General features: G+C 64.0%; 47 protein-coding genes (1 of these 47 running past the window's edge). 14 read left to right on the top strand and 33 right to left on the bottom strand.

All coding sequences use genetic code 11. The features are described 5' to 3' along the window. The 3 genes from tsaB to ppc form a co-directional block, all read right to left on the bottom strand. A protein-coding gene (gene tsaB / locus KI242_RS06050; protein WP_041116183.1) for a tRNA (adenosine(37)-N6)-threonylcarbamoyltransferase complex dimerization subunit type 1 TsaB crosses the window boundary here: on the bottom strand, positions 1-165 show its 5' portion. It extends 510 nt beyond the left edge of the window; the window shows 165 of its 675 coding nt (coding positions 1-165); it begins with the start codon at positions 163-165; the stop codon falls past the left edge of the window. A gap of 90 nt (positions 166-255) precedes the next feature. Next, positions 256-903 (bottom strand): adenylate kinase, encoded by a 648-nt coding sequence (gene adk / locus KI242_RS06045; protein ID WP_015634313.1) that lies wholly within the window; start codon positions 901-903, stop codon positions 256-258. Positions 904-1,192: 289 nt separating this feature from the next. Beyond that, positions 1,193-3,823, bottom strand: a complete 2,631-nt coding sequence (gene ppc, locus KI242_RS06040) for a phosphoenolpyruvate carboxylase (protein ID WP_011059495.1) — start codon at positions 3,821-3,823, stop codon at positions 1,193-1,195. 204 nt (positions 3,824-4,027) lie between these two features. Between ppc and KI242_RS06035 the strand changes: the two genes are divergently transcribed. The 3 genes from KI242_RS06035 (at position 4,028) to KI242_RS06025 (ending at position 5,916) form a co-directional block, all read left to right on the top strand. Next, entirely contained in the window at positions 4,028-4,372 is a 345-nt protein-coding gene (locus tag KI242_RS06035) for a hypothetical protein (RefSeq protein ID WP_015634311.1), read from the top strand. A gap of 288 nt (positions 4,373-4,660) precedes the next feature. After that, positions 4,661-5,074 carry a DUF4398 domain-containing protein gene (locus KI242_RS06030; RefSeq protein WP_011059493.1) on the top strand — a complete coding sequence of 138 codons (414 nt, stop codon included), beginning with the start codon at positions 4,661-4,663 and terminating at the stop codon, positions 5,072-5,074. Positions 5,075-5,127: 53 nt separating this feature from the next. Further along, positions 5,128-5,916 (top strand): OmpA family protein, encoded by a 789-nt coding sequence (locus KI242_RS06025; protein WP_011059492.1) that lies wholly within the window; start codon positions 5,128-5,130, stop codon positions 5,914-5,916. 112 nt (positions 5,917-6,028) lie between these two features. Here the strand turns inward: KI242_RS06025 and KI242_RS06020 are convergent, their stop codons facing one another. From KI242_RS06020 to prfB, 7 genes are all read right to left on the bottom strand, one after another. Continuing rightward, complete coding sequence (locus KI242_RS06020; protein ID WP_011059491.1) at positions 6,029-6,355, bottom strand: hypothetical protein; 327 nt, start codon at positions 6,353-6,355, stop codon at positions 6,029-6,031. Then, positions 6,352-7,278 (bottom strand): alpha/beta hydrolase, encoded by a 927-nt coding sequence (locus KI242_RS06015; protein ID WP_053156526.1) that lies wholly within the window; start codon positions 7,276-7,278, stop codon positions 6,352-6,354. The genes KI242_RS06020 and KI242_RS06015 overlap by 4 nt, the downstream gene beginning before the upstream one ends. 117 nt (positions 7,279-7,395) lie before the next feature. After that, the gene (locus KI242_RS06010; protein WP_011059489.1) at positions 7,396-8,673 is read right to left on the bottom strand and encodes a flavohemoglobin expression-modulating QEGLA motif protein; all 1,278 of its coding nucleotides are present in this window, start codon (positions 8,671-8,673) and stop codon (positions 7,396-7,398) included. Positions 8,674-8,708: 35 nt separating this feature from the next. Then, positions 8,709-9,254 (bottom strand): hypothetical protein, encoded by a 546-nt coding sequence (locus tag KI242_RS06005; RefSeq protein WP_212805987.1) that lies wholly within the window; start codon positions 9,252-9,254, stop codon positions 8,709-8,711. A gap of 88 nt (positions 9,255-9,342) precedes the next feature. Continuing rightward, positions 9,343-10,059 carry a TetR family transcriptional regulator gene (locus tag KI242_RS06000; RefSeq protein WP_011059487.1) on the bottom strand — a complete coding sequence of 239 codons (717 nt, stop codon included), beginning with the start codon at positions 10,057-10,059 and terminating at the stop codon, positions 9,343-9,345. Positions 10,060-10,164: 105 nt separating this feature from the next. Then, positions 10,165-11,667 carry a lysine--tRNA ligase gene (lysS, locus tag KI242_RS05995; protein WP_011059486.1) on the bottom strand — a complete coding sequence of 501 codons (1,503 nt, stop codon included), beginning with the start codon at positions 11,665-11,667 and terminating at the stop codon, positions 10,165-10,167. 112 nt (positions 11,668-11,779) lie between these two features. After that, a protein-coding gene (gene prfB, locus KI242_RS05990) for a peptide chain release factor 2 (RefSeq protein ID WP_100255254.1) occupies positions 11,780-12,875 on the bottom strand; the annotation gives its coding sequence in 2 pieces (ribosomal slippage) (positions 11,780-12,802 and positions 12,804-12,875; 1,095 coding nt in all). 188 nt (positions 12,876-13,063) lie between these two features. Here prfB and KI242_RS05985 point away from each other — a divergent pair. Continuing rightward, entirely contained in the window at positions 13,064-13,579 is a 516-nt protein-coding gene (locus tag KI242_RS05985) for a hypothetical protein (RefSeq protein WP_123473873.1), read from the top strand. A 5-nt stretch (positions 13,580-13,584) separates the two neighbouring features. Here the strand turns inward: KI242_RS05985 and KI242_RS05980 are convergent, their stop codons facing one another. From KI242_RS05980 to KI242_RS05945, 8 genes are all read right to left on the bottom strand, one after another. After that, positions 13,585-14,586 (bottom strand): PleD family two-component system response regulator, encoded by a 1,002-nt coding sequence (locus KI242_RS05980; protein WP_011059483.1) that lies wholly within the window; start codon positions 14,584-14,586, stop codon positions 13,585-13,587. A 48-nt stretch (positions 14,587-14,634) separates the two neighbouring features. Continuing rightward, positions 14,635-15,645, bottom strand: coding sequence for a chemotaxis response regulator protein-glutamate methylesterase (locus KI242_RS05975; RefSeq protein ID WP_011059482.1), 1,011 nt, complete (start codon positions 15,643-15,645; stop codon positions 14,635-14,637). Next, positions 15,642-17,966: a hybrid sensor histidine kinase/response regulator gene (locus tag KI242_RS05970; protein WP_212805986.1), complete on the bottom strand. Its 2,325-nt coding sequence runs from the start codon at positions 17,964-17,966 to the stop codon at positions 15,642-15,644. The genes KI242_RS05975 and KI242_RS05970 overlap by 4 nt, the downstream gene beginning before the upstream one ends. Further along, positions 17,963-18,649, bottom strand: a complete 687-nt coding sequence (locus tag KI242_RS05965) for a chemotaxis protein CheW (RefSeq protein WP_015634305.1) — start codon at positions 18,647-18,649, stop codon at positions 17,963-17,965. Before KI242_RS05965 ends, KI242_RS05970 begins: the two co-directional genes overlap by 4 nt. Further along, the gene (locus KI242_RS05960) at positions 18,646-19,920 is read right to left on the bottom strand and encodes a protein-glutamate O-methyltransferase CheR (RefSeq protein WP_041116174.1); all 1,275 of its coding nucleotides are present in this window, start codon (positions 19,918-19,920) and stop codon (positions 18,646-18,648) included. Before KI242_RS05960 ends, KI242_RS05965 begins: the two co-directional genes overlap by 4 nt. Continuing rightward, the gene (locus KI242_RS05955) at positions 19,917-20,453 is read right to left on the bottom strand and encodes a chemotaxis protein CheW (RefSeq protein ID WP_011059478.1); all 537 of its coding nucleotides are present in this window, start codon (positions 20,451-20,453) and stop codon (positions 19,917-19,919) included. The genes KI242_RS05960 and KI242_RS05955 overlap by 4 nt, the downstream gene beginning before the upstream one ends. Next, the gene (locus KI242_RS05950) at positions 20,453-22,075 is read right to left on the bottom strand and encodes a methyl-accepting chemotaxis protein (RefSeq protein ID WP_011059477.1); all 1,623 of its coding nucleotides are present in this window, start codon (positions 22,073-22,075) and stop codon (positions 20,453-20,455) included. The genes KI242_RS05955 and KI242_RS05950 overlap by 1 nt, the downstream gene beginning before the upstream one ends. A 216-nt stretch (positions 22,076-22,291) precedes the next feature. Continuing rightward, a complete protein-coding gene (locus KI242_RS05945) occupies positions 22,292-23,017 on the bottom strand; it encodes a tellurite resistance TerB family protein (RefSeq protein WP_077933405.1) in 726 nt (241 codons plus the stop codon). 272 nt (positions 23,018-23,289) lie between these two features. On the opposite strand from KI242_RS05945, the gene KI242_RS05940 reads away from it, so the two are divergent. From KI242_RS05940 to KI242_RS05925, 4 genes are all read left to right on the top strand, one after another. Continuing rightward, positions 23,290-23,700: a hypothetical protein gene (locus KI242_RS05940; protein WP_053156518.1), complete on the top strand. Its 411-nt coding sequence runs from the start codon at positions 23,290-23,292 to the stop codon at positions 23,698-23,700. Continuing rightward, positions 23,690-24,133, top strand: a complete 444-nt coding sequence (locus KI242_RS05935; protein ID WP_053149225.1) for a hypothetical protein — start codon at positions 23,690-23,692, stop codon at positions 24,131-24,133. Before KI242_RS05940 ends, KI242_RS05935 begins: the two co-directional genes overlap by 11 nt. Positions 24,134-24,183: 50 nt before the next feature. After that, on the top strand, positions 24,184-25,206 hold the full coding sequence (locus KI242_RS05930; RefSeq protein WP_227454104.1) for a hypothetical protein: 1,023 nt from the start codon (positions 24,184-24,186) through the stop codon (positions 25,204-25,206). 147 nt (positions 25,207-25,353) lie between these two features. Then, positions 25,354-26,547, top strand: a complete 1,194-nt coding sequence (locus tag KI242_RS05925) for a DUF418 domain-containing protein (RefSeq protein WP_053149219.1) — start codon at positions 25,354-25,356, stop codon at positions 26,545-26,547. Here the strand turns inward: KI242_RS05925 and KI242_RS05920 are convergent. Beyond that, positions 26,544-27,077 (bottom strand): GNAT family N-acetyltransferase, encoded by a 534-nt coding sequence (locus KI242_RS05920; RefSeq protein WP_041116160.1) that lies wholly within the window; start codon positions 27,075-27,077, stop codon positions 26,544-26,546. The two genes, KI242_RS05925 and KI242_RS05920, sit on opposite strands and share 4 nt — an antisense overlap. Before the next feature lie 200 nt (positions 27,078-27,277). Between KI242_RS05920 and KI242_RS05915 the strand changes: the two genes are divergently transcribed. Further along, on the top strand, positions 27,278-28,897 hold the full coding sequence (locus KI242_RS05915; protein ID WP_053149216.1) for a glucan biosynthesis protein D: 1,620 nt from the start codon (positions 27,278-27,280) through the stop codon (positions 28,895-28,897). 159 nt (positions 28,898-29,056) lie between these two features. Here the strand turns inward: KI242_RS05915 and KI242_RS05910 are convergent, their stop codons facing one another. The 4 genes from KI242_RS05910 to KI242_RS05895 all read right to left on the bottom strand — a co-directional run bounded on the left by KI242_RS05910 (position 29,057) and on the right by KI242_RS05895 (position 33,454). Next, positions 29,057-30,163, bottom strand: coding sequence for an NADH:flavin oxidoreductase/NADH oxidase (locus KI242_RS05910; protein WP_011059469.1), 1,107 nt, complete (start codon positions 30,161-30,163; stop codon positions 29,057-29,059). Between the two features lie 243 nt (positions 30,164-30,406). Next, positions 30,407-30,790 (bottom strand): hypothetical protein, encoded by a 384-nt coding sequence (locus KI242_RS05905; RefSeq protein WP_053156515.1) that lies wholly within the window; start codon positions 30,788-30,790, stop codon positions 30,407-30,409. Positions 30,791-31,144: 354 nt separating this feature from the next. Further along, entirely contained in the window at positions 31,145-32,854 is a 1,710-nt protein-coding gene (recJ, locus tag KI242_RS05900; RefSeq protein WP_053156512.1) for a single-stranded-DNA-specific exonuclease RecJ, read from the bottom strand. A gap of 57 nt (positions 32,855-32,911) precedes the next feature. Further along, positions 32,912-33,454 carry a YaeQ family protein gene (locus tag KI242_RS05895; protein WP_041116152.1) on the bottom strand — a complete coding sequence of 181 codons (543 nt, stop codon included), beginning with the start codon at positions 33,452-33,454 and terminating at the stop codon, positions 32,912-32,914. A gap of 218 nt (positions 33,455-33,672) precedes the next feature. Between KI242_RS05895 and KI242_RS05890 the strand changes: the two genes are divergently transcribed. Next, positions 33,673-35,409, top strand: a complete 1,737-nt coding sequence (locus KI242_RS05890; protein ID WP_053156510.1) for a hypothetical protein — start codon at positions 33,673-33,675, stop codon at positions 35,407-35,409. Between the two features lie 70 nt (positions 35,410-35,479). Further along, complete coding sequence (locus KI242_RS05885; protein ID WP_053149208.1) at positions 35,480-37,198, top strand: hypothetical protein; 1,719 nt, start codon at positions 35,480-35,482, stop codon at positions 37,196-37,198. Between the two features lie 29 nt (positions 37,199-37,227). Here the strand turns inward: KI242_RS05885 and KI242_RS05880 are convergent, their stop codons facing one another. From KI242_RS05880 to KI242_RS05855, 6 genes are all read right to left on the bottom strand, one after another. Continuing rightward, positions 37,228-37,917, bottom strand: a complete 690-nt coding sequence (locus tag KI242_RS05880) for a phospholipase D-like domain-containing protein (protein ID WP_011059464.1) — start codon at positions 37,915-37,917, stop codon at positions 37,228-37,230. Positions 37,918-37,953: 36 nt separating this feature from the next. Beyond that, positions 37,954-43,101 (bottom strand): DNA repair ATPase, encoded by a 5,148-nt coding sequence (locus KI242_RS05875; RefSeq protein WP_169892732.1) that lies wholly within the window; start codon positions 43,099-43,101, stop codon positions 37,954-37,956. Positions 43,102-43,277: 176 nt separating this feature from the next. Then, positions 43,278-45,353 carry a flotillin family protein gene (locus KI242_RS05870; RefSeq protein ID WP_011059462.1) on the bottom strand — a complete coding sequence of 692 codons (2,076 nt, stop codon included), beginning with the start codon at positions 45,351-45,353 and terminating at the stop codon, positions 43,278-43,280. Between the two features lie 37 nt (positions 45,354-45,390). Next, the gene (locus KI242_RS05865) at positions 45,391-46,032 is read right to left on the bottom strand and encodes an OB-fold-containig protein (RefSeq protein ID WP_011059461.1); all 642 of its coding nucleotides are present in this window, start codon (positions 46,030-46,032) and stop codon (positions 45,391-45,393) included. 66 nt (positions 46,033-46,098) lie between these two features. After that, complete coding sequence (locus KI242_RS05860) at positions 46,099-46,794, bottom strand: PspA/IM30 family protein (protein ID WP_015634287.1); 696 nt, start codon at positions 46,792-46,794, stop codon at positions 46,099-46,101. Positions 46,795-46,809: 15 nt separating this feature from the next. Then, on the bottom strand, positions 46,810-47,430 hold the full coding sequence (locus KI242_RS05855; RefSeq protein WP_011059459.1) for a YjfI family protein: 621 nt from the start codon (positions 47,428-47,430) through the stop codon (positions 46,810-46,812). A 320-nt stretch (positions 47,431-47,750) separates the two neighbouring features. Between KI242_RS05855 and KI242_RS05850 the strand changes: the two genes are divergently transcribed. Then, positions 47,751-48,950 (top strand): CaiB/BaiF CoA-transferase family protein, encoded by a 1,200-nt coding sequence (locus KI242_RS05850; protein WP_011059458.1) that lies wholly within the window; start codon positions 47,751-47,753, stop codon positions 48,948-48,950. Positions 48,951-49,026: 76 nt separating this feature from the next. After that, entirely contained in the window at positions 49,027-49,878 is an 852-nt protein-coding gene (locus KI242_RS05845) for a TIGR02285 family protein (protein WP_065364568.1), read from the top strand. Positions 49,879-50,046: 168 nt separating this feature from the next. Here the strand turns inward: KI242_RS05845 and KI242_RS05840 are convergent, their stop codons facing one another. After that, positions 50,047-50,334, bottom strand: coding sequence for a DUF3509 domain-containing protein (locus tag KI242_RS05840; protein ID WP_011059456.1), 288 nt, complete (start codon positions 50,332-50,334; stop codon positions 50,047-50,049). 208 nt (positions 50,335-50,542) lie between these two features. Here KI242_RS05840 and KI242_RS05835 point away from each other — a divergent pair, with 208 nt between their 5' ends. Beyond that, entirely contained in the window at positions 50,543-51,205 is a 663-nt protein-coding gene (locus tag KI242_RS05835; RefSeq protein ID WP_011059455.1) for a response regulator transcription factor, read from the top strand. Here the strand turns inward: KI242_RS05835 and KI242_RS05830 are convergent. The 3 genes from KI242_RS05830 to thrC all read right to left on the bottom strand — a co-directional run bounded on the left by KI242_RS05830 (position 51,202) and on the right by thrC (position 57,664). Then, entirely contained in the window at positions 51,202-52,461 is a 1,260-nt protein-coding gene (locus KI242_RS05830; protein ID WP_011059454.1) for an EAL domain-containing response regulator, read from the bottom strand. The genes KI242_RS05835 and KI242_RS05830 overlap by 4 nt on opposite strands. A gap of 90 nt (positions 52,462-52,551) precedes the next feature. Then, on the bottom strand, positions 52,552-56,154 hold the full coding sequence (locus tag KI242_RS05825; RefSeq protein WP_212805985.1) for a transporter substrate-binding domain-containing protein: 3,603 nt from the start codon (positions 56,152-56,154) through the stop codon (positions 52,552-52,554). Positions 56,155-56,254: 100 nt separating this feature from the next. Next, complete coding sequence (gene thrC / locus KI242_RS05820; protein ID WP_011059452.1) at positions 56,255-57,664, bottom strand: threonine synthase; 1,410 nt, start codon at positions 57,662-57,664, stop codon at positions 56,255-56,257. Positions 57,665-57,671 lie beyond the last annotated feature (7 nt).

Below are 57,671 nucleotides of genomic sequence, written 5' to 3'. Positions count from 1 at the left end.
TTGCAAGGTCACCCCGGCATTGGCCAGCAGCTCCTGGATCATCGGCAACAGCTTCTGCGCATGCAGGCGCGGGATCACCTCGTAATGGCTCGTGACCTTGCCGTCATGCAGCAAAGCAACGGAGCAAGCTTCAGTCGCGGTGTCCAGGGCCAGCAAGGTGCTCATTCGGGGTTCCATAGGCATTGAAAAAAGTGACGCATTATAAACAGCAACGGCCCGCAAGCGGGCCGTTCAACGATCAAACGCTCAGGCAACTCAGCTCAGGGCTTCGAGTACCTTGCCGGTGATCACTTCCACCGAACCGACGCCAGGGATATGGCTGTACTTAGGCTTGCCCTGGGTGGCAGCCAGTTGCTGGTAGAACTCCACCAGCGGCTTGGTCTGCGAGTGGTAGACCGACAGGCGATGACGCACGGTTTCCTCGGTGTCGTCCTTGCGCTGCACCAGGTCTTCACCGGTGATGTCATCCTTGCCGGCGATCTTCGGCGGGTTGTAGACGGTGTGGTAGACCCGGCCCGAAGCTTCGTGCACACGGCGACCGGCGATGCGCTGGACGATCTCTTCGTCGTCGACGGCGATTTCCACCACGTTGTCCAGCTCGACACCGGCCTTCACCAGCGCTTCGGCCTGGGGAATGGTGCGCGGGAAGCCGTCGAACAGGAAGCCATTGGCGCAGTCGGCCTGGCTGATGCGTTCCTTGACCAGGTTGATGATCAGGTCATCGGACACCAGGCCACCGCTGTCCATCACGCTCTTGGCTTTCAGGCCCAGCTCGGTGCCGGCCTTGACCGCAGCACGCAGCATGTCACCGGTGGAGATCTGTGGAATACCGAACTTTTCGGTGATGAACTTTGCCTGAGTACCTTTACCGGCCCCGGGAGCTCCCAGCAGAATTACGCGCATCGATGTGCTCCTCAATTTTTTATTTAGAAACGCTCGGATTCGCCTCGTGGGGCCAATCTCAAAAATGGGGGTGTGGCCGCCCAAACGGCCAAAGGCTGATCAAGATACACAGCCGACACAGCGCACACAAGCAGTCGAAAGTCGGAGGAACCCGGCCCTTTTGTGCCCCATTGGCCGGGTAGAACAAGTCGCAACCCGACAACAAAGTGTCGCCAGATGAACCAGAACGACACCTCGCAATTGCCTTGATCGGGGCTGCCGCGCAGCTGGCCGGCAGCCCTCTCGCACCTCAGCCGGTATTGCGCAAGCCAGCGGCGATACCGGCCACGGAGACCAGCAACGCCTGTTCCACGGGGCTTCCTTGCGGCGCCTGCTGCTTGCGCGAGCGCGCCAGCAGCTCGGCCTGCAACAGATGCAGCGGGTCGAGGTAGGTGTTGCGCAGGCGGATGAACTCCAGGGTATCGGGGCTGTGCGCCAGCAGTTGCGACTGCCCGGTCAGGCCCAGGACCACCGCGCAAGCCTGCGACAATAGGTCGCGTAAATGCTCGCCCAACGGCAACAGTTCGGCCTCCACCAGGCGCTCGTCATAGGAGCGGGCGATATCCGCGTCGGCCTTGGCCAGCACCATCTCCAGCATGTCGATGCGGGTGCGGAAAAACGGCCATTGCTCACGCATCTGCCCCAGCAGGTCACCCTCGCCACGGGCCAGGGCCTTGCTCAAGGCCGCTTCCCAGCCGAGCCAGGCGGGCAACATCAGGCGGGTCTGGGTCCAGCCGAAGATCCAGGGGATCGCCCGCAGGCTCTCGATGCCCCCGGCACGGCGCTTGGCCGGGCGGCTGCCCAGCGGCAGGCGGCCCAGCTCCTGCTCCGGAGTGGACTGGCGGAAGTACTCGACGAACTGCGGATTGTCCCGCACCACCTCGCGGTAGGCCCGGACGCCATCGCTGGCCAGCTCGTCCATCAGGTGACGCCAGGCCGGCTGCGGTGGCGGCGGCGGCAACAGGGTCGCCTCCAGTACCGCGGCCAGATAGAGATTGAGGTTCTGCTCGGCGATGTCCGGCAGGCCGAATTTGAAGCGGATCATTTCCCCTTGCTCGGTGGTGCGGAAACGCCCCGCCACCGAGCCCGGCGGCTGCGACAGAATGGCCGCGTGGGCCGGGCCGCCGCCACGCCCCACGGTGCCACCGCGGCCGTGGAACAGCAGCAGTTCCACCTGTTGCTCGCGGCAGATGTCCACCAGCCGCTCCTGGGCCCGGTACTGGGCCCAGGCCGCAGCCGTGGTGCCGGCATCCTTGGCCGAGTCGGAGTAGCCGATCATCACTTCCTGCGGCCCTTGCAGGCGCGAACGATAGCCCGGCATGTGCAGCAGTTTTTCCATCACCGGGCCGGCGTTGTCCAGGTCCGCCAGGGTCTCGAACAGAGGCACCACGCGCATCGGCCGCAGCACACCGGATTCCTTGAGCAGCAACTGCACCGCCAGCACATCGGAGGCCGCGCCGGCCATGGAAATCACATAGGAACCCAGGGACGCCGCTGGCGCACCAGCGATTTCGCGGCAGGTGGCGAGCACTTCGGCGGTGTCCGCCGAGGGCTTGAAATAGCCTGGCAACAACGGCCGACGGCTGCTCAGTTCGCGCATCAGGAAGGTGATGCGATCCTCCTCGCTCCAGTCCTCGTAACGCCCCAGGCCCAGGTAATCGGTGATTTCGGTCATGGCCGAGGTATGCCGGCTGGAATCCTGGCGTACATCCAGGCGCACCAGGAACAGACCGAAGGTCACTGCCCGGCGCAGACAGTCGAGCAGCGGCCCGTCGGCAATCACTCCCATGCCGCACTCGTGCAACGACTGGTAGCACAGCTGCAGCGGCTCCAGCAGGTCACGGTTGTTGTGCAACACCTCGGCGCCCGCCGGCACCGCCGCGCTGAGCGCCGCGTGGGCCCAGTTGCGGGTGGCCCGCAGGCGTTCACGCAATTGCTTGAGCAGCGCCCGATAAGGCTCGGCGCTATCTCCGGCCCTGGCCAGGAGCGCCGGGCTGGCCTGCTGCATGGACAGCTCGGCCGCCAGGTGGTCGATGTCCCGCAGGTACAGGTCGGCGGCCATCCAGCGCGCCAGCAGCAGCACTTCGCGGGTTACCGCAGCGGTGACATTGGGGTTGCCATCACGGTCGCCGCCCATCCACGACGCAAAGCGGATCGGCGCCGACTCCAGCGGCAGGTGCAGCCCGGTGGCCTCGAACAAGGCCTTGTCGGCCTTGCGCAGGTAATTGGGGATCGCCTGCCACAGCGAATGCTCGATCACCGCAAAGCCCCACTTGGCTTCATCCACCGGAGTGGGTCGGGTCCGACGGATTTCCTCGGTGTGCCAGGCCTCGGCGATCAAGCGTTGCAGGCGCTCCTGGATCTGCCCGCGCTCGGCGCTGGTGAGGTCACGGTGGTCCTGGGCCGCCAGTTGCCCGGCAATCGCATCGTATTTCTGGATCAGGGTGCGGCGCGCCACTTCGGTGGGGTGAGCGGTCAGCACCAGCTCGATTTCCAGGCGCCCCAGTTGCCGGGCCAGAGCATCGGCGCTGTGCCCTTCGGCGCGCAGGCGAGCCAGCAGCTCCGGCAGCACCCGAGCCTCGAAGGGTGCCGGCTGCGACTCGTCGCGGCGGTGGATCAACTGATACTGCTCGGCGATGTTCGCCAGGTTGAGGAACTGGTTGAAGGCCCTGGCCACCGGCAGCAGTTCGTCCTCGCTCAACTGGTCGAGGCTGGCGCTCAGCTCGGCCCCCGGCGAGCCCCGGCGATCGGCCTTGGCGCCTTTGCGAATCTGCTCGATCTTGTCGAGGAAAGCCTCCCCGTACTGGTCGCGAATGGTATTGCCCAGCAGTTCCCCCAAGAGGTGAACGTCTTCGCGCAAGCGCGCATCAATATCGGTCATCGAGGTGTTCTCCAGCGGACTCAAGGCGGCACGGAAGGCTCAAGAGTGCCGCCTGCACACCTCGCTTAGCAAGCGTGGGGCAAAGCGCACCAAACCTTCGGCGATGCAGCTAGTCTCAAGCATAGGCCGCACGAGGGCCGCCTACCGGCCCCGGCCGGTCCACTCAACCCAGCCTGCCACGAGCAGGTGTTCATTGAGGTCATCATGAAAATCCGTGAACTTGCGCAACACTGGGAAGAAAACGCCAAGGGTCGCCTGACCCGGACCGGCTACCGGATTCACCTGGATGTGGAAGCCGCCGCACGCCTGGCCGCCCTTTCCGAGATGTACCCCAAACGCCAGACCGAAGAACTGCTCGGCGAACTCATCGGCGCCGCCCTGGAAGAGCTGGAGGCGAGCTTCCCCTACATCCAGGGCCAGCACGTCGTGGCCACCGATGAAGAGGGCGATCCACTGTACGAGGATGTGGGACCCACCCCTCGTTTCCTGGCATTGTCGCGCCAGCATCTGCACCTGCTGGCGAGCCAGTCCGACAAGCCCAAGCACTGAACTTCCACACTCCCGCGCACACCTGACAATCATCCTTCCCGGCCCTGCAAAGGGTCGGGGATACCCCTGCGCACGGCAAAAGTTCCCGATCTAGAGCCCTGTCCGATGCGTCAGATTTTTTTCCGGCCAATCGCCATCTTTCTCTGAACTATTCAAAAAAGCCTCGGGTCACACCCATTAGCCATCACTGGAACGGCCGTTTCAAATTTTGCCATCAGCGCTCGTCGTCACTGAAGCGTCACGGCGCCAGAACCAGGATGGATTTTGATGTTTTCCAGGAGTTACCCAATGGAGTTGAAGACCATGAAGATCAGCACTGCCAAATCCTCGTTCACCTCTCTGCGCGGGCTGAAGCTGGCCGCGCTGGCCCTCGGTAGCAGCATGGTTCTGGCCGGTTGTGCCGGGAACCCGCCCACCGAGCAGTACGCGGTCACGCAATCTGCGGTCAATAGCGCAGTGAGCGCAGGCGGTACCGAATTTGCTGCCGTGGAAATGAAGTCGGCGCAGGACAAGCTCAAGCAAGCCGAGATTGCCATGCACGACAAGAAGTACGACGAAGCCCGCCGCCTGGCTGAACAAGCCGAGTGGGACGCCCGCGTAGCAGAGCGCAAGGCCCAGGCCGCCAAGGCCGAGCAGGCGCTCAAAGACTCGCAGAAAGGCGTTCAGGAACTGCGTCAGGAAGGCATGCGTAGCGTGCAATAAGAAGCCGCCGCCGATTCCCACGTACTCGTATTTGATTGAAAGGACGAACCATTATGCGCAAACAATTGATGATCCCAGCCCTGTTGGCCATGAGCGTAGCCCTGGCGGCCTGCTCCACCCCGCCTAACGCCAACCTGGAAAACGCCCGCACCAACTTCTCCGCCCTGCAGGCCAACCCGCAGGCCAGCAAGGTCGCCGCCCTGGAAACCAAGGACGCCGCCGACTGGATGGACAAGGCCGACAAGGCCTACCTGAACAAGGACGACGAGAAGAAGGTCGACCAACTGGCCTACCTGACCAACCAGCGGGTTGAAGTGGCCAAGGAAACCATTGCCCTGCGCACCGCCGAAGCCAAGCTCAAGGACGCCGGCGACCAGCGCGCCCGCGCCATCCTCGATGCCCGCGACGCGCAGATCAAGCAGTTGCAGGACAGCCTCAACGCCAAGCAGACCGACCGCGGCACCCTGGTGACCTTCGGTGACGTGCTGTTCGCCACCAACAAGTCCGACCTGAAATCCAGCGGCCTGGTGAACATCAACAAGCTGGCGCAATTCCTCCAGCAGAACCCCGATCGCAAGGTGATCGTCGAAGGCTACACCGACAGCACCGGCAGCGATTCCTACAACCAGTCGCTGTCCGAGCGCCGTGCCGGCTCGGTGCAGATGGCTCTGATCCGCATGGGTATCGACCCGGCGCGCATCGTTAGCCAGGGTTATGGCAAGGAATATCCGGTGGCCGATAACGGCAGTGTTTCCGGCCGCGCCATGAACCGTCGCGTGGAAGTGACCATTTCCAACGACAACCAGCCGGTAGCACCACGTTCGTCGGTCAGCCGCAACTGATCGGGCACCCTGCCTATATAGGCAGGTAAGACAAAACGCCGCCGACCTCTTCAGGTCGGCGGCGTTTTTTTATGCCGTTATCCATGTAGGAGCCGGCTTGCCGGCGAACAGATCACTGCTCCAGTTGCGGGGTTTCCTGCCCCATGCAGCGCACGGCCTGCTTCTTCTTGTTCACCAGCACCCCGGTCAGGCCTTTCTGCTGGGTGTCGAACAGCACCAGTACACCGTCGATGCATTGGGCCACTTCATCGGCCGGTTGCAGGGAGATCTTGTAGTCCTCGCCGGGCACGGTCTTGAGCATGGTGAAGTCGCTGAGCAGCAATGCATCCTCCGGTTTGGCGAAGTGCAGGTAGCCGTAGTACCACAGGCTGCCCACGGTGACGATGATGCTGCAGATACCGGTGATGATCATGGGAATGGCGTTGCGTTCTTCACTCATTGCGGACTCTCTGGAGGTTCAACTGCTGAATTCGGGGGCGTCGGGTAATTGGGGATCTCCCCCAGGCGGCGCAACCCGTCGAAATGCTGCGGATCATCGAGGTAGCGCAGCATCACGCGGCGCCAGGTCGGATCGGCAAAGGTTTGCACATGGCCGCCGCGGGTCAGTTGCAGGACCCTGGGCGGGGGCGCAGCTTGATACACACGGATGCCATTGGAAAGGGGCACGATGGGATCGTCGATGCTGTGGTAGATCAGTTTCGGTACCCCGGTCAGGCGCGGCATCGAGTGAATCGCGCTGTCGGTGTCCGGCACCAGCCACGACAACGGCACCTGCAACGGCCAGGTCAGCCAGGAAGTGCTCAGGGCATAGCGCCCGACATCGCGATAACTGGCCGGTACGCCATCGAGGACGATGGCCTTGAGCTGGGCCTGACGTTCGGGGTGCTGTACCAGGTAGTGGATGGCCAGGGCGCCGCCCAGGCTTTGCCCCAGCACGATCAATGGCTTGCCCTGCACTTCGGGTGCCTGGTCCAGCCACTTGAACGCGGCATCCAGATCCTGATAGATCGCCGGCAGGCTCGGTGCACCTTCGGACAGGCCATAACCGCGATAGTCCACCAGCAGCACCTGATAGCCCTGCTCCGGCAGCCACCAACTACCCCCCAGGTGCCAGGCCAGATTGCCGCCGTTGCCATGCAGGTGCAGCACCGTGCCCTTGACCGCCACTCCGGGTTTGGCCGGCAGCCACCAGCCGTGCAGCTTGAGGCCATCGGCGGTGGTCAGGGTCACGTCACGGTATTCAAGCCTGGCCCGCTCAGGGGTGAAAGGCAGCCCGGGTTCGGGATAGAACAGCAACGAACTGCAGCCCTGCAGGCCCAGCAGCAGGGCAAATACCGCGCAATACTTCAGTAGCCGGCTCATCCGCAGCCCCCTGGCCTGTACCCGGATGGGCGCTGAAGGCTCTGCGGGCCTTGTCGCAGCCTGTGCCAGTGGCTACAGCTGTCTGTGGATACGTCCATGTGCGCCCCCCGGCAGAAGTCAAAGAATGTTGGAGTAGTCCGCCTCGATCCGGTCCAGGCTCAGGTGGTTGAGGAAGTTGGAGAAACACATCCAGGCCGACAGCGCGTTCATGTCGCGAAACTGTTCGGGCAGGTACTTGGGTGCCACCACCAGCCCTTCGTCCACCAGCTGGCGCAGGGTGCGCATGTCCTCGAGGGTGGTCTTGCCGCAGAACAGCAGCGGCACCTGCTCCAGCTTGCCCTTGCGCACAGCCAGCTGAATGTAGTTGTAAACCATGATGAAGCCCTTGAGGTAGGACAAGTCTTTGGTAAACGGCAGCCCCGTGGGTACCGACCCGCGGAACACCCGGCTGGCATTGCCGTAGCTCTCGGCCATCTCGAAGCCCTGCTCGCGGAAGAACTCGAACACCTGCAGGAAGTCCGCGCCCTCCTCCACCATATGGATGGCCCGGGTGCGGTTGGTCAGCTTGCGCAAGCGGCTGGGGTAAGAGGCAAAGGTGATGATCTCCATCAGGATCGCCAGCCCCTCCTGGGTCACTGTGGACGAGGGCGGGCCCTTGGCCAGGAAGGTGCAGATCGGCTGGTTGAGGCCGTTCAGGGTGGTGCCCACGTGCACCAGCCCCTCATGGACTTCCAGGGCTCGCACGTCACGGTTGTTGAACATCGCATCGCTGCGGATCTTGATGTAGTCGGCGCCCGCCGCGGCGTCGGCAACGATACCGTCGGACTCGAACACCCGGATGGTTTCCTCCGCCTCGCCGAACACCTTGTTCAGGCGGCTCTGCAGCAGGCTCACGGCATCCTTGGCACTCAGGGTCTTGGGTTCGTCCTTGAGATCGCCCCGACCGTCGATGTTGTTCAGGTAATCGGACATCATCAGCCCCAGGTCCGCCAGGGTCGGGTCGCCGGCATGGAAGGCATCGGATGCGGCGCCGTACAGCTCCTGCGAGATCAGGCCGAAGTCGCCGGTACCCCGTGCTTCGAGCATGCGCACCACCATGCGGTATTCCTTGCACATGCGGCGCATGATCTGCCCCACCGGGTTGAACTGGCCCAGTTGGCGGGTGATGTCGCGCTCGATGTTCTGGAATTCCAGCTTCACCGCACCAGAATCGAAAGACAGTGGCCGCCCCTCGTAATAGGCGCGGTCCACCGCCGGCATTTCCTTGCCCTTGGCCTTGAGAAAGCCTTTGCGGACGTTCTCGTCCCACTTCACCGCATCCAGCACGCGGATCGGTGTCTGGGCCAGCACTATGCGATCGGACAGAGTGCGTATCGTCTGCTGGTAATCGTCCACCAAAAGCTCCTATTGAATGGGTCTGTAGCGCGGGGTCACTTGCCCACGCGCTTGAAGCGCGCCGCCTCGACGAACAAGTCGGAATTGGCGGGGTCGTCAAGGTAGGCGAAGACCTCGGGCAAGGGGCTGCTGATCAGCACGCCATCGCCTTCGGCCGTGGCCATGGGCTCACCGCTCAAGGCCTTTTGACCCAGGGCCTGGCGAATCTGTTCCAGGTCCAGGGTGTAAAGCACCAGTTCGTGCCTTGCCGTCAACTCGAAGCCGGCAATGCTGTAGTGCCCGCCAAAGGCCTGGGGCACCGTCGCTGACAGGTACCAGCGGTTGCCATGCCGGGACACGGTGAAATCATAGGTGTCCCGCGGGCCCGCCGTACCGCCTGGGTAACTCGAGGCACGGTAGCGGTTGGCGCCGATCTGGCTGAGCTGGATGTTCAGCGGCTCGCCCCAGGCATTCTTGCTGGCCCACTTGCCCAGCAATTGGGCAGGCGCCGCCTGCGCAGCCGGCAGCGGCTCCTTGAAGGCCACCAGGCAACCGCTGAGCAGCAGGAACGACAGGGCAATCAGGACGCGCCAGGCTTGCATGCAACTCTCCCATGAACACCAGAATCACTGTAGCCGCTGGCGTGGGCCACGACCGCCAGGCCGCAGCCGGCAAGCCAGGCCGGGCGGCTCAGACCGAAGCCAGAACCAGATGCATGTAGCGCGTGAGGATGCCGAGCATCTCTTCTTCCACCAGCGGCTCGGCGCCGTTGAGCAGGCCCTGATATTCCATCCGGCCGATTATCGACGTCAATACCTTGGCATCCTGCTGCGGCTCCCGCGAGCCCAGTACCTGGAAAAACTGGCAAGTGCCGTGCAGCAGGATCTGCTGGTGCGAGCGCACCAGCTGCGCCAGGCGCGGGTTGAGCAAGGCTTCCTGGCGGAAGGCCTGTTCGGCCATCAAGTGTTCACGACGGGTACTCAACTGGCGCCGTACGTAATCGGCGGTCATACGCGCGATATCGTCGGCCAGTTGCGAGCGCGAGGCGGCGCTGCCGTCGCCATAGGCGACCATTTCCCGCAGCAGCCCCTCGTTGCTGGCCCACAGCTTGGCCATGAACGCCGCGCTGCGCTCCACGTACTGGGCGAAGGTATCGGTGAGCAGGTCATCGATATCCTTGAAGTAATAGGTGGTGGCCGACAAGGGCACACCGGCTTCGGCGGCCACCGCGCGATGGCGCACGGCCCGCACGCCGTCACGCACGACAATGCGCATGGCGGCATCGAGAATGTCCTGTCTACGCTGCTCACTGCCTTGGCGGCTGGCCTTGCGGCCCTGGTACTGAACACTTTCAGCCACCGCAGTGGCGATGCCAGCTGCACCTTCTTGAGCAATTGCGCGGTTCACGACAGGTATTCCCTCTTAAAAATCACACAGAATTAGAAGCGGTACGTCAGTTCCAACCAGACAATAAAAAGCCGCCTGATGAAGGCGGCTGATTATTCAGAGCACTTAAGCTTGCGGCCGCATGTGCGGGAACAGGATCACGTCGCGAATCGACGGCGAGTTGGTCAGCAACATCACCAGGCGGTCGATACCGATGCCCTCGCCGGCGGTGGGCGGCATACCGTATTCCAGGGCACGGACGAAGTCGGCGTCGTAGTGCATGGCTTCGTCATCACCGGCGTCCTTGTCCGCCACCTGGGCCATGAAGCGCTCTGCCTGGTCTTCCGCGTCGTTCAACTCGGAGTAGGCGTTGGCGATTTCGCGACCACCAATGAACAGCTCGAAACGGTCGGTGACGTTGGGGTTATCGTCGTTGCGACGGGCCAGCGGCGACACTTCGAACGGGTACTGGGTAATGAAGTGCGGCTGCTCCAGCTTGTGCTCCACCAGTTCCTCGAAAATCATCACCTGCAACTTGCCCAGGCCTTCGAAGCCCAGCACCTTGGCACCGGCCTTCTTGGCGATGGCGCGAGCCTTGTCGATGTCGTTCAGGTCATCAGCGGTCAGTTCGGGGTTGTACTTGAGGATCGAGTCGAACACCGACAGGCGCGCGAACGGCTCGCCGAAGTGGAACACCTTGTCGCCGTACGGCACGTCGGTGCTGCCCAGGACCAACTGCGCCAGTTCGCGGAACAGTTCTTCGGTCAGGTCCATGTTGTCTTCGTAGTCGGCGTAAGCCTGGTAGAACTCCAACATGGTGAATTCAGGGTTGTGACGGGTCGAAACGCCTTCGTTACGGAAGTTGCGGTTGATCTCGAACACTTTCTCGAAACCGCCAACCACCAGGCGCTTCAGATACAGCTCAGGGGCGATACGCAGGAACATTTCCATGTCCAGCGCGTTGTGGTGGGTTTCGAACGGCTTGGCCGCCGCGCCGCCAGGGATGGTCTGCAGCATCGGCGTTTCGACTTCGAGGAAGTCGCGCTTCATCAGGAAGCTGCGGATGTGGGCGATCACTTGCGAACGCACGCGGAAAGTCTGGCGTACTTCTTCGTTGACGATCAGGTCGACGTAGCGCTGACGGTAGCGCTGCTCGGTGTCGGTCAGGCCGTGGTGCTTGTCCGGCAGCGGGCGCAGCGACTTGGTCAGCAGGCGCACATTGGTCATTTCAACGTACAGGTCACCCTTGCCGGAACGGGCCAGAGTGCCTTCGGCAGCGATGATGTCGCCCATGTCCCAGGTCTTGACGGAGGCCAGGGTTTCTTCGGACAGGGTTTTACGGTTGACGTAGACCTGAATGCGACCGGTCATGTCCTGGATCACCATGAACGAGCCACGGTTGAGCATGATGCGACCGGCAACCTTGACCGGGATTGCAGCCTCTGCGAGCTCTTCCTTGGTCTTGTCCGCGTATTTCTTCTGCAGATCTTCGCAGTAGTTTTCGCGGCGGAAGTCGTTCGGGAAGGCATTGCCCTTGGCGCGCTCGGCAGCAAGCTTTTCCTTGCGCAGGGCGATCAGGGAGTTTTCTTCCTGTTGCAGGGCTTGCGGGTCGAGTTGTTGGTCGCTCATGTCTTTTGAAATTCCATCACAGGTTCATTGCCCCCAGGCCTTCGGCCTGGAGATCGCCGGCAAGCCGGCTCCTACGGGATCGCACCGTGTCAGCCGATCCCGTATTGCAGTATTACAAGCCCGATTTCAGGCTGGCTTCCAGGTATTCGTCGATGTCGCCGTCGAGTACCTTGTCGCAGTCGCTGCGTTCGATGTTGGTGCGCAGATCCTTGATCCGCGACGCATCGAGCACGTAGGAGCGGATCTGGTGACCCCAGCCGATGTCCGACTTGGTGTCTTCCAGCGCTTGCGACGCGGCGTTGCGCTTCTGCATTTCCTGCTCGTACAACTTGGCCCGCAGCATTTTCATGGCGGTGTCCTTGTTGGCGTGCTGGGAACGTTCGTTCTGGCAGCTGACCACGGTGTTGGTCGGTACGTGGGTGATACGTACGGCCGAGTCGGTGGTGTTTACGTGCTGACCACCGGCACCGGAGGAACGATAGGTGTCGATCCGCAGGTCTGCCGGGTTGATTTCGATTTCCACCTTGTCGTCGATCTCGGGCGAGACGAAAACGGCGGAAAACGAGGTGTGGCGACGGTTGCCGGAGTCGAACGGGCTCTTGCGCACCAGACGGTGCACGCCGATCTCGGTGCGCAGCCAGCCAAAGGCGTATTCGCCCTTGATGTGCACGGTCGCACCTTTGATACCGGCGACTTCACCGGCCGACAGTTCCATGATGGTCGCGTCGAAACCGCGTTTGTCGGCCCAGCGCAGGTACATGCGCAGCAGGATGTTGGCCCAGTCCTGGGCCTCGGTGCCGCCGGAGCCGGCCTGGATGTCCAGGTAGGCGTTGTTCGGGTCCATTTCGTGGCTGAACATGCGGCGGAATTCGAGCTTGGCGAGGTTTTCCTCGAGACGGGCCAGCTCGGCGACGACATCGCCCACCGCGCCTTCGTCCTCTTCCTCGACCGCCATGTCCAGCAGATCGCGGCAATCGGCCAGGCCGCCGTTCAGTTCGTCCAGGGTCTCGACGATCTGTGCCAGCGCTGCGCGCTCGCGGCCCAGTTCCTGGGCGTATTCGGGTTTGTTCCAGACACTCGGATCTTCAAGCTCGCGATTGACCTCGGTCAGACGCTCATGCTTTTGATCGTAGTCAAAGATACCCCCGAATAGTTTCGGAGCGCTCGGACAGGTCCTTGATGGTGTTCAGGATCGGGTTGATTTCCATGGGGGGCGGCACTCGTTGGCGAACTTTTGAAAGCCGGAGATTATAACGGAATCACTGATTCACGGCAGCCCGCTTAGCGGCTTTAAGCGCAATTAGACCCGCTAATTTAAGCGCCAGGACCTATACAATCCGAGCGTGAATGCCACTTCTCGCACTCGATTGCCAGCAGAACCAGGAAACAGGCCGCCATGGAGAGAACCCTCAGCGACTCGCAAATCCGCTACATCAAGGCCCGCGAGCGTCGCAATCTCAGGGGAGCACAGGCATTCATATGCCTGTTCCTGAGCCTGTTCGTGCTGATCCTGCTGCAAGGGGTCTGGCTGTTGATCTCCCCACAACTGGCCTGCGCCCTGCTGGTGCCGTGGGCGATCTTCCTGTGGTGGTGGGTCTTGCATCGTCTGAAAGGCCAGCAAAGCGAGGTGGCAGCCCGGACCCAGTGGCTGCAAGGCCAATTTAGTGCCACCTGGGTCTCCAGCCACAGAAATGGCCACTTCAGCTACAGCTTCGGTGACTACCCCATCGCCGCCTGCTGCCGGCTGAACAACCTCTTCAACGAGAAAAGGCTCGACCTGCACACCCGATACAGGATCGAAGCCGCCCTTCTCACCTGCTCGCAAACCGCAAGCCACAGCTACTACCTGTTCAGCGACACCCTAGCGCCCGTCCCTCGGGGCCCGGCGACCGACGAGCAGCCTGGAAGCTGAGGCGGTTACTCGATCCCGACCTGGTTGCGGCCGTTGTTCTTGGCCAGGTACAGCCCCTTGTCCGCCGCCGAAATCAACTGCCGGCAATGGCTGTTGGGCTGCGGCGTTACGGTGGAAAGACCGATGCTGATGGTCAGGCTCGCGCCCTCCACCGGCGCGATATGGGGGATTTTCAAGGCTTCCACGGTCTGGCGCAGCTTCTCGGCCACCAGTCGCGCCCCGCCCGGCGAGGTATTGGGCAGCACTAGCACGAACTCTTCGCCACCGTAGCGGGCCGGCAGGTCGGAAGGCCGGCTGCTGGCCTCGCGAATCGCCGTGGCCACCTTGCGCAGGGCTTCGTCGCCCTCCAGGTGGCCGAAGGTGTCGTTGTAGGTCTTGAAGTAGTCGACGTCGATCATCAACAGCGACAGCTGGCTCTGTTCGCGCATCGCCCGCCGCCACTCCAGCTCCAGGTACTCATCGAAATGCCGGCGGTTGGACAGCCCGGTCAGGCCGTCGGAGTTCATCAGCCGTTGCAGCACCAGGTTGGTGTCCAGTAGTTGCTGCTGGCTGACCCGCAGGGCGCGGTAGGCCGCGTCACGCTGCAACAGGGTCATGTAGGAGCGGGAGTGATAGCGAATGCGCGCCACCAGCTCGATGTTGTCCGGCAGCTTGACCAGGTAGTCGTTGGCCCCGGCGGCAAAGGCCGCGCTCTTGATCAGCGGGTCTTCCTTGGTGGAGAGAACGATGATCGGGATGTTCTGGGTCGCCGGGTGGTTGCGGTACTCGCGCACCAGGGTCAGGCCGTCCAGGCCCGGCATCACCAGGTCCTGGAGAATCACCGTGGGCTTGATGCGGATCGCCTGGGCAATGGCCTGGTGCGGATCGGCGCAGAAGTGGAAATCGATGTTTTCCTCGTTCGCCAACCCACGCCGCACCGCTTCGCCGATCATGGCCTGGTCGTCCACCAGCAACACCATGGCGGCATTTTCGTCGGTCTTGAATTCGTCGAGCTGTAAATCATTCATGGGTTGTCACCTGAATTGCTACCTGGCCAGGACAGCTGCGTTTATCAGTCATTTGGCAAATATCTCCAGCAAACGTGGAGCGATCTTGTCCAGCGGGCGAATCTCTGAGGCGGCGCCGATGGCAGCGGCCGCCTTGGGCATGCCATACACCGCACTGCTGTTCTGGTCCTGGGCGATGGTCAGATAACCCTGATCACGCATCAGCTTCAAGCCCTGGGCGCCGTCACGGCCCATGCCGGTCAGCAGCACCCCCACCGCATCGCCATTCCAGAAACTGGCAACGCTCTCGAAAAACACATCGATGGAGGGCCGGTAGATCTCGTTCACCGGCTCGGCGGTATAGGCCAGGGTGCCGTTCTTCAACAGACGGATATGATGGTTGGTGCCCGCCAGCAGGACCTTGCCGCTTTGCGGCGGCTCGCCTTCCCGAGCCAGGCGCACCTCCAGGCCGGAGGCACTGCTAAGCCATTCGGCCATGCCTGCGGCAAACACCTGATCAACGTGCTGGACCAGCACGATGGCGGCGGCAAAGTCCTTTGGCAAGCCCTTGAGCAACACTTCCAGAGCCGCCGGCCCACCCGCGGAGGAGCCAATGGCCACCAGGCTCTGGCGTGGCGCACCGCTGCGCAGTGGCTGGGGCGCGGAACGCACCCGGCTGCCGCGCTGGCCGATCAGCCAGCCGATATTGAGGATCTTGCGCAACAGTGGCGCCGCCGCTTCCTGGGCATTGCCCGCGCCCAGGGCCGGAGTGTCCACCACATCCAGCGCGCCGTGGCCCATGGCTTCGAACACCCGGTGCACATTCTGCTGGCGATCGACGGTGACGATCACGATGGCGCACGGCGACTCGGCCATGATCCGCCGCGTGGCCTCGACCCCATCCATCACCGGCATGATCAGGTCCATGAGAATCAGGTCCGGGGTCAGTTCGGCACAGTACTTCACCGCTTCCGCACCATTGGTGGCGACCCACACCACCTCGTGGCTGGGGTCGAAGGCCAGGGCACGGCGCAGGGCCTCCACGGCCATGGGCATGTCATTGACTATCGCTATCTTCATGCCCGCGCTCCTCCAATCAGTTCCACCACTGCATCCAGCAGGGCGTCGTCATGGAAACTGGCTTTGGCTAGATAATAGTCGGCACCGGCATCCAGTCCACGGCGCCGGTCTTCCTCACGGTCCTTGTAGGACACCACCATCACCGGCAGGGACTGCAGGCGATTGTCACGACGCAGGAGTGTGACCAATTCAATTCCATCCATTCGCGGCATGTCGATGTCGGTGATCAACAGGTCGAAGCTTTCCGAACGCAAGGCATTCCAGCCATCCATGCCATCCACTGCCACCGCCACGTCGTAACCGCGGTTGATCAGCAGCTTGCGTTGCAATTCACGCACCGTCAGCGAATCGTCCACCACCAGAATACGCTTGCGCGCGGCCTGTGCGTGCTGCTGATGGTTGCGCGCAATGCGCTCCAGACGCCCGGTATTGAGCAGTTTGTCCACCGAGCGCAGCATGTCCTCGACATCCACGATCAGCGCCACCCGGCCGTCATCGAGCAGGGCTCCGGCGGAGATGTCCTGAATCTTGCCCAGGCGGTCGTCCAGCGGCAGCACTACCAGGGTGCGCTCGCCGATGAAACGCTCCACGGCGATCCCGTACACCGCATCGCGCTCGCGGATCACCACCACTTTCAGAGTTGGCGCGCTTTCCTGGGTTGCCGGCCGCTGCAGCAACTGGCTGGCGGCGACCAGGCCGACATGCCGGCCTTCGTGCCAGAAATGCTGGCGCCCTTCCACCTGGACGATGGTCTCGGGCTCCAGGTCGCACATGCGTTCGATATGGGCCAGCGGGAAGGCGTAGGCCTCGTCGCCGACCTCCACCACCAGGCTGCGTACCACCGACAGGGTCAGCGGCACCTCCAGGTGGAAACGGCTGCCCTGGCCAGTGTCCTGTTCCAGCACCACCGCCCCGCGCAGCTGACGCACCATGTGCTGCACCGCATCCAGGCCGACGCCGCGACCGGAGACCTCGGTGACCTTGTCCCGCAGGCTGAAGCCCGGCAGGAACAGGAAGGTCAGCAACTCTTCCTCACTGAGCTGGGCCGCGGTCTGCGCCGGCGACAACTGGCGCTCGACAATACTCTGGCGCAAACGCTCCAGATCGACCCCATTGCCGTCGTCACTGAGTTCCAGCACCAGCAGACCGGCCTGGTGGGATGCCCGCAGGCGAATCACCCCTTCCGCCGGCTTGCCCGCCAGCAGGCGCTGCTCCGGCAGTTCGATGCCGTGATCGACAGCGTTGCGCAGCAAATGGGTCAGCGGCGCTTCGAGTTTCTCCAGCACATCGCGGTCGACCTGGGTCTTCTCCCCCTCGATCTCCAGGCGTACCTGCTTGCCCAGGCTGCGACCCAGGTCGCGAACCATGCGCACCTGGCCGGTGAGTACGTCGGCAAAGGGCCGCATGCGGCAGGCCAGCGCGGTGTCGTAGAGCACCTGGGCGCGCTGGCTGGCCTGCCAGCCGAATTCGTCGAGCTCGGCGGTTTTCTCCGCCAGCAACTGCTGGGATTCGGCCAGCAGGCGCCGCGCATCCGCCAGGGCCTCCTGAGCCTCCAGGCTCAAGGCATGTTCCTTGAGGTGCAGGTTGAGGTTTTCCAGGGCGGTCAGGCTGTTGCTCTGGATCCGTCGCAGGCGCTGCAAGGTGGCCAGGTAGGGCTTGAGCCGCTGGGTTTCCACCAGGGATTTGCTCGACAGGTCCAGCAGGCTGTTGAGACGTTCGGCCGTGACCCGCAGCACCCGCTCGCCGCCTTCGGTCATGCGCTTGCCCGGGCGAGCGGGCTCATGGGCGGGTTCGCTGGCAGCCAGCAGCACGGGCTCGGCCTCGGGCTCGCCCAGGAACGCTCCATGGGCTTGCACCGGGGCTTGCGGTTGTGCGATTGGCAGCTCCGGTACTGGCGGTTCCGGCATTTGCGCCGCCGGCATCGCGGCCCCTGGGGTCAACAGGCGCTCCATCAGGGCCACGTACAACGGGATGTCCGCGGCGACCAGCTCCGCACCGCCCGGGGTGGCGATGCGCATCAGCAGGTCGGTGCCCTGCAGCAGGGCGTCGATATGCTCGGGCTGCAGGTACAGCCGCCCTTCCTGGGCGCTCACCAGGCAGTCTTCCATCACGTGGGCAACGCTGACCCCGGCATCGACCCCGACAATCCGCGCCGCGCCCTTGAGGGAATGGGCTGCGCGCATGCAGGCTTCCAGCTGGTCGGCCTGGGTCGGGTTGCGCTCCAGGGCCAGCAGCCCGGTGCTGAGCACCTGGGTCTGGGCTTCGGCTTCCAGGCTGAACAGCTCCAGCAGCGAGGCGTCGCGCATCTGATCGGGGGTCATGTCAGGCTCCGGGTCACGGCCGCGAGCAATTGCTCTTCGTCCAGCAGGCGCAGGCTGCGCCCCTGCCATTGCAACACGCCACGGGTGTACTTGGCATTGGCCTGCTCGCCGGAGGCCGAGGCGCCGTTGAGGATGCGCTCGTCGATGGCGTGGATGCCGTGCACTTCGTCCACCGGCACCACCACCGGGCCTCCGGCGGCGCCGATGATCAGCATGCGCGGCATCACCCGTCCTCCTGCCGGCGCGGCCGGGGAAGGATCCAGCCCCAGAAGCTCGGTCAGCGACAGGCAGGCCACCAGCGCCCCGCGGACATTGGCCACCCCCAGCAGGGCGCGCGAGCGCTGGTGCGGCAAGGAATGAATCGCCTGCTGCGGTGCCACTTCCAGCAGGCAGCGGGTCGGCAGGCCCAGCCACTCTTCGCCGAGGCGGAACATCAGCAGCGAGCGAGTGACCACATCGCTGTCGGCCTCCAGCACCACCGAATGCTCGCGGTCCTCCTGGCGCAACGAATAGCGGTCCAGCAGGCGGGTGGCGGCGGCCGAATACACCGAGCAGTTGCGGCAATGAATGTGCTCGGCCAGCAACGGGCAGGACTTGTCGCCATGGATACCGATGCGGTTCCAGCAATCATCGATGGCCTGCGCATCTTCACGGGTGACGTCCAATGAATAGGGATGGCTCATCGTTTCAACTCACTGTCGGCAGAGCGAACGCTGCGGGCCGCGCGCTCCTGCAATCGTTGGGCCCCGGCCACATCACCCTGGGAAGCCAGCAGCGCGCCCAGGTGCGCCAGGGCTTCGGGGTGCTGGGGCGCCAGGTACAGGGCCTTGCGGTAGTAACCCTGGGCTTCCATGGCGTTGCCGGCCACATCACTGAGCAGGCCCAGCCAGTAGAACACCTGGGCCACCGGCTCGTGCTGCTGCAAATAACGCTCGCAGGCGGCACGGGCCTCGGCGCTCTTGCCCTCGTTGGCCAGGGCGGCAATGGTGGCCAGCAGGCTGGCGGCATCGCTTTCCATCAGCGCGCCGTCGCTCAACGGCGCCGCTACCGGGCGCCTGGCGAACGGCCGTGGGCGCGGCGCCGGGGGCACCACGCTGCGCACGGGAACCGGCAGCGGCAAGGGTTGCGGCAGCACCACCGGGGCCGGCTCGGGCTCATGGTGGCGGCTGAAGGCGAAGGACTGCGGGATGCCGATGGAGCGCATGCCCAGGCGGCCCAGGAGGCTGCCTTCGGCGGGGCCGATGAACAGCACGCCCTCTTCATGGGTCAGGCGCTTGAGCACCTCGAACACCTGGCGCTGGGTCGGCTGGTCAAAATAGATCAGCAGGTTGCGGCAGAACACGAAATCGAAGGCCGGTTCACTGGCCAGCAAGCCCGGATCCAGGACATTGCCCACCTGCAACCGCACCTGCTCACGAACCCGCTCGCTCAGGCGATAACGCTCGCCTTCTTCAGGGTTGAAATGCCGCTCGCGAAACTCGATGGGCTGGCCACGAAAGGAATTCTTGCCGTACAGCGCAGCCTTGGCCCGCTCCACCGACAACGGGCTGACGTCCAGGCCGTCGACCTTGAACTGATGCGGCGCCAGGCCGCCATCGAGCAGGGCCATGGCGATGGAATAGGGCTCCTCGCCGGTGGAGCACGGCAGGCTCAACAGGCGCAGGGCCCGCATGCCCTTGATCTGCGCCAGCCGCGCCTTGGCCAGCTTGACCAGGGTAGCGAAGGATTCCGGATAGCGGAAAAACCAGGTTTCAGGAACGATCACCGCTTCGATCAGGGCCTGCTGCTCATCCCGCGAGCCTTGCAGTTTCTGCCAGTACTCATCGCTGCTGCGGGCATACAGGGCATTGCAGCGCTGGCGTACCGCGCGCTCGATGATCGCCGGCCCCACGGAGGCGACATCCAGGCCGATACGTTCCTTGAGGAAATCGAAAAATCGTTGCTCCTCGCTCATCGAGGCTCCTCAAGCGATGCCGGATCCAGGGGCACGGCGGGAAACAGCAGCTCACGCACCTTGAGGGGCAGCAGGTCGTCGACCCGCACCCATTGCAGCAGGCCCTGGGCGTCTTCGCGCACCGGCCCCAGGTATGGCGCCTGGCGGTTGTCCAGGCCATAGGGCTGGAACTGCGCCGGGTCGCAGCGCAGGGTGTCGTTGGCCTGCTCCAGCAACAGCCCGAGAATCCGCGCCGGCTGCCCGGCATCGCCACGGTAGTGCACCAGCACCAGCCGGGTACTGGTGCGCAACTGCGCCGGGCGGCCGAAGGTCAGCTCGCACAGGTCGATGACTGGCACCACCACGCCGCGATAGGCAAACACCCCGGCCACCCAGGACGGCGCCTGTGCAATGGGCTTGAGCTGCAGGCGCGGCAACACCTCCACCACATCCACGGCCTGCAGCGCATAGCGCTCCTGGCCGATGCGGAACACCAGGAACAGAGCATTCCTGGCACCAGTTGCGCCGTTGCGCTTGTGCGCGAGCTCATCCATCAGACTTTGAAACGCGAAACGCCGCTGCGCAGCCCCACCGCCACCTGGCTCAGCTCGTCAATGGCAAAGCTGGCCTGGCGCAGGGACTCGACGGTCTGGCTGCTGGCATCCCCCAGTTGCACCAGGGCATGGTTGATCTGCTCGGCACCCGTGGCCTGGGCCTGCATGCCCTCATTGACCATCAACACCCGCGGAGCCAAGGCCTGGACCTGATGGATGATCTGCGACAGCTGTTCACCCACCTGCTGCACCTCGGCCATGCCGCGGCGCACCTCCTCGGAAAACTTGTCCATGCCCATGACCCCCGCCGACACCGCCGACTGGATCTCACGGACCATCTGCTCGATGTCATAGGTGGCCACTGCGGTCTGATCCGCCAGGCGCCGCACTTCAGTGGCGACCACGGCAAAACCACGGCCGTACTCGCCGGCCTTCTCGGCCTCGATGGCGGCGTTGAGCGACAGCAGGTTGGTCTGGTCGGCGACCTTGACGATGGTCACCACCACCTGGTTGATGTTGCCGGCCTTTTCGTTGAGGATCGCCAGCTTGGCGTTCACCAGGTCTGCCGCGCCCATCACCGAGTGCATGGTGTCTTCCATGCGCGCCAGGCCCTGCTGGCCGGAGCCGGCAAGCACCGAGGCCTGGTCGGCGGCGCTGGACACTTCGGTCATGGTGCGCACCAGATCCCGGGAGGTCGCGGCGATCTCCCGCGAGGTGGCGCCGATTTCCGTGGTGGTGGCGGCCGTCTCGGTGGCGGTGGCCTGTTGCTGCTTGGAGGTGGCGGCGATCTCGGTCACCGAGGTGGTGACCTGCACCGAGGAGCGCTGGGCCTGGGACACCAGGGCGGTGAGCTCGGTCATCATGTCGTTGAAGCCGGTTTCCACGGCGCCGAACTCGTCCTTGCGGTCCAGGTTCAGGCGGCCGCTCAGGTCACCGGTGCGCATGATTTCCAGAATGCTCACGATGCGGTTCATCGGCGCCATGATTGCGCGCATCAGCAGCAGGCCGCAGAGCCCGGCCGCCAGCACCGCCAGCAGCAACGACACGCCCATGCTGACCTTGGCCGCGGCCACTGCATCGTCGATGGCGGCGGTGGCGGAGTCGGCCACGGCCTTGTTTTCGCTGATGATGTCGTTGAGTTTCATCCGCCCGGCGGTCCAGGCCGGGGTCAGTTGCTCATTGAACAGGCGGATTGCCTCGGCCTCCTGGCGACGCTGGTGCAGATCGAGCACGGCGGCCTGGATGCGGTTGAACTCTTGAAGATCCTTCTCGAAGGCATCGAACTCGCTCTGGTCCTCGCGGCTGTTGATGGTCTGCTTGTAATTGGTCATCTGGGTCTGCAGGCGTTCTTCGAAGGCCTTGAAGTCCGCCTTGTCCTCGGCGCTGATGTCCTGATTCTGCTTGAGGCCGATGATTTCCTGGGTCTGCAGGTAGGTGTCGACCCAGGCGCTGCGGATCATCGAACTGAAATAGACCCCGGGCACCGCGTCATTGCGCATGCGCTCTTCACCGGATTCGATCTTCAACAGCCGCGAATACGAGACGACGACCATCAACAGCATGATGGCGATAATCACCGCAAAGCTCGCCAAAATGCGTTGGCGCAACGTCCAGTTCTTCACAGTCAGTCCTCGAGGCCATTCAAAAATGTGGGGAGTATAGCCGAGGACGATGCAGGTTTTATGGGTGGTTTAGCACCACGGTTGGCACTTTCGATAAATTTGTGCACCCGCTCTGGATGGCGGCTCAGCGGCGGTTTTATCACCCCAGCCAAGGCAGTTCGGCAAATCCACCCGGCAGAACCGCCATCCCTGGCCAGCGGCACTCCCAACGCTGCTTCAGAGGTTGTTCTGGCGCACCTGGTTCTCCAGTTCGGCCTTGAGCCCCGGCGCCAGTTGCAACTGGCGCGCCAGCTCGTCCAGGTAGGCTTTTTCCATGAAGTGTTCTTCATCCACCAGCATCACGCTGGCCAGGTACATTTCCGCGGCCATTTCCGGCGTGCTCGCGGCCTGGGCGACATCCGCCGGGTCCAGGGGCTTGTTCAGTTCACTGTGCAGCCACTGCTGCAATTGCGGGTCGTTGTCCAGCTTGCGGAACTCGCCCTCGATCAGCGCCCGCTCGCGCTCGTCCACATGGCCATCGGCCTTGGCCGCCGCCACCAGCGCCTTGAGGATCGCCTGGCTGTGCAACTCCACTTGCTGCGCCGGCAGGCGGTCCAGGGTCTGGGGTTCGTTGCGCGGGGCGGCGCCCTGCTGCGCCTGCCAGTTGCCGTAGGCTTTGTAGGCCAGCACGCCGAGGGCCGCGAGACCGCCGTAGGTCAGGGCCTTGCCGCCGTACTTGCGGGCCTTCTTGTTGCCCAGCAGCAGGCCCATGGCCCCGGCTGCCAAGGCACCGCCACCGGCGCCGGAAAGCAGCCCACCGAGGCCGCCGGACTGGCCACCGAGCAAGCCGCCGAGGCCGCCCTGCGAGCCCTTGCCGTGCTCCGCCGGCGCTGCGCCTGCCTTGTTCTGCAGCATTTCCTGGCCGGACCTGAGTAATTGATCGAGCAATCCACGGGTGTTCATCTGCTGCCTCCGGAAAATAGGTGTCATGTCGACACATAAGGCTGTAAGCCTAGAGAGAAGTGCCCGGGTCGATGCGGCGATAGTGCTTCTGAATGTTGCTTTGCCCGGCCTGGAACACCGGCGTCGCCCCACTGGATTGGCGCCCCGAGTTCCGGCACTATCCGCCTCCTGAAAAGCACCGGCGCCACTGCCCGGGCTCACCCCATACCTTCCGGCAGCAAGGATGCGCCCATGCCCCATGACAACCCCGCCACCGCCTGCGAGTGCCGCCCATGAGCCTGGACGCTGCCAGCCGTTATCAGGTGACGCGAATCCTCACCGGCCTGGTGCCCCATTGCCTGCCACCGCTGCTGTTCTACTACGCCCATGTCTGGGGCATACCGGTGTACCGCAGCCACTTCGGCGCTCTCGCCAAGGGCTTCGGTCTGGGGATGATGGTGGAACTGCTGCTGCAACTGCTGATCGTCGTCAGCTTCCTGCAGGTCTTGGTGCCCCAGCTCAAGGTCAAGCTGGTCCTGATTGGCACCCTGGCGCTGTTCACCGCCTGGGCAATGTTTCCCGACCATCCGATACGCGGCTACGTCTACTGCTTCCTGATGACCGTGCCGCCATTGCTGGCGATCTGGCTGGCGCAGGGTCTGTGCCGGCTGTGCCTGCCCAGGGAGCAGTTGCATGCCCAGTAGAAACACCCCAATTGCGCGCTTCTGGCTGGCGCTTGTACTGCTGATCATTGGCCGCCCCTGCCTGGCCATGAGCCTGGAGCAGCAGTTCGCCGGGCTTGCCGACTGCTCCATGGAAAACGTCTACCTGGACGCCAGCGACCACCAGCCCCGGGGCGCGTACTTCAGCGAACGCCAACTGCAGCCCTGCGAGCTGGACGAAGCCGCCCGCTATTGCGTCGACGACCAGTACCACGGCCTGGCAGTCAGCGCGGTGATGATTCCCTATCGCGGGCCGTTCTCGGTCCACGCCCTGTATCTCAAGGACAGTGTCGACAGCGTGCGCCAGCACCTGGGAACCGCCTTCTTCGGTGATGGCCGGGAACGCCCGCTGCTCACCGAAGACCGCCATACTCCCGGCAGCTCGGTGCTGTATTGCGACCCGCAAAGCCAATGAGCCTGCTTGCCCACATGCCTGTTCTGTATCGCCCCCGGATGACCCTGCCGATGCCCACCCCCCGTCGCTGTTTGCATCTGATCGCCCTGAGCCTGATGCTCGGGGCCGCCGCCCAGGCCGCCGCCGCACCTGCCTGCCCGTCCAGCGACCTGAAGGTCTTTGCCCAGGCCTTTGCCAGCAGCCCGGAACTGCAGCAGGCATTCACTGCCGTGCCACTGGTCGAGCAACGGCCGATCACTGACGAGCGCGGCCGGGAAGTCACCGCGCGCTACAAGCTCACGGGCGACACCCACCACCTGCTGACCCGGCTCGCCCCCAAGGCCCAGGCCGAAGCTGGCCTGCAGACCTTCTGGGAGGGCAATACCCTGGTGGTCAACGATCCCCTGGGCGATGTGGTGCAAGCCTTCGTCTTTGAACAGGGTGCCTGCTGGCAACTGGTGCGCGTCGAGCAATGGTCCATGGACGAATTGCTCACACACAACGCCCCCGCAGGCGAAAGCGCCCTGCAGCGACAGATGCGCAAGGCTGACCTGTTCCTGGGCTACGGCGGACGCGAGCAGTACCCGCTGACCGCGTACTTCTTCGAGCTCGGGCAACGCATCCTGCTCGATGCCGCCCGCCACGGCTCACCCAAGGCCGCGGTGCAGGCGGTCAGCCTCGGCTACTCGGGCATGGCCCCGGCGCTCAAGCCGGGGGAGCCGGAAGAACTGCTGCTGCCCTACGCCAAGACCGATGCCGAGGCGGCGCTGATGCTGTCCATGTACTACTGCGACCCAGTCGGCGATGGCTCGATCACCCAATGCCAGCAGCCGCGCAAGTCCGAAGAGCTGGTGCTGCGCACCGCCAGGGAACTGGATTCAGGCAGCGCCTTCTACTACCTGGGCAGTGGCTATGCCGATGGCCAGTGGGGCGTCACCGACAGACCCAGGGCCCTGGCCTGTCACCAGGAAGCACTCAAGCGCGGTGACCTGCATAGCCTCTGGCCGCTGACCTGGTGGAGCAAAAAGAATGAGATGCCGGCCGGCGGCGCCCAGTGCCTGGAACCTTCAGCGCCCGCCCAGGCGGGAAGCTGAGCCCGCATCTTGACGCTTTTTAACAAAATCCCCATAGCTGCGCCCCGGCCTGATCGGGTTAATTGAGCCTCTGGCTCGATCAACCCCGGAGGTCCGTTCCATGCGCTGTATCCCGCTTTCACCACCGCTGTTGCCGGTAACCCGCAGATGACGGCCTCCGGAGCGACGCAAGCAGCGCGCCTGGAGCAGGTGGACGCCCTGCGCGGTTTCGCCCTGCTGGGCATCCTGGCGGTGAATATCTGGTCCTTCGCCGATCCGTACTACGCCTCGTCGGTGAGCAACCCGGGCTACGCCAGTAGCCTTGACCACCTGGTTCGCTGGCTGGTGTCGGTGTTCTTCGAGACCAAGTTCTACCTGCTGTTCTCGTTCCTGTTCGGCTATAGCTTCACCTTGCAGATGACCTCCGCCGAACGCTCGGGGGAGCGCTTCGTACCGCGCATGTTGCGCCGGCAACTGGCCTTGCTGGTGATCGGCCTGATCCACGGCGCCCTGCTGTTCTATGGCGAAATTCTCTCGCTGTACGCCGTGCTGGGGCTGGTCCTGCTGATGCTGCGCGGCTTGTCGGTCCGCTGGGCGGCGGCCCTGGCCGCACTGTTGATCAGCGGCACGGCGGCGCTGTTCCTGCTGTTCGGCATCACCCTGCTGGAGGCCGGCCTCTACACCGGCGCCGCCGATGGCGGGCCGGTACTCAAGGACCTGGCCCTGAGCGGCAGCGCCCTGCAAACCCTGGCCTACAACGCCTCGCACCTGCTGGAAACCGCCTCCGCGCTGTGGCTGCTGCAGGGCCCCTGCACCCTGGCAATGTTCCTGCTGGGCTATGTGGCGGGGCGCAACAAGCTGCTGGTGGCGCCCTACGCCTTCGAACCGCACCTGGCACGGCTGCTGAGGATCAGCCTGCCGCTGGGCCTGGGTGGCGCCCTGCTCTACGGCTACTGGGCGGCCTATGCGCCCGGCGGCGGCCTGGAAGTGCTCGGCTACGGCATCAGCCAACTGACCGCACCACTGCTCTCGGCCAGCTACGCCATGCTGCTGCTCAAGGCCTTCGGCTCGGCCCCGGGCCAACGCCTGTGCCGACGGCTGGCGCCACTGGGGCGCATGTCCTTGAGCAACTACCTGCTGCAATCGCTGATTCTGGGGCTGCTGTTCACCGGCTACGGGCTGGGGCTGGTCAACCAGTTGCCGCCGCTGTGGATTGTGCTGCTGGTGGTTGCCATCTACCTGCTGCAGATGCAGCTCAGCACCCTGTGGTTGCGCAGCCACCAGTACGGCCCCTGCGAGTGGCTGCTGCGGGCCGTGACCATCGCGGCCTGGCCAAGCTGGCGCAAGCGCCTGGCGGCCTAGGCCAGGCGCAGGTACAGGTGGATGTCCTCGGGCTCGATGCGCAGCAGTTCCGGGTCGGGCGTGGCCAGCAGTTCGCAGCCCAGGCTCCTGTAGAAATCCACCGTATGCCGCGACGGCGTGGCCGACACATACAAGCCCTGCCCCCCCAGGACCAGGGCCTGCTCCCGGGCCAGCGCAAACAACTGCCGGCCCAGGCCAAGGCCGCGATAGGCCTGGCTCACATGGAGGAACTTCAACTGCCGCAGATCAAGCCCGGCACAGGCGATCGGCAGGCAATCCACCACCACCGCGGCCACCAGCGCCGGGCCGTCGAACACCCCGTACAGCCAACCGCCACGCCGGTAACACTGCTGCAAGATCAGCGCATCATGCTCGGCCTCGCCCTCCGGCCAGCCCTGCACCACTTCATGCTGGGCGTAGCAGCTCAATTGCCCGTTGCACAGGCGGTAGAACTCATCGATGACCTCGGCGCGGTCGATCCATTTGAGCAAGGGGATATCGTCTTCGCCGAGCAAGCGCGGGTGCAGCATGGGAGCAGTTCCTGAAGGGGATCGGGCGGTTACCAATGGACACAAGCTAATCATTTTTCTGCCCCTGGCGAACCGTTTATTCTATCCGGCGTCTGTTTATAGTCCGTTGCGTTTGGCCGATGGCATGACCGAACCACCCCTCGCGATCCCCCCACGCAGCCAGGAACGGCTTGGGATCTTTCTCTGATCAAGGTTCAACCATGCACCGCAGGAATCTCCTCAAAGCCTCCATGGCCCTGGCGGCCTATACCGGCCTCTCGGCCAGCGGCCTGCTGGCCGCCCGCGCCTGGGCCGGCGCCGCTGATGGCCTGGCCCAGGCGTTCGATTTCGAGCAGCTCAAGGCCCAGGCCAAGCAACTTGCCGCCAGCCAGTACGTGGACACCAAGCAGGTGTTGCCGCCCACCCTGGCGAAGATGACCCCGCAGAACTTCAACGCCATCCAGTACGACAGCAAGCACTCGCTGTGGAACGAGTTGAACGGGCAGTTGGACGTGCAGTTCTTCCACGTCGGCATGGGCTTCAAGCAGCCGGTGCGCATGCACAGTGTCGACCCCAAGACCCGCCAGGCGCGGGAGGTGCACTTCCGCCCGCCACTGTTCAACTACCAGAACACCAGCGTCGACACCGCCCAGCTCAAGGGCGACCTGGGCTTTGCCGGGTTCAAGCTGTTCAAGGCCCCGGAACTGGACAAGCACGACGTGGTGTCCTTCCTTGGTGCCAGCTACTTCCGCGCAGTGGACGCCACCGGCCAGTACGGCCTCTCGGCCCGTGGCCTGGCCATCGACACCTACGCCAAGCGCCGCGAGGAGTTCCCCGACTTCACCCAGTTCTGGTTCGAGACCCCGGACAAGGACAGCACCCGCTTCGTGGTCTACGCCCTGCTGGACTCGCCGAGCGCTACCGGTGCCTACCGTTTCGACATCGACTGCCAGGCCGAACGCGTGGTGATGGACGTCGACGCCCACATCAATGCCCGCACCGCCATCGAGCAACTGGGCATTGCACCGATGACCAGCATGTTCAGCTGCGGCACCCATGAGCGGCGCATGTGCGACACCATCCACCCACAGATCCACGACTCCGACCGCCTGGCCATGTGGCGCGGCAACGGCGAGTGGATCTGCCGCCCGCTGAACAACCCGGCGAACCTGCAATTCAACGCTTTCGCCGACAAGGACCCGAAAGGCTTCGGCCTGGTGCAGACCGACCACGAGTTCGCCAGCTACCAGGACACCGTGGACTGGTACAGCCGCCGCCCGAGCCTGTGGGTCGAGCCCACCACTGCCTGGGGCGAAGGCAGCATCGACCTGCTGGAAATCCCCACCACCGGCGAAACCCTGGACAACATCGTGGCCTTCTGGACCCCGAAAAAACCGGTGGCCGCCGGGGACTCGCTGAACTACGGCTACAAACTCTACTGGAGCGCCCTGCCGCCCGTGGGCACGCCCCTGGCGCGAGTACACGCCACCCGCTCCGGCATGGGCGGTTTCGTCGAAGGCTGGGCCCCGGGCGAGCATTACCCGGAAGTCTGGGCGCGGCGCTTTGCCGTGGACTTCACCGGCGGCGGCCTGGATCGCCTGCCAGCGGGCACTGGCATCGAGCCGGTGGTCACCGCGTCTAACGGCGAGGTCAAGGACTTCAACGTACTGGTGCTGGACGAGATCAAGGGCTACCGCATCACCTTCGACTGGTTCCCCACCAACGACAGCGTCGAACCGGTGGAACTGCGGCTGTTCATCCGCACCAACGACCGAACCCTGAGCGAGACCTGGCTGTACCAGTACTTCCCGCCGGCGCCGGACAAACGCAAATACCCGTGACCCGCTGCCAGCCCCGGCCCGCCCTACGGGCCTCTTCGCCGGCAAGCCGGCTCCTACAGATCGCACCGCCTGCGTAGGAGCTGGCTTGCCAGCGAAGGCAGCCTGAAGCCAGGCACAAAAAACGGCCCGCACGGGCCGTTTTTTTACATCGGCAAAAGCCTAATCGCGCAAATCCGACTCATGAATCGGCTGGTCCCTGTGGGTCGCCCGCTGGTACTGGGCCGGCCAGATCGCCTTGCGCCCACCCAGGTCGTCATCGGCATGCAGCGGCCAGTAAGGGTCCCTCAGCAGCTCCCGGGCCAGGAAGATGATGTCCGCCTGACAGGTACGCAAAATATGCTCCGCCTGGGCCGGTTCGGTGATCATCCCCACGGTCCCGGTGGCAATCCCCGACTCCTTGCGCACTCGCTCGGCAAAGCGCGTCTGGTAGCCCGGCCCGGTGGGAATCTCGGCATTGGCCGCGGTGCCGCCGGACGACACATCGATCAAATCCACCCCCAGGTCCTTGAGGCGCCGCGCCAGCTCCACGGTCTCGTCCGGGTTCCAGCCGTCTTCCACCCAATCGGTGGCCGACACCCGCACGAACAGCGGCAGCTCCTCGGGCCACACCGCGCGTACCGCTTCGGTCACCTGCAGCACCAGGCGAATGCGGTTCTCGAACGAACCGCCGTATTGGTCCTGCCGCTGGTTGCTCAGGGGCGAGAGGAACTGATGCAGCAGGTAGCCATGGGCAGCATGCACTTCCACCACCTTGAAACCGGCCTCCAGCGCGCGTTTGGCGGCCGCGACGAAGGCCTGGATGACTTCGCCGATCTGCCCTTCATCGAGCTGGGTCGGCGGTGTGTGCTGCGGATCGAAGGCAATCCGCGAGGGCCCCACCGGCACCCAGCCGCCGTCCTCGGGCTTGACGCTGCCGGACTTGCCCAGCCAGGGCCGATGAGTACTGGCCTTACGCCCGGCATGAGCCAGCTGGATACCCGCCACCGCGCCCTGGGCGGTGATGAAACGGGTGATGCGCTGCAAGGGTTCGATCTGCGCGTCGTTCCACAGGCCCAGGTCCTGGGCGGTGATCCGGCCTTCGGCGGTAACCGCCGTGGCCTCGGTGAAGATCAACCCGGCGCCGCCGACGGCGCGGCTGCCCAGGTGCACCAGGTGCCAGTCGTTGGCCAACCCGTCCACCGACGAGTACTGGCACATGGGCGACACGGCGATGCGGTTGAGAAGGGTCAGTTGACGCAGGGTATAGGGTTCAAGCAGCAGACTCATGGGGCACCTCTCGGTCAATGGTCAGGCTCCAGGGTTCTGTTTGAACGGTCGACGAGTGACTGCGAAGTGAAGCGCCCGCCCCCGCGGGTAGAAGAATGACAAAAGGTCACAAGGCCAATCAGACAGTGCTTAGAGACTAGTCGACAACACTGCCGCCAGCAGGGTTCCTGATGCGTGCCGGGCAAAAAACTGTTGCCCTGGCCGCTGCCAGCGGCAGCGGCAGCGGCAGCGGCCAGGGCATTATCAGCCAAGCGGGGCTCGGCGATTGCCATCGAGCAGGGCATCCACCACGCAGCGGGCCATTTCCACCGAATGCACCAGGGACCAGATCAGGCCGCGCTCCACGCCACTGGCCTGCTCGGTGATCTCGTCGGACACCTCCTCGGCGGCCTTGAGCAGCATGGACACATGAATCAACGCTTCTTCGGCACTGATACCGGGGCGCACAGTGAAGGGGTTATCGGGGCCCGCAGAACCAGCGGCGGTGGGTTGCAGCGTCGCGATCAGCGAGCCCTCTACGCCGATATTGGCCAGGGCATGGCGAACCCTTTCATTGGCCAGATCGTGGGCAGGATTACGACGGGAAGAAGGAGGGGAAACAGGCGGATCGGGGACGATCTTTTTCATGGTGTAGCTCCTCGACGATGAAGCCTCCACACCTAACGCTGCTAGACGTTTAAAAAGGGTGGCGGCTGTACGCGGGCTAGCAGACCGGGTCGAGGAACCGGTGCGCCCGAAAGCGCCCCCACGCACAGCCGCCATAACAGCACACTGCAAATCTGAACTGCAGTGCTGATGGCATCGCTTGCGTTCGACCCGGGCTGCTATTCCCGATCACTGATAGGCAGTGATGAACCGAGACTAGTCAGCTGAGTAGATCGCCACAAGCGCCCGGGAGTGTCTCGGAAACCCCTTACAAAAGAAAGAGACATACCGCCATCCCGCTTTCCAAAAGTCTGGCGAAACCAGCCACAGCGTCCCTTAACGCGGTTCGATATGGGCAATCATCAACTGCACGGTTTCCTGGCCACGGAACTCGTTGAGGTCGAGCTTGTAGGCCAGTTCCACCCAGCGGATGGTGGGGTTGGGCCAGACTTCGCGGTCGATGCCGAAGGCGATGCCGTCCAGTTTCAGCGAGCCGCACTCGCTGCGCAGCACCACTTTCAGGTGGCGTTCGCCAACGATGCGCTGCTCCACCAGTTCGAACACGCCATGGAACATCGGCTCGGGGAAGTGCTGGCCCCAGGGCCCGGCATGGCGCAGGGCGCGGGCCAGTTCCAGGTGGAATTCTTCCACGGCCAGGCTGCCATCCGACAGCAGGCGCCCGGTGAGGTCTTCTTCGCGCAGCTGGCGCCGCACTTCTTCGTCGAAGGCCTCGGCGAAGGCCGGGAAGTTCTGCTCCGGCAACGACAGGCCGGCGGCCATGGCGTGGCCGCCGAACTTGCTGATCAGTTGCGGATGGCGCGCGGCCACGGCGTCCAGGGCGTCACGGATATGGAAGCCCGGCACCGAACGCGCCGAGCCCTTGAGCATACCGTCGCCGGCATCGGCAAAGGCGATGGTCGGGCGGTGGTAACGCTCTTTCAGGCGCGAGGCGAGAATCCCGATCACCCCCTGGTGCCAGTCGGCGTCGAACAGGCACAGGCCGAACGGCATCGACTCCACCGGCAATTCCTTGAGCTGGGCCAAGGCTTCGCGCTGCATGCCCTGCTCGATGGATTTGCGGTCCTGGTTCAGTTCGTCCAGCTGGGCGGCCATGGCCCGAGCGGCGGAAACGTCGTCGCTGAGCAGGCACTCGATACCCAGGCTCATGTCGTCCAGGCGCCCGGCGGCGTTGAGCCGCGGGCCAAGGATAAAACCCAGGTCGGTGGAGGTGATGCGCGAGTGATCGCGCTTGGCCACTTCGAGAATCGCCTTGAGCCCCGGCCGCGCGCGACCGGCACGAATCCGCTCCAGGCCCTGGTGCACCAGGATGCGATTGTTGGCGTCCAGGGGCACCACGTCCGCCACGCTGCCCAGGGCCACCAGATCCAGCAGCTCGCCAATGTTCGGCTGCGGCCGGGTTTCATAGCGACCCAGGCTGCGCAGGCGTGCGCGCAGGGCCATCAGCACATAGAAGATCACCCCGACCCCGGCCAGGGCCTTGCTGGGAAACTCGCAGCCCGGCTGGTTGGGGTTGACGATGGCGTCCGCCGCCGGCAGTTCATGGCCGGGCAAGTGGTGGTCGGTGACCAATACCTGCAAGCCTGCTGCCTTGGCCGCCGCCACGCCTTCGACGCTGGAGATGCCGTTGTCCACGGTAATCAAAAGCTGCGGCTCGCGCTGCAGGGCCACGGCAACGATTTCCGGGGTCAGGCCGTAGCCGTATTCGAAACGGTTGGGCACCAGATAATCGACATGGGCCGCGCCCAGCAGGCGCAGGCCCAGCAAGCCCACGGTGCTGGCGGTGGCGCCGTCGGCGTCGAAGTCGCCGACGATGAGGATGCGCTGGCGCTGGTCCAGGGCGGTCACCAGTAGGTCCACCGCGGCGTCGATGCCCTTGAGCTGCTGATACGGGATCAGCCGCGCCAGGCTCTTGTCCAGCTCCTCCACCGACTGCACGCCACGGGCGGCATAAAGGCGGGTCAGCAGTGGCGGCAGATCGCCGAGAAAGGGCAGGACGGCGGGCAACTCACGGGGTTCGATACGCATGGGCTAACAGCAACTTCTCTGGGGGGACGGTGGATCGTTCAGGTGCGGAGCGGGCGATCAGCCGCGCTCGCCCAGCAGCCATTCCAGCTGCACTTCGTGCTGGCCGCGATCATCGGTGACGAAGATCGTGCCTTCGCTGATCATCACGTCCCACTTGATGACCCGCGGCATGTCCTTGGCCAGGGTCTCGAGGACGTCCTGGGGCACGCCGGCGATGTTGAGGTTCTTCAGGTTCTTCACCGCGTCCAGCACCCGGGTCTGCCAGACCCGCAGGCTGCCGTAGGCCAGCAGGCTGGTGCGCTCGGTGCGGCGCGAGCACCAGGTCAGGCGATCGGCGTCCGGCTGGCCGACTTCGATCCAGTGCAGGACGCGGTCATCCAGGCTCTTTTCCCACAGGGCGGGTTCATCCACGTCCGACAGACCCCGACCGAACGACAGGTGCTCGTTGTACCAGAAGGCGTAGGCCAGCAGCCGCACGGTCATGCGCTCTTCGGTTTCCGAAGGGTGACGGGCGATGGTCTGCTTGACGCTTTCGTAGACCCCGCGGTCGAGGTCGGTCAGGTTCAGTTCGAATTTGTAGGTGGTGGACGGCTGGGCCATGTGCGGGCTTCTTGAATGTGCGAAAAGGCGGCAAGTCTAACCCGAAACCCGCCGCCCTGCCCGACCGCTGACCGGCCACTCGGACCCTGGACGACATCCGCTGAAATGCATTGCCTGGGTAAAGTCGGTTGCCAGCCCGTAACCATGGCTTTATAACCCCGCGCAAACCGGCTGGCGCGCACCGCGCCAGAGCCGCTGTGCAATAGAAAAGGACGTCCATGACCCTCTTTGTCACCCTGCTCGTCATCGTGCTGCTGTTCATCGCACTGATCCTGTACTTGCGCCAGAAATCCGCCGACCAGCAGCAGTACCTGGAACAGACCGGCAACCTCACCGCCCAGATCAATCAGACCCTGCTGATGAGCAAGGCCGAGCCGCAGCTGGCCCTAGAACTGGCGCTGCAACTGCCGGAGGGCGAAGCGCAGCAGTTGGCCCTGCAACTGGTGGCCAGCGAGCTCTATGTAGCTGGGCACAAGGCCCAGGCCACGGCGATCTACCAGCAACTGTCGCCTCACGCTCGGGAATACGTGCTCAATACCCTGATTGAAACGCTGCTCGACAGCCAGGATACCCAGGCCTGCCTGGAGCTCCTGGAGCACTGGGGCGAATCCCTGCCCAGTTGGCCGCTGCTGCAGGTGCCAATCCTCCAGGCCCGCGGTGAACAGGCGCGCGCCCTGGCGCTGATCGGCGAGCTCGGCGACCCGAAAAACCCTGCGGCCCATGAACGCCAGAGCATCGGCAATTTGCTGATGCTGTCGCGCCTGCAATTTCAGGCGGGCATGCAAGACGCCGCGCTGATCAGCCTCGAACAGGCCTGGGCGAGCTTCCAGCAACCCGGGCAGGAGCGCTATCACACTGTGCTGCGCAGCCTGTTCGACGCGTTCGCCACCCAGGGGCATGCCGAGCGGATTCTGGCCCACTCGGCCGAACTGCCGGCCGAGGAACAGGTGCAGGCGCTGATCGCCCTGTTCGATGCCGGCAATCTGGAGCTGGCCTTCAGCTTGCTGGCCGACAACGGCACCCTCTACTCCTCGACCTACAGCGACCTGATGGACTCGGCCCTGAAACGCCAGCCCATCGAAACCGCCCTGCGCCTGCTGGACCTGAGCCCCGAGATGCACCAGCACAGCCTGCTGCTGCAACTGCTCAACCATCTGGCGGCCCAGGGTCAGACCGCCGAAGCCGAGGCCCTGCTGCTGCAGCGAGCCAGCCACGAGTCGCAGCGTCCGGGGCTGATGCTCGAACTCTGCAATGAGTTGCACCAGGCGCAGCCGCAATGGACCACGGCCTTGCTGGCCCAGGCCCTGCAACTGATCGACGGCCACAAGCATGACCATGAGTTCTACAACAGCTTGCGCATGCAGGCCCTGCAAACCCAGCTACTGATGCAAAGCCACCTGCCAGCTCATCGCCGGGACAGCTGGCTGGTGCGCAGCAGCATCGAGGAAATGCACCGCCTGCGCCAGCAGATGCCCGGTGACGAGCAATTGCTGCACCTGTGCGACCAGGCCAAGCTGCTGCACGCCCTGGACCAGACCACCCAAGCCAGGACCCTGCTGGAACAGGCGGTGCAACTGCTGGATGGCGAGCCGCTGCCGGATGTGGATGAGATGGACGCGCGCTTCTACCTGGAAGACATCGCCAGCGCCTACCTGAGCATCGACGAGGCGCAACAGGCCCAGGCCCTGCAGGACCGGCTCAACGCCGAGGATTCGGGCAGTCGCATCCTGGAAGAGGAACTGCTGCTCAACCATATCCAGCATCAGCGTTACGCCCAGGCCATCGAGGGCCTGAACCTGGGCATCCTGCTCAGTGACAAGAAGCCCCTGTCGCTGCTGTACCAGGCCCTGGAAGACCTGCAGCAGCGTGCCCCCGAACGTGCCGGCGAGCTGAAACAGCAACTGATGGCGCGCATCGCCAACGGCCAGATCTGGCTCAGTTCCCAGACCAACTGACGCCCCCCCGGTTGCGCGCCCTTGGCGGGGCGCGTCACCGGCCAACAGCCGCACCCGAGGAAGATTCATCATGGAAGTACTTGTCATCCTGCTGCTGATTACCGGCGTGATAACGCTGCTGGTGGTCTATGCCAACAAGCGCAGCGCCGGCAATGACCTGGGCATCACCCTAGACGAGGCGGCGCAGATCAATCGCGCGGCGCACCTGAGCGCCATCGAACCGCAAGTGGGCCTGCAACTGGCCCAACGCCTGACGGGTAAAGCCCGGCAACTGGGGCTGTTCCAGATGCCCGCAGCGCTGTACCGGCAGGGGCACCCGGAACAGGCCCTGGAAGTACTGGCCGAGCTGGATGAAACCTACCAGCCCATGGCACTGAACCAGTTGCTCGAAACCCTGCTCGACAACGACGGCCCGCAGGCTGTGCTGGGCTTGCTGGAGCGCCTGCATCAACCCCTGCCGTCAGCGCCCTTGCTGCGCATCCCGCTGCTGCTGGCCAAGGGTGAACACGAGCAGGCCCGCGCCTTGCTGGTGACCTTCGGCGTCAACCAGCTGAGCCCGGACTCCCCCGGCGAGCACCGGCAGTTGGCTGCCCTGCAACGCAGCTTGGGCCTGGCCGACGAGGCTGCCATCAGCATCGGCCTGGCCTGGCAACTGCTGCTCAAACAGCCGGTCAACGAACTGGACCCACACGAGATAGAGCAGACCCTGCGCGAGTACCGTGCCCAGGGGCAAGATGCGCAGTTCCCGGCCATGGCTGCGCAATTGCCCGGATCGGCTCGGATCATCGTCGTGACCCTGCTCATGGAAACCGGGGAATTCGAGGCCGGGTTCGAACTGCTGGCGCAGGCCCTCGAGCCCGAGGACTACTTCGGCTACCCGCCGCTGCTCAAGCTGATACTGGACGCCAACCGCCCGGATCTGGCTCCACAGCTGATCGCCCAGATGCCGGAAAGCTACGCCAGCGATCTACTGCTGAGCCTGTTGAACTGGCATGTCGGGCGCAACGAAATGGCCAAGGCCGAGGCGGCCCTGCAGGCCTGCGCCGTTTCGCCCTCGCAGCGTATCTGGTGCCTGGTCTGCCTGTGGGGCAGCTACGTCGAGGAACACTCGCAATGGTGCGCCCATCTGCTGGAGCAAGCCTTGCTGACCCTGGAAACCCTGCGTGGCGATGAGCAATGGCCATGGTTGCGCCTGCTGATCCTGGAAACCCAACTGCGGGTGCAGGCCGACCTGCCGCGCCTGCGCCGCGACAGCTGGCTGATCCGCAACAATCTGGAGGAAATGGCGCGCCTCAACACCCAGCTCGAATACGCCGATCGACCGATGAAACTGGCCTTGCAGGCCAAGCTGCTGCACGACCTGGAGCAGACCCGGCAAGCCGGTGAACTGCTGGACCAGGCGGTGCAAGCCCTCGACGACAGTCAGAATGCGCCTCTGGATCCAGCGGAAAAAAACTTCTTCCTGGAACAGCTGGCGCTGAGCTACGTCTACATCGACGACCAGGCAAAGGCTGTCGAACTGAAAGCTCGCCTGGAGCAGCAGGCGGCCTACACCCACCAGTTGAGCCAGGCCATGGTGCTCAAGCACATCCACGAGCAACGCTTCGACGAGGCGATTGCCGGGCTGGAACCGGGCAACCTGTTTATCGGCGAAAACCCGGTGCAACAGTTGCACCTGGCCCTGGAAACCCTGCGCCAGAGCGCCCCGGAAAAAGCCCAAGGGCTGTGCCAGAAGTTGATCGACCACCTGGCCGCCGAGAGCGCCTGGGGCCAGCCGAACGCCGCCTGAGGCCGCGTCAAGGCCCGCCGCTGCACGCCTTAACGCGGCGCGTAGCGGCTCCAGAGTTCGTTGAACTCCTTGAGGTAACTGGCCACCAGTTGCGGATGGTCGATCACCAGCAGGTTTTCCTCATTGCCGGTGGTGGCGCTGCGGGTCCAGTTGAAGCTGCCGTTGAGCAGGGTCCGGCCATCGAACACGGCGAACTTGTGGTGCATGTGGAACGGCGTGTCGTCGATCCGCACCGGCACCCCGGCCTCGCGCAGCGCGGCGATATCGCTGCCGACATCGAACTGCTTTTCACTGTCGCTGATCACCCGTACGGCCACGCCGCGCTGGTGGCAGGCGCGAATTTCGTCGCTCAGTTGATCGTCGGAAATGGTGAACACACAGATATCCACCGAGATTCGGGCCTGGCGGCACAGGTCGCGGATCTTGCGCCGGCAGTCTTCGCCGGGGCTGAAGTGGGCGCTGGCCATGTCCCGCACCGGGGCGCTGTTGGCGTCCAGGGTCTTGATCACTTGTTCCAGCCACTTCAACGCCGGCAGCACATTGACGCTGTCCGCCAGCGCCAGCTCGCGTACCAGGTCAAAGGCACGGTTACGCATGTAGCGCACCTGGTCCTGGCCCAGTTCGCTGCCCAGCTGGCGCAGCTCGTCCCGCTCTTCGTTGCTCAGTTTCAGGTCCAGCACGCTGTCGCGCAGTTGCTGGTCCAGGTGGGCAAAATCCATGTCGTGATCCTTGGCTGTTCGCCGGCAAGCCGGCTCCTACGGTTGGGAGTCCTTGAGGGTCGGAACCTCGCCGTTACTGAGCATCTGGCTCAGTTCGTCGAGGCGCGTGGCAATGTCGCCAATGCGCTGGTGGCTGTGCAGGTCGACATCGATCTTCTTGTGCATGACCTTGAGCAGCGGCAGGAAACTCTGCTCCAGGTGCTCGGAGAGGTTCTCCAGCACTTCACGCATGCCTTGCTGCGGCGCGGGCCGGGCCAGGCCGCGCACGCCTTCCACCAGATCGTTGAGCTGGGCCACGACGCGGGTACCGACATCGCTGTCGCTGCCGCCCATGGAACGGTTGCGCACGAAGTCGCGCTTGATCTGGGTCCAGCGTTCGCTCTGCTCCGGGGTCTGGTTACCGCGCAGCTCGGCGAGCTTGAGCAGGTTTTCCTCGGCGCCGGTGGTCAGCAACTGGGATTCGCCCTGGTAGTGGTCGGCCAGCAGTTGCAGAAGCTCGGCGTCGTTCATCACCGCCGAGATCTTCTCCGCCATCTTGTTCATGTTGCGGTAGCTGCCCTGCAGCTTGAACGGCGGCTCGCTGCGGTACTGGTCGGCCTGGGCGGCGCTGGCGATGTACTGCTGGTTGACCCGCAGCACCACGTCGCGCACCTGCATCAGGCGTTGCAGGGTGGTGGTGATCTCGTTGATCTCGGCGCCGCTGTAGCTGTGGCTCAGCTCGTTGCTGGAGAAGGCCTTGCCCTCGGCCTTGGCGACGAAGCGGTAGACGTCCGCCATGTCGCGGGTGGCCAGTGGCGCCAGCACCGGGTTGGAGGTCAGGCCGTTTTCGATGTAGCTCAGGGCGAAGGCGTCCTGCATGCCCCCCAGGGTGTCACCGAGGTTATAGATGTCGGCCCGGTTGGCCAGCATGTCGGGGATCTTGAACACTTCGCCGGACTCGGTATACGGGTTGCCCGACATCACCACGCAGAACTTCTTGCCGCGCATGTCGTAGGTCTTGGTGCGGCCTTTCCACACGCCTTCGATGCGCCGGGTGCCGTCGCACAGCGAGATGAACTTCTGCAGGAATTCCGGGTGGGTGTGCTGGATGTCGTCGACATAGAGCATCACGTTGTTGCCCATCTCCAGGGCCAGGTTGAGCTTCTCCAGCTCCTGGCGCGAAGTGGCGTCCGGCGCCTGGGCCGGGTCCAGGGAACGGACCTGGTGCCCCAGGGCCGGGCCGTTGATCTTCATGAAGATCAGGCCCAGGCGGTGCGCCACGTACTCCATCAGGGTGGTCTTGCCGTAGCCCGGTGGCGAAATCAGCATCAACAGGCCCATCAGGTCGGTGCGCTTGTTCTCGCCCACGGTGCCCATCTGCTTGGCCAGGTTGTCGCCGATAAAGCCCAGGTACACATCGTTGATCAGCTTGTTGCGCACGAACGAGCTCAGCGGCCGCGGCTTGAATTCGCTCAGGCGCAGGGCCGAGCGTTCGCGGCTGATGATGCCCTGGCGCAGGCTCTGGTAACGCTGCAGGCCAGGCAGGAATTGTTCGCGGTGAGCCCGCAGGCGAGCGAAGAAGCCGTCCACGGTGAGGGACAGGCTGCGCTCCTGGATGCGCGGGTGCTCGCCCATCAGGTTGTCGACCTTGAACCGCAGATCGACTTCGGTGATGCGCTTGGCAAAGTCTTCCCGCAGCAGCGACAGGGCCACCGCCTCGGGCACGTAGTCGGCCCACTCGGCGAACTCGCCCTCGGCGCACAGGGCCGAGAGCCAGTTCTCGGTCAATGCCCACTGTGCAGCAGGCCGTTCCACCAGCCGCGCCAAGGCCTGCTGGTAGTCGTCCCACATCCGCGCGCCCTGCAGACGCAGGGTCAGGGCTTCCTGCAGCTGCTTGGCGTATTTGCTGAAGGTGAATTCGATGCGTTCTGCGGCCAGTTCCTGAACCAGGTACTCGGCAGCCTCCGGCAACAGCTCCGCGGCCAAGGTGAAGGCGTGCTGCTGATGCCAGTCACCCAGCGCCACGAGGATTTCCTCCTGCAATTGCAGCAAGCCTTCACGACGCCCGAACAGTTGCTGGATATGCCGGCTGGTACGGGCACGTTCCACCCATTGCCGAGGTTGCGGCTGTTCCTGCTGGCGATCCCAGAAGAGGGTAGCAAAGGCACGGGCAGCCGCGCCGAAACGCAACAGGCCGGCGCTGTCGCGCAGGGGCAGCAGTTGCAGGAGGATCGCTGCGGCGTCGTGGTCGTGGATGCCCTTCTCGTAGCCTTCCTTGTAGCGCGGCGCGGCAAAGTCGCGGATCACCCGCGCCAGTTCTTCAGGGTGCGCCAGCAAGGGTTTCAGGCTTTCCAGGCTCAGGCCTTCCTCGCCCCGATCGGCGGCGTCCAGCACTTGCCCGGCGAGGTATTCGGCGCGGTACAACTGGGCCGATTCCGACTCCAGGGCTACCTGCCAGAAGTCCCGCAGGGCCTCCAGCTCGGGGTCGCGCAGGGGTTCGAGGAAATCCGTGCCGGTGAGGTGCAGGTGCAGCTCATCGCCCCGGGGCATCAGGGTCAGGTCCAGCTCCTGGGTGTTGACGCTGAAGCGGTGGCGCGGCCCCAGCTTGATGACGTTGCCGCCCTCTTCGAACAGCTCGGTCTTGTCGCGCAGGGCACGCACGGCCTGGTCCCGGGCGCCCTTGAGGCGCGACTCGACATCGTCGGCCTTGACGCTGTCCTTGAGCTCGCGCAAGCGCTCGGCCAGCTCCCGCAGCTTGAGGATCAGCGGGTCGGCGGCGAAGAACGCATTGAGCTCTTCGGCCTGGGTGAACTTGGCGGTGCGCCGACCGAGGCTGTCGAGAATCCGCCGCGCGGCATCCAGCAGGCCCTGGGCCTTGCGCTGGCGCTCGTCGAGCAGCGATTGCTTGTGGGCCTCGAAGGTTTCCAGCAACTCCTCGCGCTTGCCGAGGATGTCGCCGAGGAACTGTTCGTGATCGCCAAAGCGACTCTCCAGCTCCTCAAGCTGTACCAGCAAGCGCGACAGTTGCTCATCGCAACGCTCGGGGTCCTGGGCCTGGGCCAGGGCGTTGGTGATGCCCTGGCTGAAGAGTTTGAACTGGGCGCCGAACTGGGCCACGGTCTCGGTCGAACCCAGGGCCTTGCGCCGTTGTTCGGCGCGGGCCTTGGCCTGGTTCAGGCGGGCGTAGATCTGCGAGATGGATTCGATGATCCGGGTGCGCTGGGTGGCGTCGTCGATCTGCAACGAAGCCATCAGGCTCGACAGCATGTCCAGGTCCCCGGCCATGGCTTGCAGGGCGCCCAGGGGCTCGCTGAGCTGGGCCACGGTTTCGGCTTTCTGCGCCTGGGCGTCCAGGGTTTCGAGCTGGGTGACGAAGGGTTGCAGGGCCTGCTCGCTGGCAAGGAAGGTCGCGGTGCCGGCGGCAGTGCGTTCCTGGGCCTTGAGCAGCTCGGCTTCCATGGCGTCGATGCGCGCCACGTCGATGTAGCGGTAGTCGCGAATGGTCAGCAGCAGGCCGCGCTGGGTGGTGATGCCGTTCAGCGCATCGACGAAGCTCTGGACCTGGTCCCAGCTGTCCACCAGCAGGCTGTCCAGCAGGGCTTTCTGCTTGGCCTCCGCGGCCACCATGGCCTGGTCCGACTGGCGGCGGATGCTTTCGACCTTCTCGTATTCGTCCAGCACCAACTCCGACGTGGACGCCACTTCCCGCAGCAGCGGGGCCAGGCCGTCCAGCTCGTCGCTGCCCAGCCAGTGGTAAACATCGAACAGCCGACGGGTGTTCTGGCACAGCAGCGAGTAGCGCTGCACCGACACCGCCGGGGTGTCGATCTCGCGGCACAGGTCGTAGAGGTCGGAAACGCTGCGCACCAGTTCGGCGTTGCCGATGCGCCCGAGGAAACCGCTGCGGGTCGGCTGCCGCGCGGCGTACTCCTCGGTGAAGAACGGTGTCTGCCAGACCTGCATCGGGTGGACCCGGGTCGGCTCGTCGCCCTCGGCGGCGAAGATCACCATGCGCCCGTCTTCCAGCCGCGCGTAGCCGTGGCCGAACAGCGGGTTCTGCAACTGGCGGTTGATCATGTTGTAGGTCAGCAGCACCGAGCGGCCCTGCTCCGGGTGGTAGAAGATGTACTGCACATCTTCACCGTTGGGCGAGCGCACCGAGCGCTTGTAGCGCATGCCCTCCATGGACTGCTCGAAAGTCTTGTACTCGCCGCTTTGCAGGTAGTAGCCGCCGGGGAAGATGATCCCGTGGTCCTCCGGCAACTGCACACAGGCCAGGCCGATGGCGTCGATGCGCTCCACCTGGCGGGTCAGGCTGTTGAACACCAGGTAGCGCCACTGCTCTTCACGGTACGGCAAGACCTTGAGCAGGATCAGGCTGCCCAGGCGGGCGAATTCGATCTGCGAGTCGTCCAGGGACTGGGTCTTGTCCAGCACCTCTTCGCGATAGATGCCCAGGCCCGATTCGGTGTTGTTCTCGACCTTGATGGTCAGGTCGCCGCCGATGGTTTCGACGAACACCGTGTCGAGGATGTTCAGGTGCGGGAAGCGGCCTTCGACCACCATCTCGCGGGTGGCCTTCTTCCATTCGAAATCGAAGGGCGCCGGCAGGGCGATATCCCGCTCGCCACGGTTGTCGATGTAACGGACATCACGTCCGTCCACCGAGATCGACCAGCGGAACACCCGCACATCGGTGACGCGCTCGCCGATCTGGAAACTCGCCAGCAGCTTGCCGTCACGGATCGCCAGTTGCAGCAGCCGGGTGTTCTTGTAATAGGTATAGAGCTCGTTGAAATCGTTGAGGAAGCCCTGGGCCGCCAAAAAGCTGCCTTCCAGGGGCACGGGCTCGGCCTCGTAGCCTTCGCCCTCTTCCACCAGCCGGTAAAGGGAAAACACGTCGGCGACGCTGGTTTCCTTCTTCAGGCCGATAAACACGTTGTAGCCGAACAACAGGCAGTCGCCGACCTGGACGATGTCCCGGGCGATGCAGTTGTTCTCGGTACGGATGCGCACCCGCCCGACCACTTCCATGCGGCTGTTGCCGAACTCGTCGAGACGCCGCTGGTTGAGGTCGTCAGTGGTGGCCCGCAGGCGCTGGCCCTGGTCCAGCAGGCGCTTGTGCAGCACCTCATAGGCGCCGCCTTCGGCGACGGCCTTGTCCAATACGTCCTGCGGGGGAGTTGCGACTTGAGCGTCCGACATCGTGGCCTTCCTGGATCTACGGCGGTATGCAAAAAAGCGAGCTCCTCAAACCTGGAGCCCAGCACCTGAAACCAGCCAGCTGAAACCCGCCGCCTGCCACCTGCCCTGCAGCCGTCGATAAAAACGACGGCTACAGGATCAGGCGAGGGCTGGCGAATCAGCTGTGGTCAGGCATTTCAGGCTTCGGCAGACGGAGCGTCGGCCTTGCGCGTAACGGCAGCGGCGGCCAGCTCAGCGGCTACGGCCGGAGCGCCCTTGCCATTGAGCAGGCGTGCCAGCACGTCCTGGACCACCGGGCTCTTGCCCACCACGCCCTCGATGGCCTTGCCCACCGACAGCGACTTGGCGAAGGAATTGAAGAAGTCGCCTTCGCCGCCGACGATCTCGATCTTGGCCTTGCTGAGGGCAGCCGACAGCACTTCGGCCTGGTCCTTGGCGATTTCCTTGTTGGCGGCGATGGCGGCCATCGCTTCCTCGAAGTTCTTCTCCAGTTGCATGCGGAACTCTTCGTGGGACCGCGCGCTGTCGCTGAGGGAGTCCAGGGCACCGAACTTCTTGCCCAGGCCTTCGGCCTCGGCGTTCAGGCGCTGCAGCAGCACTTCGGCTTCGGCCGAACCCAGGTCCTTGGTGGCCTTGGCCTTGGCCGCGCCCAACTGTTCTTCGCCACGGGCCTGGGCACCGAGCTTCTCTTCCATGACCTTGGCTTCAGCCAGGCCGTCCTTCTCTTTGGCAGCCGCCTGGGCTTCCATGATGCGGGCGTCGGCCAGGCCTTTTTCCTGCTCGCCACGGGCTTCGGCAATCAGCTGCTCGGTGCGTACGCGAGCCTGGGCCAGGCCTTCTTTTTCCTGGGCCGCTGCGGTGATTTCCAGCACCCGGGCATCGGCCAGGCCAGGCGCGGCGCGCTCGGCTTCCAGGCCTTCGGCCAGGCGTTTCTTGGCTTCGGCCTGCTTGGCCGCGGCTTCCAGTTCGGCCTGGGCCAGGTTGTTGATTTCCACGGCCTTGTGCTTGGAACGGGTCTCGTCGGCTTCGGCCTGCTTCACCTGGCGCACCAGGTCCTGCTCGGCTTCGGCCTGGGCCTGGATCACCACCACTTGCTTGGCGCGCTCGGCTTCGGAGACTTCGCGCACTTCCTTGATCCGCTCTTCCTCCTGGGCCACGGTCTTCTCCACCGCTACCCGCTCACGGATCACGGTGGCGATGTTCTTGCGCTGTTCTTCCAGAGCCTTTTCTTTCTCGATGCGTTGCAGTTCCACTTCACGCTCGCGGGCCACCACTTCCAGGTCCTTGGCACGGGTGACTTTCTCGACTTCGATGACCACCGCACGCTGGCGGTTCTGCTGGGCCACTTCGACTTCGCGCTGATGGTTCTCGGTGCGCACGTCGATTTCCTGCTGGGACTGAATGCGTGCCTGTTCGGCCTTCAGGCGCTCTTCTTCCTTGACCTTGGCGGTCTCGGCTTCCTCGCGGGCACGGATGGTTTCGATCTCGCGCTTCTGCCGGGCTTCGGCATCGGCCTGCTGGCGTTCGAGGGACAGCGAGGCTTCGCGGGTCTCGACGTTCTTCTTCTGGATCGCCAGTTCCTGGTTGCGCTCCAGTTCGTTGGTGATGACGTTCTGCGCCGCGGTCAGCTCGGTGATCTTGCGGATACCCTCGGCGTCGAGAATGTTGCTCGGGTCCAGGGAGTGCTTGGCGGTCTGCTCCAGGTAGTCGATGGCCACGTCTTCCAGCACATAGCCGTTGAGGTCGTTGCCGATGATCTCGATGATGCGGTCGCGGAAGTCCTGGCGGTTCTCGAACAGCTGGACGAAATCGAACTGCTTGCCCACGGTCTTCAGCGCTTCGGAGAACTTGGCGTTGAACAGTTCGTTGACCGCGGCGCGGTCGGAGGCACGGTCGACACCGATGGCCTTGGCCACCTTGAGCACGTCTTCCTGGGTTTCATTGACCCGCAGGTAGAAGGCCACGGTGATGTCGGCGCGCATGTTGTCGCGGCAGATCAGCCCGTCCTTGGCCCGACGGTCGACTTCCAGGGTGATCAGCGAGATGCGCATGAACTCCTTGAGGTGGATCACCGGGTACACCAGGGCACCGGTGAAATGCACCTTGGGGGTCGAGGACATGTCGTTGACAATCAACGCCGTGCCTTGGGGAACCTTGATATAGAAGGCCTTGAACAGGGCCAACAGGCCGAAGACCACCAGGACGACGAGGCCGATCCCGAGCAGGATGGGCAGCAGCGACGGTAAATTCATGCAATCAATCTCCTTTGATTCTTGAGGGAGCCCGGGCTCAGAGGCCGCGAAACTCGTCCTCTGTAATGACCCGATAGGCGTGTTGCGCCTCCAGATACTCCAGTAACACGACGCGATCGCCGCGTTTGAAAGCTCGTGCCTCATCGGCACGCACACGCAGGATCAGGCCCGCGCCGCCGTCCTCGAGCACGGCTTCGCCATGTTCCAGGGTGACTCTGCCGCTGCGTACCACAGCCGTCTGCCCCAGCACCGACTTGCTGCTGGTGGCCTCCATCTTGAGAAACAGCGGGCGCAGCGGACGACAGATCGTCGCGCTGATGGGCGCTGCCAGGAACAGTGCGAGCACCGCCAGCAACAGGCCCAGGGGATAGCGCAGCCAACCCAGGGGCAGGTGGCTGAGCACGTAGAGTTCGGCGAAATAGGTCAGGAACCAGCTGAAGAACATCAGCAGGGTCAGCACCAGGGTGACCGGCACCCCGTTGAGTTTGAACTTGATCAGCAGCCCGGCCAGGCCTTCGCCGGCGTGGGCACTGTCGAGCAGCGAGTCGGCCTCGAAGTCCAGCAGGTCGACTTCAAGCATGCCCATGGCCACCACGGCCCAGTAGATCACGGCCAGGCAGAGCATGAAGCTGAACAGCACTGTGGGGAACGACAACACTGTCTGCAGGAAGATTTCCATTGCTTTCCTATCCCTGAAAAAGCCGGGCAAGGCCAGGCGGCCCCGCCCCTACAACACAACGGTGAATCAGGACTTGCTACGGTCCTTGAGGCGCGCCAGCACGCTGTCGGCGCTGGTGCTGCCGGCAACGATCCCGGCTTCACGCAACTTGGCATCCAGGGCATCGTCCGGGCTGCTGGTACTGGCCAGCTCGGCCGCGGCGTCCATCTTTGCCGCGCGCTCGGCCTGCTTCTGCTTGATCCGCTCCAGGGACTCCACGGCGGTGTGCAGCTTGCTCTGGGAGCCGCCGTAGCGCTGGGCCACGGCCTGCTGGGCCTTCTGCACGCTTTCGGTGGCCTTGACGGTATCCACCTGTTGTTTCAAATGCTTGATATTGCCCTCGGCCTGGGTCACGGCCTTGCGCAACTGCGCGACGCTGGCGGCAAAACCATCGGCCTGCTCACGCTCCACGGCCAGGTCATTTTCCAGGTTGGCGATCTTTTGCGCCACTTCCTGGGCAAGGGCTTCGTTGCCCGCTTCCAGGGCCTTGAGGGCGTAGCTTTCATACTCGGCGATCTTGGCCGCGCTGCCGTTGGCGCGCTCGGCGGCGAGTTTCTGCCGGGCCATGATCTCGGCCAGGGCTTCCTTGGACTTGCGCAGTTCCTGATCGGCGTCGCGGATCTCCTGATCGAGAATCCTCAGTGCCTGGCTGTCCACCAGGGCCTCGCCCGCCTCATTGGCACCACCGCGCAGCGCGGTGAGCAGCTTGCTCCATACGTTCATGTGCATTCCTCCAGGTCAGGCCTGAGCCTTCAGGTAGCCTTCGTAGGCCTCGGTTGCCCTGATCACGTTGCTGGCCAGGGTTTCGATCTCGTAGAGCACGTTGGAGAGAATCGAGGTTGCGCTCAGGGCGCCGTACATCATGTAGTGGCGCTCACCGCCAAAGCGGGTTTCCAGGCCGATGCTCGACAGCGGGAACAACTGGCGGCTGAGCAACACTTCCTCGTTGAACGCGGCCACATCGGTCACTTCGCTTTGCGGCCACAGCAGCGCCTCCACCAGGATCTGCTCGCCGGACAGTGCCACGAACAACGGCAGGTCGCCGTATTCGCGCATGGTCACGTGCAAGCTCGGCTCTGCACCCTCCAGCAGTTCAACGCTGGCTTCGCCACTGCTGAACAACTCGGTGGCTACCAGGGCCTGGCACAGCGATCGGGCATTCCAGATCTGCGGCATGCTCATTTCTCCATCCTTTTCCACAGGAGCCAGCCCTTCTGAGGGCTGACGCAGTTTGCGTTCAACCGCCAGCAACGCCTGGGCGTTCTCCGGCAGTATCCAGACTTCCTTTTTCACCAGGCCCTGATCACGCAGGCGCTGGCGGAATAAACGTTGGTAATGGGCTGAGGATTTGTTTTCCATGGCGCAGAGACTAGAACATCACATGTAAGGTTTTCAATTCATCACATGTAAAATTTACAGGCGACATTTGTAACAAGAAATATCAGGAGGATCGCTCGGCAAACAGCCGCAAGGCATCCATCGCTGCATAGACCCTTTTACAGCTTTCGCAACCGCTCTTTTTTCAAGCGGCGTCATTAAACCCTGCCGCCCAATGGAATGAGAAGCACAATAATCCTTGGCCCGAGCGGGAAATAATCGGCAAAGGCAGGCGTCAGGCGCTGCCTTAATGGCGACCAATGGTCTAGGCTAGGCGGATTTTCCTGCCCAGCGGATGCCCCATGACCAGCCTCAGCAAGCCCCTCGCCGGATTGAAAGTGATAGAACTCGGCACCCTGATCGCCGGCCCTTTCGCCTCGCGCATCTGCGCCGAGTTCGGTGCCGAGGTGATCAAGGTCGAGTCACCCGATGGCGGCGATCCGCTGCGCAAGTGGCGCAAGCTGTATGAAGGCACCTCGCTGTGGTGGTTCGTCCAGGCACGCAACAAGAAGTCCCTGACCCTGAACCTCAAGCACCCGGAAGGCCTGGCGGTGCTCAAGCAACTGCTGGGCGAAGCGGACATCCTGATCGAGAACTTTCGCCCCGGCGTGCTGGAAAAACTCGGCCTGGGCTGGGACGTGCTGCACGCCCTCAACCCCAAACTGGTGATGGTGCGGCTATCGGGCTTTGGCCAGACCGGGCCGATGAAGGACCAACCGGGCTTCGGCGCGGTGGGCGAATCCATGGGCGGCCTGCGCTACATCACCGGTTTCGAGGACCGCCCACCGGTGCGCACCGGAATTTCCATCGGCGACTCCATCGCTGCCCTGTGGGGGGTGATCGGCGCGCTGATGGCGCTGCGTCACCGCGAGGTCAACGGCGGCCAGGGGCAGGTGGTGGACGTGGCGCTGTACGAGGCGATCTTCGCCATGATGGAAAGCATGGTTCCGGAGTTCGATGTATTCGGCTTCATCCGCGAACGCAGTGGCAACATCATGCCCGGCATCACCCCTTCGTCGATCCACACCAGTGCCGACGGCAAGCACGTGCAGATCGGCGCCAACGGCGATGCGATCTTCAAGCGCTTCATGCTCCTGATCGGCCGTGAGGACCTGGCCAATGACCCGGCCCTGGCCAGCAACGACGGGCGCGACACCCGCCGCGACGAACTCTATGGGGTGATCGATCGCTGGGTGGCGTCCCTGCCCCTGGAGCAGGTGCTGGAGCAGTTGAACCAGGCCGAAGTCCCGGCGAGCCGGATCTTCAGCGCCGAGGACATGTTCCACGACCCGCAATTCCTCGCCCGGGAAATGTTCCTCCAGGCCAGGCTGCCGGACGGCAAGGCCTTCAAGATGCCCGGCATCGTGCCAAAGCTCTCGCAGACTCCGGGCTCGGCCGACTGGGTCGGCCCCGAGCTCGGCGAACACTCCAGCGAAGTTCTGGCCGGCCTGGGCTACAGCAGCGAGCAGATCCAGGACCTGCGCAACTCTGGGGCAATCTAAGCTGAAACAGCCGTCTCACACTGCCCCCCCGCAACGGGCCCAGCGACGCCCGAGGCCAGGCCTTGGCCGGTTGACGATGGCGCTCGCGACCTGCCTGCTGTGGCTGCCCTGCGCCCCCGGCCACGCCGGCGAAATGCTCACCTGGCTGCTGCGCGACCTGCCGCCGCTGAATATTTTCGAGGGCCAGCAAAAAGATCGAGGAGTGGTCGACCTGCTGATGCCGCAATTGATTGCCAGCCTGCCGGAGTACCAGCACGAACTGGTACGGGTCAATCGCGCCCGGGGCATGCAGATGTTGCGCGACCCCAGCTTCACCTGTGATCCGGCGCTGATCTGGAACAAGGAGCGTGCGCAATGGGTGGCCTTTTCCATCACCAGCTTTCGAGTGCTGAGCAATGGCCTGGCGATCCGCCGTGCCGACCGTGAACAGATCGCGCACTTCATCCATGACGGCAAGGTCGACCTGCATGGCCTGCTCGACAGCGGCAAGGAACTGATCGGGGTGGTGGCCGAGCGCAGCTACGGGCAACAGCTCGACAACCTGCTGCAGCAGGTTGCTCCGCAGCAGATCCGCGCCCACTACGGCAACGACGCCCTGGGCAGCCTGCTGCAGATGCAGCGCCTGGGGCGCCTGCAACTGCTGTTGGGCTACTGGCCGGAAATCCGCTACCAGGCCGTGCAGCAGGGCATGGACCCGCAGGATCTGGAGTTCTACCCGGTCGAAGGCACCAGCAAGTATCAGGAAATCCACGTCGGCTGCTCCGATACCCCGCAGGGCCGCAAAGCCATCACCCGGATCAACCAGGCCCTGCTCAAGCTGCGCGAGGAGCGACTGGTGGAGTTGTATGCCGCCTGGCTGGACCCCGGAATGCGCGATGAATACCGCGCCGATGCCCGGGCCTACTTCCAGGACTTGAAGGACCACTGACAAACGCCGGGCAAAAAGAAACCCCGAGAAGTGGGGAGACGACTCGGGGTTAAACGTGGTCTTTGCAGACCCGTACCAGCAGGCCACAAGCACCGGAGCACAATGCCTGATCCTGCTGATACTGAGTCTGACTGACGGGCCTGGCGGAAGGTTCCGTAAAATTTCAGATCAATTGCGCCGGGCGAACGCCTTGTCTTCGGCGGCATGGCGCAGGGCGGCGATCACGCAGGGTTCGAGCCGGCCTTCGGCGATCAGCACATCACGGTGCAGGCCGTCCACCACATCAGTGAGCAGGCGCTTGTCGGTGAGCTGGGCCCGATTGACCTCACGCTCCACCACGATGGCGCCGGCAGCATTCTTCAAGGTCACCAGGCATTCGCCCCGAGCCCCGCAAGGCGTCAGAGCAACCTGGTAAGGGCTCAGGGCCTCACTCAATAAAAGACTGATACTTTCCATCTAGATCACCACTCAATAGCTCGAATTAAAGGTTCGAAAACAAAAATGCCGGTAGCTTTCTGACATTCAAGTGACCATCGCTCAGAGAAGAAAGTTCGCCACACCTACTGCTGCCGACCTGAGTCAATCGAGCATGCACGGGTAATATGACAGCTGAAAAACGGCCGACCAGGCGCAAACAACGCCGCCTTTGCATTGGAGCTCAGCTTTGAAAGCAACGACGAACAACAAATTGCGCATCATCCTTGCCGACGACCACCCGATCTTCCTCATTGGCCTGCGCGCCGTCCTGGAACAGGACGACAGCCTGGCCATCGTCGGCGAGGCCAGCTCGCCCTCCGCCCTGGCGCAACTGATGCAGGAGATCGAATGCGATGTGCTGGTGACGGATTTCATGATGCCAGCCGAACAGCAGAACGACGGCCTGCGCCTGATCGAACAGCTGCGCCGCCGCCACCCCGACCTGCCCATCGTGGTGGTGACCATGCTCAACCACCCCGGGCTGTTCCGCTCGATCCTCGATCTGGGAGTAACGGGCCTGCTGAGCAAGGCCAGCCTGGCGGACGAGCTGCCGACTGCCATCGCCCGGGCGCGGCAACACAAGCCCTACATCGCCCAGGCCATCAAGCAGGCCCTGAGCCTGGCCGGCGAAGTGGGGCCGGACCGCCTGGTTTCCAGCGATCAGTTGTCGCCGCGGGAGCTGGAAGTGATCCGCCTATTGGCCGCTGGCCATGCGGTCGGGGAAATTGCCGCGCAACTCAACCGCAGCAAGCAGACCGTCAGTGCGCAGAAGGTCAGTGCCATGCGCAAGCTCGGCCTGTCCAGCGAAGCCGCGCTGTACATCTACGTGCAGGAGCACGGGCTGTCCTAGGCACACAGGCCCTCAGCGCCAGCCCCCTCAGCACCCCGGTCCAGCGCCTGCGCCAGCCACTGGCGCATCTGGGCAGCGCTCATCGGCCCGGCCAGGAAGCAGCCCTGCAGATGGGCTGCCCCCAGGGCCTTGGCCGCCTTATAGTCGGCCTCGCTCTCGATCCCGGCCACCACCACTCCCAGGGACATGCGCCGGGCCATGTTCATCGCCCCACCGACCAGGGCCACCTTGCGCTCGTCGGCCGCCATGCCCGCCACGAACACCGGGGGAATCTTCAACTCGGTAAAGGGCAGTTCCAACAGGCGCTGCAGGCTGGTGCCGCCGATGCCGAAGTCGCCGATGGACAATTTGCAGCCGATCATCCGCAGGCGCAGCAGCGCCTCCACATGGGCGGTATCGGTCTGTAGCCGGGTGGTGTCGATGATTTCCAGGGTCAGCAGCCGGGCTGGCACTTCGAAACGCCTGAGCAAGGCCTCCAACTGACGGGGAAACAGCGGCCGTTCAAGGATGCCGATGGGAATGTTCACTGCCACCGGCAACGAATGGCCCATCACCAGCTTCACCCCGGCCGCCAGCTCCAGGGCCTGTTCCAGCATGTGCCAGGTAAAGATCTCCTGCAGGCCGGCGAACTCGATCAATGGCAGAAACTCCCCGGGCATCAGCAGCCCGCGCTCGGGGTGCTGCCAGCGGGCCAGGGCCTCGACCCCCTGGAGCTCGCCGTGGGGCTGGATGACCGGCTGGAAATGCGCCACGCCGTGGCCCAGGATCGCCGCCAGCCCTTCCTCCTGGGTGACGCTGTCGAGGGAAAACGGCTCCAGCCCGAGCAAGTCCCGCAGCAACGCCTGGTCCGGCGCCGGCGCCCCCTGCCTGGAGTGCTGCTGGTAGGCCGTGAGCAAGTCGCCGATCACCGTCACCGAGGCCGGCTTGGGCAGGCAGCCCAGCACTTTCAGGCCCAGCTCCCGGGCCATGCCGGCCGCCCCCTCCAGCACATCCTCTTCAGCATCGCTGAGGATGATCAGCGCCCGGGCCCGCTCCTGGCGGGCCAGGTCACGGATCAACTCCAGCCCGTCGGCCTGCTCCAGGTACAGGTCGCAGATGGCGATATCCACCGGCCCCTTGCTGTCCAGCGAACGCCGCGCGGCCTCGACACTCTCGGCGGTCAGCACATTGAACACGCCATTGGCGTTGAGCATCTGGTGCAGGGCCATCAATTGGAACGAGTTATCTTCGAGAATCAGCACTTTAAGCGAATGCATGGGGCAACCTCCGGTACGACGTGCGTGGCAAGTATCCACAACGAGCAGGCAGGTTAATCAGACAATTCCTACACACACATAGGACAAGTCTTAATCATCCAGGACAGCCTGGATATCACTGCGCAAGCTGGCGATGACCTCCAGCAACAATGGCCAATGACGATCGATGGCCTCGTCCTGCCGCCCCTTGACCAGCCCCTCGAGCTCGATACAGGCCCTGGCCAGGGGCAGGGCATCGATCAGGCAGCACACGCCCTTGAGCCGATGCAGGGTACCCCCTAGGCGTTCCCGGTCGCGGGCCTGGTGCGCCGCTTCCAGCGCCTGCTGCTCCTCGGCGAGGTTGCGCAACAACTCGTGCAGCATGCGTTGCAGCACCTGGTCGTCGGCCTGGGTCATGCTGCGCAAGGTCTGGATGTTGAAGGATGGCGGCGGCAGGAAGCGCGCCAGGGCCTGGGCCAACTGATCCAGGGTTACCGGCTTGACCAGCAGTTGATCCATTCCGGCCTCCTCGCAGCGCTCGCGTTCATCTTCAAAGGCATTGGCGGTGCAGCCGATCACCGGACAACGCCCGCGCCCTTCCTGTGCCTCGGCCTGGCGTATCGCCTCGGCCAGGGCGTAGCCGCTCATGTCCGGCATGTTGCAGTCAGTCATCACCGCGTCGAAGGTGCCGCCACGCCATTGCAGCAACGCCTCCCGGGCATTGTCACAAGCCACCACCCGGTGCCCGAGGAACATCAGTTGCTGGCACAGGACCATGCGGTTGGCGCTCAAGTCATCCACCACCAGCACCTCCATGCTCCGGCTCGGCGGACGTTCCTGCGTCGACGCCGGCCCAGACTCGAAATCGTCACTGACCCGCTCCAGGTACAACTCCAGCGACACCACGGTACCGACCCCGGGCTCGCTGAGCAGGTGAATCCGCCCGCCCATCAGTTCCACCAGTTGCCGGCAGATACTCAACCCCAGCCCGGTGCCGCCGTAGGCTGACGAGGTCATGGCATCGGCCTGGACAAAAGGCGTGAACAGCTTGGCCTGCTGCTCGGCGCTGATACCGCGGCCGGTGTCCGCAACGCTGATGCGCAGGCACTCAAGGCCGGACTCGTCAGGCTGGCACTCTACCGTCATCCGCACCTCGCCCTGGGCGGTGAATTTCAGCGCGTTGCTCAACAGGTTGTGCACTACCTGGCGAAGGCGCGCCGGGTCGAACAGATAACGGCCCTTGGCCCGCTCACTGAACACCAGCTGCAACTGCACGCCCTGGTTGCGCGCCGTGACCTCGAACAACTGCCGGATACTCTCGAAAAACGGCTTGAGGGCGGTGACCTGGGGCACCAGGTGCATATACCCGGCCTCGATCTTGGCCAGGTCCAGGCTATCGCCCATCAGGCCGATCAATTCCTGGGCAGACTGGTAAGCCACCCGCAGGGCTTCGGAAAAGGGCACGCCGCGCAGCCGCGCCTGCTCTTTCTCCAGTTCCAGCAGGCCAAGGATGGCGGTCATCGGTGTGCGGATCTCGTGGCTCATGGTGGACAGGAAAGCCGTCTTCGCCGCGTTGGCCTGATCGGCCGCCTGGCGCGCCTCCACCAGTTGGTTCTCCAGGCGCTTGCGCTCGGTGATGTCGATCCAGCCGCCCAGCAAGCCCTGCAACTGCCCTTCTGCACTGTAGAAGGGCACCGCCCACTGATAGACATCGATAGGGCCATCCCTGGACTCCACCTGTCGGTCGGCGAACACCGACTCACCGGAGGCCAGCAACTGCATGAACTCACCATGCAACTGCTGGGCGGTGGCCGGCGGCAGGATGTCCAGTTCGGTCAGTTGCCGCCCCTGGATCTGCGCCAGGCTGGTGCCCAATTGCTGTTCATAACTCTTGTTGCAGGTCATCAAACGCCCCTGCAGGTCGCGCACGAAAATCGGGTTGGGAATACCGTCGAGCAAGGCCCGCTTGAACACCAGTTGATCATTGAGCCGCTGTTCAGCCAGCAATCGCTGCTGGATCTGGCGCTTGAGGCGACTGTTCCAGGCCAGGGAAATCAGGCCGAACAGCAGCGCTGTGGCAATCGCCCAATACACCCAGTTCGGCACGCGCTGCCAGGCAGGCACCGGCACTGGCGTAGCCCCCAGCCATTTCAGGCGCAGAGCGCTGAGCTCCGCTACCGGCAAGGCTTCCAGTGCCTTGTTGAGAATGCTCAGCAGCTCGGGCTGGTCCTTGCGCACGGAAAACTCGTCGGCCGACCAGGTGCCCTCGACACTGCGCCCTACCATCACCCCGGTCTCGGCCGGCCCCAGGGCTTGCACCTCGCTCTGGATAGTCGCCATGGCCTCGCCATTGCTGACCAGGGCCCGGGCCTCTTCATAGCTGGCAACGCTGCGCAGGCGAATGTCCGGGTAGTTGCGCCGGATAAAGCTCTCCAGGGTGTGCCGGGCCGGAAGCACCAGCACCTCCCCCGCCATCTGCTTCAGGCTGCTCAGGCGCCGGTCCTCGGGACGCACCACGAACACCCAGGCCGCGCCGCCGAAGGCATGGGAGAAGTTCAGGAACAACCGCCGGTCATCGCTGGCCGTGAGGGTGGTGTTCATCTGCGCCTCCCCGCTTTCCAGCAGTTCCAGAGTCTGGGCAGTAGTCTGGCTTTCCTTCTGCACGAAATGCAGCCCGGTCATGCGCGAGATACGGTTGAGCAGGTCGATATTGAGGCCGGTCCACTGGCCTTCCTTGTCCTTGAACACATGGGGCGGGTATTGCTGGGAGGCCACCACCACATGCTGGTGCTGGAGGATCCAGGCCTGTTCCTGGGCGCTGAGCTCGATCGGCTCGGCGAAGTTGCTCGCCCCAAGGCCAGTGGTCCAGCGTGCCTGGATTTCCCGGCGTATGGATTCATCGATGCTTTGCAGGGCCTTTTCCAGCAACTGCGCCAGCAGCACATTGCTGTCGCGGGTGGCGAAGGCAAAGCCGGTGGGCGGCAGGCGGCTTTCCACGTGGATCTGCAACCCCAGGTAGGGACGCAGGGCCTTGTAGGCGCGAACGATCACCTCGTTGCCGATGAAGGCGTCGGCATCCCCCTGCTTCACCGCTTCCAGGCCGCTGTAGAGGTTCGGTGAAAGCATGATCTGGCTGTCGGGATAGGCCGCATGGACCTGGGCGGCATTGGCGTAGCCGTCCAGCAGCACCACCTTCTTGCCCGCCAGGTCGTCACTGGGCTGCGGCTCGTCCCGACGCACCACGACCACCGCCAGGTCCGGCATGTAGTCACTGGTAAAACGCAGCCCCGGCGCCCCGCGCTCATAGCCGTTGGCACTGGTCAGCACATCGATGGCGCCGTTGCGCAGCGCTTCCACCGCCTGCTCGCGCTCGGAAAAGCCCAGGACCTCCATGGACGTCCCCAGGCGCTCGCCCACCAGGCTCAGGTAATCGGCGCTGATGCCCTGGTAACGGTTACGGTCGCGAGTGATGTCGATGGGCTGGTAGTCATCGATGGAAATCCCCACCCTTAGGGTCCGGTGGCTTTTCAGCCATCGCTGCTCGGCGGGAGCCAGGGGCAAGGGGTCGAGATCGACAAAGGCCGGCACCAACTTGAAAGACAGGTTCTGAGCGGCGTAGGCAGGTGCCGCCCAAGCGAATATTGCACAGACCAGCACAGGCCCGCACAGCCAGCGCTGGACGGGCAGTTTCCGATAGGTTCGACGGCGAATCATCCGGGCCTCCCGACGTCTTGCGAGCCACACTCATGCCACTGGGGCAAGAAAAAACAAAGCCCGTCAGAAGACGGGCTTGTTAGTCGGCGAAGCCAATGAATCAGAGCGGCTTGCCACGATTGCCGTGCTGGCTGACAAAAGCCTGCACCGCTTTCAGGTCGTTGGCCAGGACCGTGCAGCGCTCTTCACGCTGGAACAGGTCGGACAGGTGCGCCGGCAGCTCCAGAGCCTTGCCGACACCGGCCTTTTCCACCGCATCCGGGAACTTGACCGGGTGCGCGGTGCCCAGGACCACCATGGGTGTATCCAGGCTGCGCCGGCATTCACGGGCAGCCTTGACCCCGATCGCGGTGTGCGGGTCCAGCACTTCGCCGGTCTGGGCGAAGACTTCGGCGATGGTTTCGCAGGTCTGCTCGTCGTTCACCGCCAGGGAGTCGAACAGCTTGCGCGCTTCGGTCCAGCGATCCTGTTCGACGCTGAAACCGCCGCCCTGCTTGAAGCTGTCCATCAAGGCCGCCAGGGCCGCGCCGTTGCGACCGTGCAGGTCGAACAGCAGACGCTCGAAGTTCGACGAGACCATGATGTCCATGGACGGCGACAGGGTCGCGTGCAGGGTTTCCTTGACGTACTGATTGCCGCTCATGAAGCGGTGCAGGATGTCGTTGCGGTTGGTGGCGACGATCAGTTGGCTGATCGGCAGGCCCATGTTGCGCGCCAGGTAACCGGCGAAGATGTCGCCGAAGTTGCCGGTGGGCACCGAGAACGCGATGGAACGTGCCGGGCCGCCCAACTGCAGGGCCGCGTGGAAGTAGTAGACGATCTGGGCCATGATCCGCGCCCAGTTGATCGAGTTCACCGCCACCAGGCGAGTGCCCTTGAGGAAGCCCTGGTCGGCGAAGCTGGCCTTGACCATTTCCTGGCAGTCGTCGAAGTTGCCTTCGATGGCGATGTTGTGGATGTTCTCGCCGAGGATGGTGGTCATCTGCCGGCGCTGCACTTCCGATACACGGTTGTGCGGATGCAGGATGAAGATGTCGACGTTGTCGCAACGCTTGCAGCCTTCGATGGCCGCCGAGCCGGTGTCACCGGAGGTGGCACCGATGATCACCACGCGCTCGCCGCGCTTCTCCAGCACGTAGTCCAGCAGGCGACCCAGCAGCTGCAGGGCGAAGTCCTTGAATGCCAGGGTCGGGCCATGGAACAGCTCCAGCACCCACTCGTTGCCGTTGAGCTGGCGCAGCGGCGCAATGGCGTTGTGGGAGAAGGCGCCGTAGGTTTCTTCAAGGATCTTCTTGAAATCGGCGTCCGGAATGCTGCCGGTGACGAACGGGCGCATGACCCGGAACGCCAGCTCGTGATACGGCAGGCCAGCCCAGGAAGCGATTTCTTCCTGAGTGAAACGCGGCAGGTTCTCTGGCACATAGAGACCGCCGTCACTGGCCAGACCTGCCAGCAGCACATCTTCGAAATTCAGGGCCGGTGCCTGGCCACGAGTACTGATATAGCGCATGGGGACA

It is taken from the genome of Pseudomonas sp. Eqa60, assembly GCF_018326405.1.
Classification (GTDB): Bacteria; Pseudomonadota; Gammaproteobacteria; order Pseudomonadales; family Pseudomonadaceae; genus Aquipseudomonas; species Aquipseudomonas protegens.
The sequence above is the reverse complement of the archived record's forward strand: the minus strand, read 5'-3'. Positions and strand labels throughout refer to the sequence as shown.

Bases quoted from the DNA above. Each gene is read 5' to 3' on its own strand.
- KI242_RS05935 (WP_053149225.1), top strand. From the start codon at position 23,690: ATGCCCAGTAGAAACACCCCAATTGCGCGCTTCTGGCTGGCGCTTGTA.
- KI242_RS05925 (WP_053149219.1), top strand. From the start codon at position 25,354: ATGACGGCCTCCGGAGCGACGCAAGCAGCGCGCCTGGAGCAGGTGGAC.
- KI242_RS05945 (WP_077933405.1), bottom strand. From the start codon at position 23,017: ATGAACACCCGTGGATTGCTCGATCAATTACTCAGGTCCGGCCAGGAA.
- KI242_RS05860 (WP_015634287.1), bottom strand. From the start codon at position 46,794: ATGAACGTATGGAGCAAGCTGCTCACCGCGCTGCGCGGTGGTGCCAAT.
- KI242_RS05970 (WP_212805986.1), bottom strand. From the start codon at position 17,966: ATGACCCCCGATCAGATGCGCGACGCCTCGCTGCTGGAGCTGTTCAGC.
- KI242_RS05855 (WP_011059459.1), bottom strand. From the start codon at position 47,430: ATGGAAAACAAATCCTCAGCCCATTACCAACGTTTATTCCGCCAGCGC.
- KI242_RS05975 (WP_011059482.1), bottom strand. From the start codon at position 15,645: ATGAAGATAGCGATAGTCAATGACATGCCCATGGCCGTGGAGGCCCTG.
- KI242_RS05870 (WP_011059462.1), bottom strand. From the start codon at position 45,353: ATGAATTTACCGTCGCTGCTGCCCATCCTGCTCGGGATCGGCCTCGTC.
- KI242_RS05890 (WP_053156510.1), top strand. From the start codon at position 33,673: ATGACCCTCTTTGTCACCCTGCTCGTCATCGTGCTGCTGTTCATCGCA.
- KI242_RS05885 (WP_053149208.1), top strand. From the start codon at position 35,480: ATGGAAGTACTTGTCATCCTGCTGCTGATTACCGGCGTGATAACGCTG.
- KI242_RS05905 (WP_053156515.1), bottom strand. From the start codon at position 30,790: ATGAAAAAGATCGTCCCCGATCCGCCTGTTTCCCCTCCTTCTTCCCGT.
- KI242_RS05880 (WP_011059464.1), bottom strand. From the start codon at position 37,917: ATGGATTTTGCCCACCTGGACCAGCAACTGCGCGACAGCGTGCTGGAC.
- KI242_RS05960 (WP_041116174.1), bottom strand. From the start codon at position 19,920: ATGAGCGAGGAGCAACGATTTTTCGATTTCCTCAAGGAACGTATCGGC.
- KI242_RS05830 (WP_011059454.1), bottom strand. From the start codon at position 52,461: ATGCATTCGCTTAAAGTGCTGATTCTCGAAGATAACTCGTTCCAATTG.
- KI242_RS05920 (WP_041116160.1), bottom strand. From the start codon at position 27,077: ATGCTGCACCCGCGCTTGCTCGGCGAAGACGATATCCCCTTGCTCAAA.
- KI242_RS05840 (WP_011059456.1), bottom strand. From the start codon at position 50,334: ATGGAAAGTATCAGTCTTTTATTGAGTGAGGCCCTGAGCCCTTACCAG.
- KI242_RS06020 (WP_011059491.1), bottom strand. From the start codon at position 6,355: ATGAGTGAAGAACGCAACGCCATTCCCATGATCATCACCGGTATCTGC.
- KI242_RS05980 (WP_011059483.1), bottom strand. From the start codon at position 14,586: ATGAATGATTTACAGCTCGACGAATTCAAGACCGACGAAAATGCCGCC.
- KI242_RS05965 (WP_015634305.1), bottom strand. From the start codon at position 18,649: ATGAGCCATCCCTATTCATTGGACGTCACCCGTGAAGATGCGCAGGCC.
- KI242_RS05850 (WP_011059458.1), top strand. From the start codon at position 47,751: ATGACCAGCCTCAGCAAGCCCCTCGCCGGATTGAAAGTGATAGAACTC.
- KI242_RS05910 (WP_011059469.1), bottom strand. From the start codon at position 30,163: ATGAGTCTGCTGCTTGAACCCTATACCCTGCGTCAACTGACCCTTCTC.
- KI242_RS05895 (WP_041116152.1), bottom strand. From the start codon at position 33,454: ATGGCCCAGCCGTCCACCACCTACAAATTCGAACTGAACCTGACCGAC.
- KI242_RS05985 (WP_123473873.1), top strand. From the start codon at position 13,064: ATGGAGAGAACCCTCAGCGACTCGCAAATCCGCTACATCAAGGCCCGC.
- recJ (WP_053156512.1), bottom strand. From the start codon at position 32,854: ATGCGTATCGAACCCCGTGAGTTGCCCGCCGTCCTGCCCTTTCTCGGC.
- KI242_RS05940 (WP_053156518.1), top strand. From the start codon at position 23,290: ATGAGCCTGGACGCTGCCAGCCGTTATCAGGTGACGCGAATCCTCACC.
- KI242_RS05930 (WP_227454104.1), top strand. From the start codon at position 24,184: ATGCCCACCCCCCGTCGCTGTTTGCATCTGATCGCCCTGAGCCTGATG.
- KI242_RS06030 (WP_011059493.1), top strand. From the start codon at position 4,661: ATGGAGTTGAAGACCATGAAGATCAGCACTGCCAAATCCTCGTTCACC.
- KI242_RS06005 (WP_212805987.1), bottom strand. From the start codon at position 9,254: ATGCAAGCCTGGCGCGTCCTGATTGCCCTGTCGTTCCTGCTGCTCAGC.
- KI242_RS05865 (WP_011059461.1), bottom strand. From the start codon at position 46,032: ATGGAAATCTTCCTGCAGACAGTGTTGTCGTTCCCCACAGTGCTGTTC.
- lysS (WP_011059486.1), bottom strand. From the start codon at position 11,667: ATGAGCGACCAACAACTCGACCCGCAAGCCCTGCAACAGGAAGAAAAC.
- ppc (WP_011059495.1), bottom strand. From the start codon at position 3,823: ATGACCGATATTGATGCGCGCTTGCGCGAAGACGTTCACCTCTTGGGG.
- KI242_RS05915 (WP_053149216.1), top strand. From the start codon at position 27,278: ATGCACCGCAGGAATCTCCTCAAAGCCTCCATGGCCCTGGCGGCCTAT.
- thrC (WP_011059452.1), bottom strand. From the start codon at position 57,664: ATGCGCTATATCAGTACTCGTGGCCAGGCACCGGCCCTGAATTTCGAA.
- KI242_RS05955 (WP_011059478.1), bottom strand. From the start codon at position 20,453: ATGGATGAGCTCGCGCACAAGCGCAACGGCGCAACTGGTGCCAGGAAT.
- KI242_RS05825 (WP_212805985.1), bottom strand. From the start codon at position 56,154: ATGATTCGCCGTCGAACCTATCGGAAACTGCCCGTCCAGCGCTGGCTG.
- KI242_RS06035 (WP_015634311.1), top strand. From the start codon at position 4,028: ATGAAAATCCGTGAACTTGCGCAACACTGGGAAGAAAACGCCAAGGGT.
- KI242_RS05875 (WP_169892732.1), bottom strand. From the start codon at position 43,101: ATGTCGGACGCTCAAGTCGCAACTCCCCCGCAGGACGTATTGGACAAG.
- KI242_RS06015 (WP_053156526.1), bottom strand. From the start codon at position 7,278: ATGAGCCGGCTACTGAAGTATTGCGCGGTATTTGCCCTGCTGCTGGGC.
- KI242_RS06025 (WP_011059492.1), top strand. From the start codon at position 5,128: ATGCGCAAACAATTGATGATCCCAGCCCTGTTGGCCATGAGCGTAGCC.
- KI242_RS05845 (WP_065364568.1), top strand. From the start codon at position 49,027: ATGGCGCTCGCGACCTGCCTGCTGTGGCTGCCCTGCGCCCCCGGCCAC.
- adk (WP_015634313.1), bottom strand. From the start codon at position 903: ATGCGCGTAATTCTGCTGGGAGCTCCCGGGGCCGGTAAAGGTACTCAG.